This is a genomic window from Virgibacillus oceani, from assembly GCF_041521345.1.
GTDB classification, from domain to species: domain Bacteria; phylum Bacillota; class Bacilli; order Bacillales; family Amphibacillaceae; genus Virgibacillus_N; species Virgibacillus_N oceani_A.
Genome location: NZ_JBGOHB010000007.1, coordinates 1 through 57,671, shown reverse-complemented (window position 1 = coordinate 57,671; position 57,671 = coordinate 1). Strand labels below are relative to the sequence as shown.

Annotated in this window: 54 protein-coding genes, 5 pseudogenes and 1 riboswitch (1 of these 60 running past the window's edge); of the genes and pseudogenes, 39 read left to right on the top strand and 20 right to left on the bottom strand. The window is 40.5% G+C overall.

The features are described from left to right. From ACDX78_RS07165 to ACDX78_RS07155, 3 genes are all read left to right on the top strand, one after another. On the top strand, positions 1-81 hold the 3' portion of the coding sequence (locus ACDX78_RS07165; RefSeq protein WP_486026541.1) for a ComEC/Rec2 family competence protein. 876 nt of this gene lie to the left of the window's left edge; only the last 81 of its 957 coding nucleotides appear in the window; its start codon lies off the left edge, out of view; its stop codon occupies positions 79-81. Next, complete coding sequence (locus ACDX78_RS07160; RefSeq protein ID WP_486026539.1) at positions 81-350, top strand: hypothetical protein; 270 nt, start codon at positions 81-83, stop codon at positions 348-350. The genes ACDX78_RS07165 and ACDX78_RS07160 overlap by 1 nt, the downstream gene beginning before the upstream one ends. 452 nt (positions 351-802) lie before the next feature. Further along, entirely contained in the window at positions 803-1,738 is a 936-nt protein-coding gene (locus ACDX78_RS07155) for a glycine betaine ABC transporter substrate-binding protein (RefSeq protein ID WP_486026537.1), read from the top strand. 58 nt (positions 1,739-1,796) lie between these two features. Here ACDX78_RS07155 and ACDX78_RS07150 read toward each other — a convergent pair. Further along, a pseudogene (locus ACDX78_RS07150) lies at positions 1,797-2,791 on the bottom strand (spr1629 family repressor/antitoxin); the annotation flags it as partial. A gap of 6 nt (positions 2,792-2,797) precedes the next feature. Here ACDX78_RS07150 and ACDX78_RS07145 point away from each other — a divergent pair. The 14 genes and pseudogenes from ACDX78_RS07145 to ACDX78_RS07080 all read left to right on the top strand — a co-directional run. Continuing rightward, positions 2,798-3,010, top strand: a pseudogene (locus ACDX78_RS07145) (PTS sugar transporter subunit IIB); the annotation flags it as partial. 189 nt (positions 3,011-3,199) lie between these two features. After that, positions 3,200-3,937, top strand: a complete 738-nt coding sequence (locus tag ACDX78_RS07140; RefSeq protein ID WP_486026535.1) for a MerR family transcriptional regulator — start codon at positions 3,200-3,202, stop codon at positions 3,935-3,937. Beyond that, positions 3,934-4,869 (top strand): ABC transporter ATP-binding protein, encoded by a 936-nt coding sequence (locus ACDX78_RS07135; protein WP_486026533.1) that lies wholly within the window; start codon positions 3,934-3,936, stop codon positions 4,867-4,869. Before ACDX78_RS07140 ends, ACDX78_RS07135 begins: the two co-directional genes overlap by 4 nt. Then, positions 4,869-5,600 (top strand): ABC transporter permease, encoded by a 732-nt coding sequence (locus ACDX78_RS07130; protein ID WP_486026531.1) that lies wholly within the window; start codon positions 4,869-4,871, stop codon positions 5,598-5,600. The genes ACDX78_RS07135 and ACDX78_RS07130 overlap by 1 nt, the downstream gene beginning before the upstream one ends. A 376-nt stretch (positions 5,601-5,976) precedes the next feature. Further along, the gene (locus ACDX78_RS07125) at positions 5,977-6,822 is read left to right on the top strand and encodes a carbohydrate ABC transporter permease (RefSeq protein WP_486026675.1); all 846 of its coding nucleotides are present in this window, start codon (positions 5,977-5,979) and stop codon (positions 6,820-6,822) included. Further along, the gene (locus ACDX78_RS07120) at positions 6,819-7,628 is read left to right on the top strand and encodes a carbohydrate ABC transporter permease (RefSeq protein ID WP_486026529.1); all 810 of its coding nucleotides are present in this window, start codon (positions 6,819-6,821) and stop codon (positions 7,626-7,628) included. The genes ACDX78_RS07125 and ACDX78_RS07120 overlap by 4 nt, the downstream gene beginning before the upstream one ends. 23 nt (positions 7,629-7,651) lie before the next feature. Then, positions 7,652-8,974 carry an ABC transporter substrate-binding protein gene (locus tag ACDX78_RS07115; protein ID WP_486026527.1) on the top strand — a complete coding sequence of 441 codons (1,323 nt, stop codon included), beginning with the start codon at positions 7,652-7,654 and terminating at the stop codon, positions 8,972-8,974. Positions 8,975-9,070: 96 nt separating this feature from the next. Beyond that, positions 9,071-9,790, top strand: a complete 720-nt coding sequence (locus ACDX78_RS07110) for a glycerophosphodiester phosphodiesterase (RefSeq protein ID WP_486026525.1) — start codon at positions 9,071-9,073, stop codon at positions 9,788-9,790. A 437-nt stretch (positions 9,791-10,227) separates the two neighbouring features. Continuing rightward, positions 10,228-10,374 (top strand): hypothetical protein, encoded by a 147-nt coding sequence (locus tag ACDX78_RS07105; RefSeq protein WP_486026523.1) that lies wholly within the window; start codon positions 10,228-10,230, stop codon positions 10,372-10,374. A 356-nt stretch (positions 10,375-10,730) separates the two neighbouring features. Next, positions 10,731-11,228 (top strand): hypothetical protein, encoded by a 498-nt coding sequence (locus ACDX78_RS07100; protein WP_486026521.1) that lies wholly within the window; start codon positions 10,731-10,733, stop codon positions 11,226-11,228. A gap of 12 nt (positions 11,229-11,240) precedes the next feature. Then, on the top strand, positions 11,241-12,188 hold the full coding sequence (locus ACDX78_RS07095) for a glycerophosphodiester phosphodiesterase (protein ID WP_486026519.1): 948 nt from the start codon (positions 11,241-11,243) through the stop codon (positions 12,186-12,188). Positions 12,189-12,363: 175 nt separating this feature from the next. After that, complete coding sequence (locus ACDX78_RS07090) at positions 12,364-12,921, top strand: glycerol-3-phosphate responsive antiterminator (protein WP_486026517.1); 558 nt, start codon at positions 12,364-12,366, stop codon at positions 12,919-12,921. Positions 12,922-13,737: 816 nt separating this feature from the next. Continuing rightward, on the top strand, positions 13,738-14,418 hold the full coding sequence (locus ACDX78_RS07085) for a YetF domain-containing protein (RefSeq protein WP_486026515.1): 681 nt from the start codon (positions 13,738-13,740) through the stop codon (positions 14,416-14,418). A gap of 274 nt (positions 14,419-14,692) precedes the next feature. After that, complete coding sequence (locus tag ACDX78_RS07080) at positions 14,693-15,412, top strand: hypothetical protein (protein ID WP_486026513.1); 720 nt, start codon at positions 14,693-14,695, stop codon at positions 15,410-15,412. A 120-nt stretch (positions 15,413-15,532) separates the two neighbouring features. On the opposite strand, the gene ACDX78_RS07075 is transcribed toward ACDX78_RS07080, so the two are convergent. The 7 genes and pseudogenes from ACDX78_RS07075 to ACDX78_RS07045 form a co-directional block, all read right to left on the bottom strand. Continuing rightward, a complete protein-coding gene (locus ACDX78_RS07075; protein ID WP_486026511.1) occupies positions 15,533-16,111 on the bottom strand; it encodes a histidine phosphatase family protein in 579 nt (192 codons plus the stop codon). Between the two features lie 502 nt (positions 16,112-16,613). Continuing rightward, on the bottom strand, positions 16,614-17,954 hold the full coding sequence (locus ACDX78_RS07070) for an ISL3 family transposase (protein ID WP_486026510.1): 1,341 nt from the start codon (positions 17,952-17,954) through the stop codon (positions 16,614-16,616). 140 nt (positions 17,955-18,094) lie between these two features. Continuing rightward, positions 18,095-19,009: an NADP-dependent oxidoreductase gene (locus ACDX78_RS07065; RefSeq protein ID WP_486026508.1), complete on the bottom strand. Its 915-nt coding sequence runs from the start codon at positions 19,007-19,009 to the stop codon at positions 18,095-18,097. Positions 19,010-19,224: 215 nt separating this feature from the next. Beyond that, positions 19,225-19,563, bottom strand: coding sequence for a VOC family protein (locus tag ACDX78_RS07060; RefSeq protein ID WP_486026507.1), 339 nt, complete (start codon positions 19,561-19,563; stop codon positions 19,225-19,227). An 83-nt stretch (positions 19,564-19,646) separates the two neighbouring features. Then, entirely contained in the window at positions 19,647-20,210 is a 564-nt protein-coding gene (locus tag ACDX78_RS07055) for an NADPH-dependent FMN reductase (RefSeq protein ID WP_486026505.1), read from the bottom strand. A gap of 67 nt (positions 20,211-20,277) precedes the next feature. Continuing rightward, complete coding sequence (locus ACDX78_RS07050) at positions 20,278-20,487, bottom strand: hypothetical protein (RefSeq protein WP_486026684.1); 210 nt, start codon at positions 20,485-20,487, stop codon at positions 20,278-20,280. A gap of 30 nt (positions 20,488-20,517) precedes the next feature. Then, positions 20,518-21,211 (bottom strand): annotated as a pseudogene (locus tag ACDX78_RS07045) (MFS transporter); the annotation flags it as partial. A 620-nt stretch (positions 21,212-21,831) separates the two neighbouring features. On the opposite strand from ACDX78_RS07045, the gene ACDX78_RS07040 reads away from it, so the two are divergent. From ACDX78_RS07040 to ACDX78_RS07030, 3 genes and pseudogenes are all read left to right on the top strand, one after another. Continuing rightward, positions 21,832-22,746: a LysR family transcriptional regulator gene (locus ACDX78_RS07040; RefSeq protein ID WP_486026503.1), complete on the top strand. Its 915-nt coding sequence runs from the start codon at positions 21,832-21,834 to the stop codon at positions 22,744-22,746. 558 nt (positions 22,747-23,304) lie between these two features. Further along, positions 23,305-23,853, top strand: a complete 549-nt coding sequence (locus tag ACDX78_RS07035) for an NADPH-dependent FMN reductase (protein WP_486026502.1) — start codon at positions 23,305-23,307, stop codon at positions 23,851-23,853. A gap of 22 nt (positions 23,854-23,875) precedes the next feature. Then, positions 23,876-24,158, top strand: a pseudogene (locus ACDX78_RS07030) (transposase); the annotation flags it as partial. A gap of 231 nt (positions 24,159-24,389) precedes the next feature. Here ACDX78_RS07030 and ACDX78_RS07025 read toward each other — a convergent pair. The 3 genes from ACDX78_RS07025 to ACDX78_RS07015 all read right to left on the bottom strand — a co-directional run bounded on the left by ACDX78_RS07025 (position 24,390) and on the right by ACDX78_RS07015 (position 26,614). Continuing rightward, positions 24,390-24,737 (bottom strand): hypothetical protein, encoded by a 348-nt coding sequence (locus tag ACDX78_RS07025; protein WP_486026500.1) that lies wholly within the window; start codon positions 24,735-24,737, stop codon positions 24,390-24,392. Between the two features lie 874 nt (positions 24,738-25,611). Further along, a complete protein-coding gene (locus tag ACDX78_RS07020; protein ID WP_486026498.1) occupies positions 25,612-26,274 on the bottom strand; it encodes a permease prefix domain 1-containing protein in 663 nt (220 codons plus the stop codon). Next, complete coding sequence (locus tag ACDX78_RS07015) at positions 26,261-26,614, bottom strand: PadR family transcriptional regulator (protein WP_486026496.1); 354 nt, start codon at positions 26,612-26,614, stop codon at positions 26,261-26,263. The genes ACDX78_RS07020 and ACDX78_RS07015 overlap by 14 nt, the downstream gene beginning before the upstream one ends. 436 nt (positions 26,615-27,050) lie before the next feature. Next, positions 27,051-27,234: riboswitch (cobalamin riboswitch) on the top strand. Between the two features lie 619 nt (positions 27,235-27,853). Between ACDX78_RS07015 and ACDX78_RS07010 the strand changes: the two genes are divergently transcribed. The 19 genes and pseudogenes from ACDX78_RS07010 (at position 27,854) to mdh (ending at position 44,893) form a co-directional block, all read left to right on the top strand. Further along, the gene (locus ACDX78_RS07010) at positions 27,854-28,984 is read left to right on the top strand and encodes a 1-propanol dehydrogenase PduQ (RefSeq protein ID WP_486026495.1); all 1,131 of its coding nucleotides are present in this window, start codon (positions 27,854-27,856) and stop codon (positions 28,982-28,984) included. Between the two features lie 518 nt (positions 28,985-29,502). Next, positions 29,503-30,075, top strand: coding sequence for an ANTAR domain-containing response regulator (locus ACDX78_RS07005; RefSeq protein ID WP_486026494.1), 573 nt, complete (start codon positions 29,503-29,505; stop codon positions 30,073-30,075). Next, a complete protein-coding gene (locus ACDX78_RS07000; RefSeq protein ID WP_486026492.1) occupies positions 30,062-31,426 on the top strand; it encodes a histidine kinase N-terminal domain-containing protein in 1,365 nt (454 codons plus the stop codon). Before ACDX78_RS07005 ends, ACDX78_RS07000 begins: the two co-directional genes overlap by 14 nt. Positions 31,427-31,659: 233 nt before the next feature. Next, positions 31,660-33,087 carry an ethanolamine ammonia-lyase reactivating factor EutA gene (gene eutA, locus ACDX78_RS06995; protein WP_486026490.1) on the top strand — a complete coding sequence of 476 codons (1,428 nt, stop codon included), beginning with the start codon at positions 31,660-31,662 and terminating at the stop codon, positions 33,085-33,087. A gap of 149 nt (positions 33,088-33,236) precedes the next feature. Continuing rightward, positions 33,237-34,604 carry an ethanolamine ammonia-lyase subunit EutB gene (locus ACDX78_RS06990; protein WP_486026489.1) on the top strand — a complete coding sequence of 456 codons (1,368 nt, stop codon included), beginning with the start codon at positions 33,237-33,239 and terminating at the stop codon, positions 34,602-34,604. 12 nt (positions 34,605-34,616) lie between these two features. Then, positions 34,617-35,513, top strand: coding sequence for an ethanolamine ammonia-lyase subunit EutC (gene eutC, locus ACDX78_RS06985; protein WP_486026487.1), 897 nt, complete (start codon positions 34,617-34,619; stop codon positions 35,511-35,513). A 44-nt stretch (positions 35,514-35,557) separates the two neighbouring features. Then, on the top strand, positions 35,558-36,211 hold the full coding sequence (gene eutL, locus ACDX78_RS06980) for an ethanolamine utilization microcompartment protein EutL (protein ID WP_486026485.1): 654 nt from the start codon (positions 35,558-35,560) through the stop codon (positions 36,209-36,211). A 9-nt stretch (positions 36,212-36,220) separates the two neighbouring features. Next, the gene (locus ACDX78_RS06975; RefSeq protein WP_486026674.1) at positions 36,221-36,871 is read left to right on the top strand and encodes a BMC domain-containing protein; all 651 of its coding nucleotides are present in this window, start codon (positions 36,221-36,223) and stop codon (positions 36,869-36,871) included. Between the two features lie 113 nt (positions 36,872-36,984). Further along, complete coding sequence (locus ACDX78_RS06970) at positions 36,985-37,275, top strand: BMC domain-containing protein (protein WP_486026483.1); 291 nt, start codon at positions 36,985-36,987, stop codon at positions 37,273-37,275. Between the two features lie 431 nt (positions 37,276-37,706). After that, on the top strand, positions 37,707-38,492 hold the full coding sequence (locus ACDX78_RS06965; RefSeq protein WP_486026481.1) for a cobalamin adenosyltransferase: 786 nt from the start codon (positions 37,707-37,709) through the stop codon (positions 38,490-38,492). A 5-nt stretch (positions 38,493-38,497) separates the two neighbouring features. Further along, positions 38,498-39,127, top strand: a pseudogene (eutD, locus tag ACDX78_RS06960) (ethanolamine utilization phosphate acetyltransferase EutD); the annotation flags it as partial. Positions 39,128-39,369: 242 nt separating this feature from the next. Continuing rightward, on the top strand, positions 39,370-39,636 hold the full coding sequence (locus ACDX78_RS06955) for a EutN/CcmL family microcompartment protein (RefSeq protein ID WP_486026479.1): 267 nt from the start codon (positions 39,370-39,372) through the stop codon (positions 39,634-39,636). Between the two features lie 34 nt (positions 39,637-39,670). Then, entirely contained in the window at positions 39,671-40,780 is a 1,110-nt protein-coding gene (eutH, locus tag ACDX78_RS06950) for an ethanolamine utilization protein EutH (protein ID WP_486026477.1), read from the top strand. A 55-nt stretch (positions 40,781-40,835) separates the two neighbouring features. Then, positions 40,836-41,177 carry an ethanolamine utilization microcompartment protein EutS gene (gene eutS / locus ACDX78_RS06945; RefSeq protein WP_486026475.1) on the top strand — a complete coding sequence of 114 codons (342 nt, stop codon included), beginning with the start codon at positions 40,836-40,838 and terminating at the stop codon, positions 41,175-41,177. Between the two features lie 18 nt (positions 41,178-41,195). Next, positions 41,196-41,717 (top strand): EutP/PduV family microcompartment system protein, encoded by a 522-nt coding sequence (locus ACDX78_RS06940; RefSeq protein ID WP_486026473.1) that lies wholly within the window; start codon positions 41,196-41,198, stop codon positions 41,715-41,717. A 51-nt stretch (positions 41,718-41,768) separates the two neighbouring features. Continuing rightward, the gene (locus ACDX78_RS06935) at positions 41,769-41,975 is read left to right on the top strand and encodes a hypothetical protein (RefSeq protein ID WP_486026471.1); all 207 of its coding nucleotides are present in this window, start codon (positions 41,769-41,771) and stop codon (positions 41,973-41,975) included. A 32-nt stretch (positions 41,976-42,007) separates the two neighbouring features. Further along, positions 42,008-43,531: an aldehyde dehydrogenase family protein gene (locus ACDX78_RS06930; protein ID WP_486026469.1), complete on the top strand. Its 1,524-nt coding sequence runs from the start codon at positions 42,008-42,010 to the stop codon at positions 43,529-43,531. A gap of 17 nt (positions 43,532-43,548) precedes the next feature. After that, a complete protein-coding gene (locus tag ACDX78_RS06925) occupies positions 43,549-43,827 on the top strand; it encodes a BMC domain-containing protein (protein WP_164214824.1) in 279 nt (92 codons plus the stop codon). Positions 43,828-43,942: 115 nt separating this feature from the next. Continuing rightward, positions 43,943-44,893, top strand: coding sequence for a malate dehydrogenase (gene mdh / locus ACDX78_RS06920; RefSeq protein ID WP_486026466.1), 951 nt, complete (start codon positions 43,943-43,945; stop codon positions 44,891-44,893). Between the two features lie 279 nt (positions 44,894-45,172). Here mdh and ACDX78_RS06915 read toward each other — a convergent pair whose 3' ends face one another. The 9 genes from ACDX78_RS06915 to ACDX78_RS06875 form a co-directional block, all read right to left on the bottom strand. Further along, a complete protein-coding gene (locus ACDX78_RS06915) occupies positions 45,173-45,343 on the bottom strand; it encodes a hypothetical protein (protein WP_486026465.1) in 171 nt (56 codons plus the stop codon). Between the two features lie 669 nt (positions 45,344-46,012). Further along, entirely contained in the window at positions 46,013-49,546 is a 3,534-nt protein-coding gene (gene rpoB / locus ACDX78_RS06910) for a DNA-directed RNA polymerase subunit beta (RefSeq protein ID WP_486026463.1), read from the bottom strand. 151 nt (positions 49,547-49,697) lie between these two features. After that, positions 49,698-49,850, bottom strand: a complete 153-nt coding sequence (locus tag ACDX78_RS06905; protein ID WP_486026461.1) for a hypothetical protein — start codon at positions 49,848-49,850, stop codon at positions 49,698-49,700. A gap of 779 nt (positions 49,851-50,629) precedes the next feature. Next, complete coding sequence (locus ACDX78_RS06900) at positions 50,630-51,640, bottom strand: hypothetical protein (RefSeq protein WP_486026460.1); 1,011 nt, start codon at positions 51,638-51,640, stop codon at positions 50,630-50,632. 18 nt (positions 51,641-51,658) lie between these two features. Next, positions 51,659-52,495, bottom strand: coding sequence for a carbohydrate ABC transporter permease (locus ACDX78_RS06895; protein WP_486026458.1), 837 nt, complete (start codon positions 52,493-52,495; stop codon positions 51,659-51,661). 1 nt (position 52,496) lies between these two features. Further along, complete coding sequence (locus ACDX78_RS06890) at positions 52,497-53,402, bottom strand: carbohydrate ABC transporter permease (RefSeq protein ID WP_486026456.1); 906 nt, start codon at positions 53,400-53,402, stop codon at positions 52,497-52,499. A 335-nt stretch (positions 53,403-53,737) separates the two neighbouring features. Further along, on the bottom strand, positions 53,738-55,063 hold the full coding sequence (locus ACDX78_RS06885; protein ID WP_486026455.1) for an ABC transporter substrate-binding protein: 1,326 nt from the start codon (positions 55,061-55,063) through the stop codon (positions 53,738-53,740). Positions 55,064-55,097: 34 nt separating this feature from the next. Further along, positions 55,098-56,414, bottom strand: a complete 1,317-nt coding sequence (locus ACDX78_RS06880; protein WP_486026453.1) for a 6-phospho-beta-glucosidase — start codon at positions 56,412-56,414, stop codon at positions 55,098-55,100. Beyond that, positions 56,401-57,393, bottom strand: coding sequence for an N-acetylglucosamine kinase (locus ACDX78_RS06875; RefSeq protein WP_486026451.1), 993 nt, complete (start codon positions 57,391-57,393; stop codon positions 56,401-56,403). Before ACDX78_RS06875 ends, ACDX78_RS06880 begins: the two co-directional genes overlap by 14 nt. Positions 57,394-57,671: the final 278 nt, after the last annotated feature.

Genomic DNA, 57,671 nt, shown 5'->3' with positions numbered 1-57,671 from the left:
GGGAATGTATTAATCGTCTCGGATGGGGAAAAGCTTGACGTTTATTCGGAAAAAGAAAATGATGACGTGATGGAAGACTGATGAAATTTTTTATCATCTTCTTGTTTTTCCTGATTGGGGAAGAAATAGCGGGTGGGGGAGAAACAGAGGGAGCTAATGAAATTGCATTACAGAGTGGAAATTCCTTGTTTTCCCCCAATTGCTGCTTCATTAACATTGCGCATCGGGGTGCTTCTGGTTATGCACCGGAGCACCCATTAGTTTACTATCAAATAGGCAAAGATACGGCTGTCGATAAAATTGAAATTGGTTTTCAGATGATTGGATGGAACTTTAATTACCATGCATGATAGTGAAATTTCCCGAACCACCGAGAGCCGAGGTGCTATAAAAATGAAAGTTCAATCAGTGGAGCGTTTTTATCGGGAACCGAAATTGGTGAATGATAAACGTTTATTTTTTATTCTCTTTTATTCACTATGACGAAAGAAAATAAGGATAGACAAGGCGCCTTGATCATGTATAAAAGAACCTAAAGGGTATAAAAAAGAAAAGCAGTACTAAAGCAGAGTAAAGCAAAAGAAAAGAATATAATTCCGCTGAAATATTTAATAGAGGCCAAATCATAATCCAATTTGTAAGAATTTAATTATACATACTGTTTGATGGAATATTATAGAACCTTTACTATGTAACCGTTAAGCTTTTTTAGTAATAGGAGTTGCTGTACATAGCTTTTGTATAAAAAAAGCTAACATAAATATAATAGTAGAAATAATTTAAAAGGGGAGTGTGTTAATCCATGTTTAAATGGAAACGATTAGGACTAATTGCTGGTTTATCATTATCGCTCGTCGCAGCTGGCTGTGGAGACGATGATACGGACGATGCCGATGAGACTGCAGATAATGGTGAAGGTGATCAGGCAGAGACTACTGAAGGTGTCGGTGAAGAAGTAGATTACACAATCACAGGTATTGAGCCAGGTGCCGGCATTACACAAGCAACGAATACTGCTTTAGAGGACTACGAAAACCTTGCTGGCTGGCATCACGAAGAAGCTTCAACAGCAGCCATGTTAACAGAGTTGAGGACTGCAATCGAAAATGAGGAACCCATTATTGTGGCAGGTTGGACACCTCACCATAAATTTGCGCAATACGACTTAAAGTATTTGGATGATCCAATGGAATCTTTTGGTGGTGAAGAATATATTTCCACCATCGTAAGAGACGGCTTGCAGGAAGATATGCCGGAAGCTTATGAGGTGCTTGACAGATTTTACTGGGAAGTAGAAGACATGGAATCCATTATGCTTGCCGGACAGGACATGGAAATTGACGAAGCTGCCGAGGAATGGGTAGCTGAAAACGAAGACACTGTTGCTGAATGGACAGAAGGGATAGATTCGGTAGATGGTACTTCTATAGAATTAGTCATCACGCCTTGGGATTCAGAGCGGGCTTCAGGAAATGTTGTAGGAATGGCATTGGAAGAACTGGGTTATGATGTAACGATTACGCCAGTTGACCCGCAAATTGTATTCCAAGCCATCGCAACAGGTGATGGTGATGCTTCTACTGCCCCGTGGATGCCACACACGCATGGTGATTTCTATGCAGAGTATGAAGGAGAATTTGAAGACCTCGGAGAAAATTTAGTAGGCGCCAAGCTAGGAATGGTCGTACCAGCCTATATGGATATCGATTCCATTGAAGATCTTGAGCCTGCGGATTAAAGAAATGGAACACTCCCCTTTGAAGGGGAGTTTTTGATTGCTTTCTTACTTGAGTTTGTTATATTTTCTTTTCACGACCAACATCGCGAATATTAGTTACACTAGCCAATTCAAAATCCCGCTCCTCATTTACCATATAGTTATTTAAGAAATTCAAATCAATACCTATTAATCGATGAAAGAAGGAAATATCTGTCATCTAATCATGTTCGATCATTTGGCAGATGTTAATGATTCCTTTATTAGCGACCAAATCTATAATCGATTTTATTTTTTGCGGTCTTTGAATAGGTGAAATTTCATCCAAGGGCTCTCTTTTCAGCTTTACGATGGAGTGCAGCATAAAAATTACGGTGATTTTTCGCTTTCATTGCTCCTGAATGAGCAGCTCTATATCCCAAAACTTGCATTGAAGTTTTCCATTTCTTTTTTCAATCAATGTATGCCTCCGGGTTTGTCACATGGTCGATAGCCTCATTTCATCTAAAAACGGTTCTTCTGGGAGGAGAAATGCGTTTGCAAAGTGATTGGCTTCATTTTCAATTTCTTTATGTTCTTTTCGATTTAAACTATTGAATTCCACACGATAATGCAGTATAAGATGGCCGAGCTCATGGGCAATATCGAAATTTCTTCTTACTGCTGATCTTTTCAGATTTCCTAAAATAATATATGGGCGATTTTGTTTGTTTCGTCCATAAACTATAAGCGTCGATCTCTTCACCAATTGTCTTTTCAAAAACAATCACACCACTTTTTTCGATCAAGAACATAAGGTTATCATTTGATTCACTAGAAAGGCCAAAATTTTGACGTGCTAACTTCGCCACTTTCTTCATTTTGTTTCTCTCTGTTCGGTTGATGAATGTAAATAATGAATCACTTCATCTTTTAAATGAATGATTTCTTGTGTTGGATAAGATACTTTGGACGTTACATAGTTAATAAAACTGTCTATAAAAGCCATATGCTTAGCTTCTGATTGGGTTTTATAAATAACTAAATAACATTTATTACTTTTGCACGGTAGGCAATATTCATTACAGGTATATTTCCACACTTAGCGGCGACGAGAACGTAACATCTGTGGATTATTGTACGACCAGGCTTCGGTTAGAGGTTAAAGACATGGATAAAGTAGATCAGGACAAGATTAAAGGTGCTGATGTCCCGGGAATTAATATCGTAGGGAAACATAATATTCAAGTGATTGTTGGAACAACGGTTCAATTTGTTGCAGATGAAGTCAACAAGCTGCGTAATAAAAAGTAAGCCAGATTTATAAATGTGTAATATAAAGAGTACTCCAATCCGGTGTGGACTTTTTCAGGTGTGGGGTGCTTTTTTGAATGAAGGATTTTCATAACCATTTAAAGAAAGCGATAATTTTTTTAATTTACCTATTGAACAGCACGTAACGTGTTGATTTATACTAAAGAAAATAAAAGATGAGGTGAAGCCATGTACACGATTGGAAAACTCTCAAAGAATACAGGGATTACTGTAAGGACGCTGGATTATTACGATGAAATTGGTTTGATTAAACCTTCATCAAAAACCGAGGGAGGGCATCGCTTATACAGTGAGGGTGAAGTTATGCGGTTGGAGAGAGTTTTAGCATTAAAATATATGGGATTTTCACTAGAGCAGATTAAAGACATTCTGGAAAAATCAAGTTCGACCTGGCAGGAGTCGATCCAGCAGCAGCTGGAATTGATTAAGCGGGAACAGGAACGCCTGCACACACTGGAACAAGCACTGCAAGGTATCTCGTATTCCATTAAAATGGAGGGGGAAATTAACTGGCAGGTTATTTTTGGAATTATTCAGTTGTACCAGCAGGATCCTGAAGATGCCTTAAAGCAATATGAGAATTACTTGAATAAAGATGAGATGAAAAAAATTATGGATATGAATGTGCAAAATATGAGTGAGGAAGGAATTAGGGATTGGACGAAGGTGATTCAGGATATTAAAAATAATCTTGACCTTGATCCGTCTTCAAAAAAGGCACAGCAGCTGGTAGAGAACTGGGTAAACCAGGCAGATAAAATGTTTGGAAATGATGAAGAATTAATGGGGAGTATATGGGAGGCACTGCAAAATTTTAAAGAAGGCATTGCCTTTTATCCAATGAATAAAGAAGTCATAGAATTTATTAAAAAGGTATATATGGCATGGGAGGGACAGGAGAAATGATTCTCGAGGTAAAAGATGTTACGAAAGCTTTTCGCGGCAAAGGTAAATCCAAAAATCTTGCCAATGACAAACTCACATTTAATATTAATGAAGGAGAAATATTTGGGCTTCTTGGGCAAAATGGTGCAGGTAAAACAACCTTAGTTAATCAAATATTAGGACTGATAACACCTGATGATGGTGAAATTGAACTATTGGGTGAATCTGTAACAGCCTCGCCTGCACGTGCCAGGACCATTTGTTCCGTGCAGCCGCAATCTCAAGTGCCATTGGGTTTGCTTACCCCAAAACAGGCAGTAACATTGATGGGCAAAATGCGAGCAGGGAAAAAATTTGATTCAAAGCGGGTCGAGGAGCTTTTCGAAGCACTGGATATGGGCGCGTGGGCCAATACGGAAGGTGAAGAACTCTCAGGTGGTGCGCGCCGGTTGACAACTTTTTGCATGGCGGTGGTCGCCCCGGGTGAATTAGTCATCCTAGATGAGCCTACCAATGATGTTGATCCGGTTCGCAGACGTTATCTTTGGCAGGTGATACGCGATCTAACAAAGAGTGGCAGCGCCGTAATTTTGGTGACACACAATGTGCTGGAAGCGGAAAAGGCAGTGGATCGGGTAGCTATTATGGATAAAGGAAAAATCCTGACACAAGGGGATCCATCGGAAGTGAAAAGTTTAGTGGGTGACCGGATGCGAATGGAACTTAGTCTGGAAAAGGAATTTAAAAATATCGAGGTTCCTAGCTGGGCACTTTCTCCGCATCAGAACGGATCCCGTCTTATTTTCTCACTGGATCCATCAAAAGTATCTTCCACCGTTGATTGGGCAAATGAACAGGTTGATAAAAGATTTGTTATAGACTATTCTTTATCTCCAACTACCATTGAGGATGCGTATATTGAATTAACTTCTCAAAAGGGGGCAGTTTCGTAATGAATATCCTCAGTCATTATAAGTATGTTTTTCAAATGCAGTTTATTAGAAACGCCGGGTTTTTTATATTTATAGCTTTACTGCAAATCCTGATATCCATAGGGATTGTAATAGGATTCACCTATCTTATTCCAAATCCGGATACAGAAACTATTCTATTTTTAGCAACAGGTGCTCCGACGATTATATTCATTTTTACAGGGCTGGTGATTCTGCCTCAGCAAATAGGTAATGCAAAGACAGATGGATATATGGAATATATACGTACATGGCCTGTGAATCGTTCCGTCATTCTTGGAGCAGACACAACGATATGGTTGTTAATTACCTTACCGGGAATAATCGTGTCAACTATTGTTGCACACCTTATGTTCACTCCGGGATATGATATCTCCTGGACAGTAGTCCCTGCATTACTCATGATTGCATTAACCTCCATCGGTGTTGGATATGGATTTTCCTATCTGTTGTCACCAGTAGCGTCGATGGGCATTTCCCAGGCTGTTGTATTTGGAGCACTGATGTTTTCCCCGGTGAATTTTCCAATGGATCGACTGCCGGAATGGCTTCAGTCACTTCATGAAGTATTGCCAATTTATTCGATGGCAGAGGTAATGCGTGCGTCATTGGCTGCGTCTACCTTTGAAGCGACTATGGGGAATTATATTAATTTAATGGTATGGTGTATTTTAGGATTTGGCTGGGCTATTTATATTTTGAACCGGAAGTAGTTTTATATAAAAATATGTTTTCAAGAAGTGCATAAAAAAGAGAGTAATCAAAACCAATTGTAAATCCATATTAAATAGATGTAGTTATATTATTAAAATTATAATAATTTACTTGACATCGTTTTCATAATTTGGTTAAATCAAAACAAGTTAATATTTAGTATGGAGAAGCGGAGATCCACAAAAAATGACCTTCTAATATAGAGGAGAGGTATGTTTTTTTGTGGATTATATTTTTTTGTTTAGGAGTTGGTTTATATTTGAAGTATATAATACAGGATTTTACATAAAGGAGTGAGAAAACAACTTGGGGAAAAGTAAATCAGTAATCAGAAATAGAAAACGTCTAAACCAGAGTAATTTATTTGGTACAGGCATGCTTTATCTGCTGCCGGCACTCTTGCTCTTGGGCGTATTTTTATTCTATCCTATCATCATGTCTCTATATTATAGTTTCTTTGAAGTTCGTGGTGGCGGTCAAGTTGGCGATTTTGTAGGCCTGGAATATTATGCTAGCTTACTTCAGTCTCCGCAGTTTCGCCAAAGTATGATAAGTACATTATTGTTTGTACTTTATACAGTTCCGGCACAAATTATTATTTCTTTGTTTTTAGCAGTCATAGCTAGTGAAAAACTCAAAGGAAATGGCTTTTTTAGAACCATTTTTTCATCAACACTAGGAGTATCAGTAGCAGCAGGTGCAACAATTTTCATGTTTTTATTCCATCCAAGTTTGGGGGTGTTAAATAACATCCTTGGAATGATTGGGATAGATGCAATTAATTGGCTTACTGATTCGAGATGGGCACTATTTTCCGTTGCATTAACCACCGTTTGGATGCAAATAGGCATTAACTTTATTATATTGCTGGGTGGATTGCAAAATATTTCAAGAGAGCTATATGAAAGTGCCGATATTGATGGAGCAGGGTACTTCGCAAAGTTATTTAAAATTACGATTCCTTTACTTTCTCCAGTTTTATTCTTTGTTTCTATAATAGGAATAATAGGATCGTTCCAGACATTTGGTCAAATTGACATCTTAACTGGAGGTGGTCCGGCAGGGTCAACAAATATCATTGTTTACTCTATTTATCAGGAAGCCTTTTCCTACGGTAACTTTGGTTATGCGAGTGCGCAGGCGATTATCTTATTTATCATCATTTTAATTGTTACAATTATTCAATTTAGAGTGGGAGAAAGAAGGGTGCATTATCAATGATGAGAAAACTCATATTTTATTTTTTGCTGGTTTTGTCATCCCTGATTCTGTTTTTCCCTCTATTATATGCCATATCAGCAAGTTTTATGGAACCGCAGGAAATTTATGCCGGCCAATTGCTGCCGTCATCTATAAGCTTTGATGCATATGCAGATGTCTTTGACAGAGTGCCATTAGTGCATTTCTTATTAGTCAGTTTTACAGTATCTTTCATTGTGATGGTTGGCCAGCTTATTGTTTCAAGTTTGTCAGCGTATGCATTTGTTTTCATTCCGTTCAAGGGTAGAGAGCTTATCTTTTTTCTGTTTTTAGCAACTATGTTAATCCCATGGGAAGCAACGATGATACCCAATTTTCTGACTATATTGAATCTGGGCTGGGTAAATACTTTTGCCGGTCTCACCTTCCCATTCTTTGCACTGCCTTTTGGTATTTTTCTATTAAGGCAGCATTTCCTGACGATACCAAAGGAATTATGGGAATCAGCTCAAATGGATGGTTGTTCGCGATTTAAGTTCTATTTGAAATTCGTTTTGCCATTATCTAAATCATCATTAAGTGCGTTAGGAATCTATGGATTTTTAACAACCTGGAACCAATATCTATGGCCGCTTCTGGTAACAAATGATGAATCCCACAGAACTGTACAAATTGGTTTGAAAATGCTCATAGATACTGAAGGTTCCTCTTCGTGGAATATGGTAATGGCTGGTGTGGTAGTAATTTTAATACCAACTCTAGTTCTATTATTTATAGGGTTAAAGTATATTAGAGAGGGATTGACAGCAGGGGCATTAAAAGGATGAAAAATGAAAGGGGAAAGGAAAAAATGAAAAAATTTTTTGGTAGTTTAGCATTGCTTTTGATCCTCATGCTAGCGTTGGTGGCTTGCGGTAATGGCAGTGATGGAGATGCTGACACCGGCTCAGGTGGTGGAGAAGGATCAGATGATAAAACACAAATTGACTTTTGGCATGCAATGAGTGGTATTAACGGAGATTCTCTGGAAGCTATTGTAGATAGCTTTAATGAACAGTCTGATACAGTTGAAGTGAGAGCGATCTATCAAGGAAGCTATGATGACTCATTAGCCCAGCTGCGTGCAGTGGGAGGTTCTGATGAAGCACCGTCGATTGTACAGGTTTTTGAGATTGGTACAAAGTATATGAGTGAAAGTGGATTTATTACGCCAATGCAGGAGTTTATTGATGCAGATGATTTTGACACATCTGCTTTGGAAGAAAATATTTTATCTTATTATGAGTTAGAAGGAGAATTATACTCCATGCCTTTTAATACTTCCAATGCCGTTATGTTCTATAACAAGGATATGTTTGAAGAAGCAGGTTTGGATCCGGAGAATCCTCCAAGTACATTCAGCGAAGTGCAAGAAGCTGCAGAGGCGATTTCCGATGATGATACGTATGGTTTCACTATGGCAACCATAGGCTGGTTCGTCGAACAATTACTTGCAAACCAGGGTGCACTTTACCTTGATAACGATAATGGGCGCAGTGGTGACGCAACAGAAGCATTGATTAACGCTGAAGCAGGATTAAATATTTTTAACTGGTTAAATGAAATGAATGAAGCTGGTACTTTCCGAAACTACGGAAGTAACTGGGAAGATCCTCGTGGGCCATTTTTTGCCGAGCAAGTTGGTATGTATTTAGATTCTACAGCGAATACAGCACAAGTGATAGAGAATTCACCATTTGAAGTTGGCTCTGCTTTTATCCCTGTTGCAGACGGTATGGATCCTGAAGGTGTTATCGTTGGTGGTGCATCCATATGGATTACAAATCAGGTTTCTGAAGAAGAGCAACAGGCCGCATGGGAATTTGCTAAATACACGACTGATCCGGAAGTCCAAGCAGAATGGGCTGCTGCAACAGGTTATTTCCCGATTACACTGGCAGCTTATGAAGAAGATGCTTTAAATGACGTTTATGAAGAATTTCCAATTTTCCGGACTGCTGTTGATCAATTGGAAAGCACAACAGCCAGCCCTGCAACTCAGGGAGCATTAACAGAAGTATTACCGGAAGCGAGACAAATAGTTGAAACAGCATTGGGTGAAATGTATGAAGGACGTGACCCTCAAGAAGCCTTAGATGAAGCAGCGCAAAGAATTACCGATGCCCTGCAGTAAGTTTTGAATCAGAAATAATGAAGGGGCTTTAACCGGATTTCAGTGAATCTTATTTGCTTGAATGGTGGAGAGCCCCTGATAAAGCGAGTGAATGATTTGGCTTTAAACTTTGCACACAGGGGTTCTCTTACTGAGGCCCCTGAAAATTCATTGCCGGCCATAAAAAAAGCATTGTCCTATAACGTCCAGGGTATAGAACTTGATGTACAGCTGACAAGGGATCATCAATTAGTTGTTATCCATGATCAGAAGCTGGCACGTTTCAATAAAAAATTTCCTGGATACATTAAAGATTACACGTTAAGGGAAATTAAACAAATAGATGTTGGCTCTTCTTTTTCAAAAGAATTTAAAGATGTTTCTTTAGCGACGTTAGATGAGATATTAGAAATACTCCCGAAGCATATTGTATTAAATGTAGAAATAAAAAATATACCGGTGATGTATGATGGTATTGAACGTATACTGCTTGATTGTTTGAAAAATCATAAGTTTGAAGATAATGTTATTATTTCTTCCTTTGATCATGAGGCATTAAGAAATTTTCAGGCACTAACGCAGCGTATCCCGATAGGTTTATTATTTTATTACCGAATATTAAAGCCGTGGAAATATGCAAAGCATTGCGGGTTGGATATATACAGCTTACATCCGATGCAAAATTGGACAGACGAGGAATTAATTAAAGAATGCCATTCACTTGGCTATAAGGTATTCCCGTACACAGTGAATGAAAAAAAGCGGTACAAAGAACTGCTTCATATTGGAGTGGATGGGGTATTTTCCAATAGCCCGGAGATTTTCAAAGGCGTATAAACAGAGAGGAAAAATTTTAAAAGTAGTTATAGAAGTATAGAGATGCAGAAGCAAGACAGATAGTCGAATATTTTTTCACAGAAATGAATATAGTTGTATTTTGGAATATCAGGTCTCATAAATTGACTTAGCCTTGCTCACCAGCAAGGCTTTCCTGTACAACGAAAAACAGAGGTGATTACATGCTCAGCAGAGTAAATTACTACACCAGAAAACGGGAAGAAATTTAAGTCCTCACGTTAAGCATTATTGATCATTTACTAAATATGAACAATTACTATACCACCTTCTTAAACAATCCCTCTAATGAACAAAGAGACTATATATTAAAGACTGAAAATAGTGTTGATCAAATTGAAAGATAGATTGAAGCGTATATTTTAGAAATTAAATCATTGCAGCAGCTAAATATGACAGAAATTAAATAGCTGTTTGCCATGAATCGTATGATAAGAGATCTGGTGCGGATTGAAGACCAGCTTATCAATATAATTACGATTAGTGAAGGCCAAGATGCGAAGGAATTGAAACCGTTAATCCGGGAATATTTTAAATATGAACAAAAGATGAAGCTGGCTTATTGAGGGCATGAAAAATGATGATGCGGATATATTAAACTGGGTCGTCAAGCACGATCAACATGTTAATAAGTTGAATAAAGACACATACCAAAAGGCTTGTAAACCACATTGAAGTCGAGAAGAAAATGACGGAAAGTAAATTAAAAATGATTGTGACCAGCCGCTTTTTGAAAGGATCGGGGATCACTTGGTCAATTGTGCTAAAACGTACAGGAGCATTATTTAAACTGTATAAAGGGAAGATTCACAATGGTCGGTTTTTAATTGACTCACAGGATATATACGAAAGGTAAGGGAGTTAACGATTTTTTCCACCAAAAAAGGAAGAACCACTATTTCGTGTTGCACTAAATAACAAAATGCTTGGTGTACCGGAAGAAGCATTAATTCACAAAAAAAATCAAATCGTCAGGCTGGCAACACTTGTTAAGACAGGTATGATCGCACAATTAACAGACTTTATGGATAGAAAATTTGAAGCGAAAGAACTGGTTAAAATTGAACGTATTATTGATGCATCCTATATTAAGATTCAGCAATATTTATTAAAAATGGGACAGAATGATTTGACAAGCAGCCAATCCAATGAAGAGGTAATGCTGCTTCATATATTAAATGCCAACTTCCTGTCAGCCTTTAAGGATAATGATATAACGGTGGCAAGGGAAAATATTAAGTCTCAGTCATATATAAGTCAGTTCGAGAATGATATTAAATTTAAGCATTTTAATAGTTTGATTAATAAACAGGAATACAACCCAAATATAAGTGCCGAATACTTGGATATAACGATCCAATTATTGCAAATTTATCAGCATGCTATGAATGTATCCCGAACAGTGTTAGGTCTGATATAATTAAATTGGGTGATGAAAGTGAAATTAAGTTTACTCGTAATGGTTCTCGTTTTTATCGTTGGCTGTGGTAATAGTGAAGAAATAAGCACGACCCCACAGGAGAATAAGAACGAGGCAGAAGAAATAGCATTAGAGCGGGAAGGATCCCTGCTCTCAGAAAACCGCTTTCTTAATATTGCCCACCGGGGAGCTTCCGGTCATGCACCGGAACACACATTAGTATCCTATCAAATGGGTGAAGACATGAATGCGGATTATATTGAAATAGATTTGCAAATGACAAAGGACGGCATCCTGGTCGCGATGCATGACAGTGATATATCCCGGACAACAGATGTAGAAGGAGCCGTTAATGACTTTTTATTTGAAGAAATAAAAATACTTGATGCCGGCGCATGGTTTAACATTGAAAACCCTGACCTGGCACAGCCTGTATTTAGTAATGTCAAGGTTCCTCCACTAGATGAAATCCTGGAAACTTTTGGTCATCATGCCAATTATTATATTGAAACAAAATCACCAGAAACCTATCCTGGAATGGTGGAAGCGTTGCTGGAAGTACTGCATCAACATGAGCTTGTCGGCCGGGATATCCCAGAAGGCCAGGTTATTATTCAGTCATTTGATAGTTCGAGTTTACTGGAAGTAAAAGCGCATGAACCATCCATCCCATTGATTAAACTATTAAACTATGGGGAGGATGAGGCTGAATTAACAGAACAGGAAATAACGGAAATAAAAGAATATGCTGTTGGCATAGGTGTTAATTATAAATCACTAACGAAAGAGTTTGTTGAAAAGGTTCTTCGTGAAGGTCTGCTTATTCATCCTTATACAGTGAATGAGAAAGAGGACATGGAGCGGCTCATTCATTGGGGAGTCACAGGGATTTTTACCGATTATCCTGATCGCTTGGAAGAGGTGCTGGAAACCTATACAAGCCAGGTGAAGGAAGAATAGGTATCATAAAAGTAACACGCTCAAAAAAATGCTGAACACATATGGAAACACTAAAGCTGTTGATGTGTTTTATTTAATAATAATGGATTTTGGTGACCTGCTTTCGTTGGTATTTATCAAATGTTTGCTAGTCCGGGATATAATATTATCTTAATACCGCTTAGGGGGATGAAGTATGGAGCATTTAAAAGGCGTGATACCAGCTGTAAGAGAACTAAAGGATTTTGAAAAACTTTTAGAATCCGATCATGGAATTATGATCTTACTGGAAACCCGTATAGCTCAATTGCCGAATATTGTCAGGTATGCAAAGAAATTTGATAAGCGAATTATTGTTCATTTGGATTTAATAAAAGGTCTCCAGGTTGATCAGTTTGGCATGGAGTTGCTCGTCCATCATATGAAGGTTGACGGTGTTATATCCACGCGCGGCAATATTATCTCTATGGCGAAGAAAAGTGGTTTAGTAGCAATACAGCGTATGTTTGCCATAGACAGTTCAGCTATTAAAAGGAATATTGAGCTGGTCGATAAAACGAAACCAGATTATATTGAAGTTTTGCCTGGTGTTATTCCCTCTGTTATAAATGAAATTGCAGAACAGACAGAGACCCCGGTAATTGCTGGCGGACTGATCAGGTCAACGAATGATATCAAACTTGCATTAGACCATGGTGCTGTTGCAGTAACCACCTCTCGTAAAGCGTTATGGAATTATGATAGCACGATGTAAAAGTTCGTAGATAATATGGTTAAACCAGCATAAAATAGTATTAAAGTTAATTACGTTTCAAAGAATGGGGAGAACACTATATTTATCTTTCCATGGGGAAGGTATAATTGAGTTCTCTTTTTTTGTTCTGCCTAAACAGGAAAGGAATATGTAAATAGACGAAGGATTAGTCCTTTTTCATTGCTTAGCGTACTATAAAATTTTTGATCTGTGGATAATCTTCTATATAAGAATAGCCACGTCTAGCTCCAGCGCCCAGCGACAGCGGGTCTTTACGGTGGGACGAGGAACGACTGTACCGCAGTCCCAGACTTCCTTCACCTCCGTGCGATAAGTCAACATCGGCTCCTTACGGGTAAAGGAAGGCCGACTAACTACGACCTTGCCGGTCAACGTCGGCATACCCCCGATGCGGGAGCATGTTTCCTTTATCTCCTGCGGAAGGAATGATCAGTTAAAACCGCCGCTTTGCGCGGCAACACTGATCCACCTGGCATGGCCGATCTTTACGGTGGGGCGAGGAACCACTGTACCGTAGCCCCAAGGCGCAGTCCGTACGTCGCTAAACGAGCGCTTGTGCTTTTGTTCTGACTTACGAACATCAAGTTTAATAACTGGCGAAGTTTTCTCGTGGTGAATTTTTGATGGAAGCGCCGGCTGGCGGCAGTGTAAAGCAGATTTTTCGGGGAAATGGCAGAAAGAAACCATTAACGGAGCATTTTGAAATTGTAAATTCGTGAGAAACTAGCTTTCCATGGTTTATAATAACGAAAAATACCCATAATGCTAAGGAATACGATAAAGGCGGAATTTATTATGGGTATACCCGAGTTATTGCTAAGAATCACTATAGGCTTCCTTGTATTATTTTTCCTTACACGAATACTGGGAAGGAAAGAAATCAGCCAGCTGAGCTTTGTGAATTTTGTTTCGGCTATTGCGATTGGCTCGATTGCTGCAGACTTTGTACTTAATCAGGATCTCACTATTTTAAATGGCGTCATCGCATTGACGGGTTGGACTGCGTTCACGTTTATTATGGCCTTCATCGACATTTGGTCAATAAAAGGAAGAAAGATTGTCAGCGGTGATCCGGTGATTGTCATCAAAGAGGGAAAGATTGTGGACAAAGCCCTGCGCAGACAACAACTGGATTTGGATGCATTAATGGCTATGTTAAGAGAAAAAAATGTATTTTCCATTGCTGAAGTGGATTACGCGATATTCGAGGCGAATGGAAAACTGTCAGTTATGCTTAAGCAAGGCAAACAACCTGTAACGAAAATAGATATGAACATTCCAGGCAAATGCAGGGTTTATCCTATCCCGATTGAGATCATCGTGGATGGAAAGGTTATCCCAGAAAACCTGGAAAAGTTAAATTTAGATATAAATTGGGTGAACGAGCAGCTTAAGAAGCAAGATATTGATTCGATTCCCGATGTGTTTTTTGCGCAAGTTCAGACTGATGGCTCTTTATTCATCAACAGTAAATAAGGCAGCCAAGGGACTGCTCCTTAGCGTGACTTTCCTGCACTTTTAACGAGAAAGAACAGGAAATGAACGCTAGTATTCCATGGTAGTTGATTAATTGATTTTCTTGTTATTGTCTCTATTTAAACAAATTAAATATCCCTGCCATAGATGCCAGGAGAAATAGAGTTTCATACATATTAGATCGCTATCAAAAATAGAATGAAAACAATACAAAATATGGGAGCTTAATAAATCTCCCACGGCACTTGACTTAAACGCGATAGGAGAGGTAATTTTGTATAAACTTGGGGGTATTCTTGGGATTGTTTATGTGTTTATTATTCTGATATGGATTGCGATAAGTGCTGTCTATCAGGGTGTACTGTATCCTAATGAAGCTTTAACTGTTAACGAAGGACTGATATACTACTCGGATCATCAATGGTATTTTGGTATGGATCATGGTAGTAAAGCCATAGCTTTTCTACTCGTTTCTATTTTGCCTTTAATTCTTTTTTGTATGTTTAATAGAAGTTATCATGGAAAGAAATTGTTTTTAAACTTATTAGGGATGATATTTGGTTTTTCCTATTTTATGATTAATGCTGTTTCCCTTATTGTACAAGCTGTTACAGCAACATTTGCAATAAATCAGTATTCTATGTATCTAGGTGATCGGGAATTTGCGAGATTATTATTTGAATGGGCTATTAATGATGGAGGATTTTCCATTAGTTTATATATCATAGCTAACTTATGTATGGTTATTTGGTTGTTTGCCCATGGCTATTTATTCTATTTGGAAATGAATAATAAATACTTTTTTGCCTTTTCATCTATTCTTGCTGCAGCTCTTCTAATAGGCGCAGTTATCAACTTTATTGGCATTATTCTTTTTCAAGTAAGTGTAAATACGCTGAGTGAAATGGTTAATATTCTTTTTATATTCTGGATCTCATATGTAAGCTATCTATTATTTAATTTGCATAAAGAGGCAACTGTTGTTAAATGGTAAGTTGGATTGCCATTATTATGTTGGCGGATCAATATGGTTTGCCTGGAACGTGCCTTCTATGTCTGGCGTTAGCTTTTATTTTCCATTCAATAGAAGGCCGGTATTAAACATCTTTTTATGTTAAGACAGACTCGGCAGATGCTCCGTCCTGTTAAAGTTTTTAACATTCCATTCTTTATTTTCAAAATGGATATTACTGATGCATCCGTTCATCAGTCTGTCATTCTCCAGGATGTTTTCATCATTCGAGAATGCCTTTAAGATAGCTTTAATAACAGCACCATGAGCAACCAGTAAAACCTTTTGATTTGGGTTCAACTTGGTCACTTTATGGAGACCTGTCATAATCCGGTGATGAAAATCTTCTTCTTTCTCCTGGTTCGGATAATCTTTATCCGGATAGACAGCTCGCCGCTCCTCAAAAGTCATTCCTTCTCCCTCTCCAAAAGCGCGTTCTTTAAATTCGTCCATCATATGAAAGGGAAGATCAAGCTGTTGATTGATAATTTCCGCTGTTTGTTTTGCTCTTTTCAATGGGCTTGTAATGAGTACGTCGTAGCTGGAGGATGCAAGGTAAGCACTGCATGCCCCTGCCTGTTTTACTCCTCGGGTGTTCAATGGTATATCCGTTGTACCCTGCAGTATCCCTGCAGCATTCCATTTTGTTTCCCCGTGCCGAATTAAACAAATGGTCGTCATGGTTGTTCCCTCCGGTAAACTGTTTTCTTTACGTTAAATTATATTGTATCTATTTTTGCGCATGTAGTATAGTGAAGAAACATTTTAGATAGCGTTGGCAGGCTAACGACCTAATATGGTTGACTGGCATCATGCAAGCTTTTAAAGAGGAGTTTAGTGTAAGATCAATTATGAATTTATTAGCAAGTTAGCGGGACTGAATTTTTATAAAACGTGAAATCCAGAAGGGGGTATTTTGTAATGACAAAACAATTGGGATCCTAAACACTTGGTTGTTGCAACTGCATTATGTTGTTAATATTACTGCAATGAATTAATTGAATAGTTAATTTGATGTAGCTTTGAAATAAAGTTTGATCAAAATTACCTCGCAAATCCACAAATTGCTGCAAATAGAAAGAATCCATTTTAAAAAAGGTTGATCAAAGTGGACTCTTCTTCAGTAAATTTAAGTTGGTTATTATAAAAAAGTGGGTATTCGGAAAATAGTGTGGAAAGAGGGTTAAAAAGAACCCTCCTCCATTGCCTTAGTCAGTGTGGAAAAGTCAGCACCATAGATTTCTTTATAAACCCATTCATAGCCAATTTGTGCCCAATTTGGGAATTGACCAGGTAACAGATTTCTAAAAGTAACTTCAACTTCTTTAAATTTCTTTTTCTTTTTTACTTTAGGATAGCCTTGTGTAAACAATATTTTTGCTCTAAGGGCTTCAAAAGAATAACCACGACCAACATGGTTCATTGTCTTAATTAAACGATTCAAGGACTCTGTATAGGCGTTTGTAATGGGAGAATTGAAATAGTTAAAGATCTCTTCTTCCCAATTATTCATAGACTTAATCAGGTCTTCAAAATAGGTCATTAATTCTTTAGGAACATTTGAAGGCCAGTTTTGGTACAGTTTATAGGCTTCCTTAATTGATACAGCTTCATAAATGTCAAAGAATTGCTCTTTAAGTTCGTTTGCTTGACCAAGTAATGGAAACTTATCAGTCCAAACTTGCAACTTTATTTGATCATCGAAATCATTTAGTTCCTTTCGTCTTTTAAGAAGAACATAACGATCTCTCATGAGTTGTCTACGTTCTTTGGCTGTCACATTTTGACGGTTAGTTTTTCGTATTTTTTCTAACCCTTCATTGGCTAATTTAACAACATGGAACTTGTCAATTACGATTTTAGCATGTGCTATCATTGTATTAACGGCACTTTTATAAGGATTCCACATATCCATTGCTACAAGTTCTATTTTATCAATATCTTGGAGTTTAGAAAGGTAACTGACAACCGTATCCTTATTGCGTTTTCGTAAAATGTCGATTACCGACTTGTTTTCAACATCTGTTATGACGCAACGATAGTTTTTCAGCAAATGAACTTCATCAATACCAAGCCATTCAGGAGTTCTATAATCTGTTCGAACTTCAAGTTCAGCAACATAATCATTAAAGATGTTTCGTACCGTCTTTTCATCAACACCAATATCGTCTGCAACATTGGTGAATGTCTTTTCAAGACTGGCTTCTTGAATCCAATCTATAAGTCTATTAGTAATAAAACGACTAACATCCATATCTATCAAATCCTCAAAGAATGTTCCATTACATTCACGGCATTTATAACGTCGTCGTTTCACATAGATACCTACACGTTTTTCGTGCATTTGTAAGTCAACAAATAGTTGTACTTTCTTACCATGCTTATACAAATTAGGAATGGTACCACATTTTGGACAGTGTGAGGGAGGTGTAAGAGTAGTCTCTACTAAGAATCGGTAATCATCCTCACTCTCCATCATATCAAGAATAGTAAAGTTTGGAAGATTGAGCATATTGGTTAACATATATTTTTTCCTTTCTTGATAGCTTAATCCGCTTTACTTTGTTTGTTGGTAAAAAGAAATGAAAAAGAGGTTGTCGCCAGAAGTAAAATTTTTGGGACAGCCTCCAGTTATCAGTCTCAAAACATGGTTTAATAGCATGTTTAGTTGATTGTAAGGACAACTTTTCCGCAACCATGCCCTATTTCGACTTCTTGGTGTGCCTTCGCAACCTCGTCAAGAGGGAATATATTTCTAACATGTATGTTTATCTTCCCTTGAATGTAAAGATTAACAAGTTCGGAGAGCCGATCAGTTGAACGTTGGCTACGTATAGGGAGAACTCCAAGCTCCTCTATTCGGTCGAAAGCAACAATTGTACCAATTCGATTCTTGTTTTCAACGAGCTTCACTGAGGCTTCCAATGCTTCGCCACCCGCAGCATCAAAGGCAACGTTCACACCCTCTGGCATGAGAGAACTTACTCTGTCTACAAGTCCATCTCCATAGGTGACAGGGATTGCTCCAATCGATCGAAGATAGTCGTGATTGCATTCGCTGGCGGTACCGATGACAGTTGCTCCCCATGCTTTGGCTAGCTGAACAGCGAAGGTACCAACTCCACCAGCTGCAGCATGAATTAATACGGCGTCTCCCTTTCCGACAGCAAGTTCCTGTAACGCAGTGTGAGCAGTTTGACCAGAGGCTGTTATGACTCCAGCTTCTTCCCAGGGCATCTCCAATGGTTTTCGTACAATCTGATCAACATTGACCACTACATAATCGGCATAACAGGCCATTAACTCCCAGCCTAAAACTTCATCGCCAACTGAAAAATCTGTGACACCATTCCCGACCTGATCAATAGTTCCGGCGAACTCGTTGCCTAGTATCTGCGGTAAACTCACCGTTAATCCCGGTGGAGTCCAGCCGCTACTACGAACCGCGCAGTCAAATGGTTGGATTCCAGCGGATTTGATTCGGACTCGAACCTGGCCGTTACCTGCTTGTGGGTCTTCAAATTCCATTACACGCAACACATTCGGAGGGCCATAACTAGAAAATGCTGCCGCTCTCATGTAACATCTCTCCTTCTATTTAAAATCTCTTTTTCTTGTTTGGTCGGGCTCAATAATTGAATCATGTGACCTTTACCCATAGAAAATCTCCCTTCTTGCTAAATTTCATTTAGTCAACGATTGAAGATCCCATTCTCCTGTTAATAATCCGGTTCTTGAACTCGTAGTTACAAGGTAACAAGTTCCGCTATAGAATGCTTATTGTTTCGCCTTATTTAACTGAAAACCTCGATAGTAAATCCGCCTGGAGCTTTAACATAGAATGTCCAGCGATGAGCCCTTTTTGGCGGTTTTACATCAACTCCATCATCCCTCAAGTGTCTGTTGATCTCATTTACCTGATCTTCGCTCTCCTGCTCAAAACCTATATGAAACGAATTAGGATAACTGACCTGTTTACCTTTCATCAAAGCGAGCAATAAACCCTTGTCATCTAACAGTACAGCGAATGAATCGCTATAAGTACTTTTGGTTTGCAAGCCAAAATATTTTTCTAGAAACTCCCGAGCAGCGTTAACGTCAGTGACTGTAAGGTTAATATGATTTAGTTTCATAGTTTACACTTCCTTCTTAAATTATAAGTTTGATCGACTCATGGCTGAAGCTTTGCAAAAGAGTGACCATCGATAAGGTTTGCTCATTTACTTCGCAGAACACTCAACGCACAACTCCAGGCGATAACCTGATCAAGCATTTGATTAGAATTATCCTCATGGTAACTAGCGGGTTTAAATTTGGTCATGTTTTCAAAATCGGTCATGAGCGAAAAAGTAACTGCTGTACGTACGTCTGGAATTTGTAATTCTCCTAAAATAAGACGTAGGTTTTCTATTGCACGCGCACCTCCCAAGCTACCATAAGCTACAAATCCGGCTGCCTTGTTGTTCACTTCTGAATTCAAATAATCAAGTGCATTTTTTAATACTCCTGATGTCGCATGATTATATTCGGATGTTACGAAAATACAGCCATCAAAAGAAGCCATCTTTTCAGACCATGCCTTAACATTTGACTCTGTGTCTTTTTGCATTGCTTCAGGTATTGCAGAACCCAGAAATGGTAGATTGAATTCTAATAGATCTACTAATTCATATGTTGCTTCATCGTTACGATTTTTCGCAAAATTGCTAATCCAATTAGCAACAGCTTCTCCATTACGACCTTTACGTGTACTTCCAAGGATAATTCCTATTCTTAACATTATTATTCCCCCTCGTATTTGTATTGTTAATCGTTATAGATACTTTAAGGAGAGCTTTTCCTAATTTTCAATTGACCACTTTTCCTCTGTACTCTGGCAAATTGAAAATATAAAGCAATAAAATGATCACATGCAAACAAGCCAAGACAAGATAAATATTGCTGTACACGACAGCTTCAGGATATAAATTTCCCGGATTCCAATGGGATCGAGATCCCATATCTACTACCTTGCTGAAGATACTTGCAGAAATGGCTCCAGCTATAAAATTCAGCATCGATAACATCCCCATGCCCACCCCAGTTTGATCCTTCGGTAGCGTTTGGGAAATTGTATTCGACATGGCGATGAGCATGAATGTTTGCCCTACATTACCGAAAATCAAAAAGACAGCTATGATAATCGAAGAGACTCCCGCAAAAGAAGATAATAATATAAAGCTCGTTACCAGCAGTTGATGCAACATAGAAAAGATTTGAATTACCTTTGGAATCAGCCGTTTTGCCGCCTTTTCTTCCCAGAATCGCTGCTGTTATGGAAGCCGGTACCATCGTGAAGCCAATTACTTCGGGATCAAGATTATTCACATCTGACAACAGCAGAGGACTCAGAAAAGGGATCGAGAATCCAGTCCCACTGACCAGAAACGCAATCATTAGTCCAAGCGAATATTGCTTATTTCGGAATAGTTTTCCATAAACAAACGGTTCCACTGTATAACGAATGCGTATGATAAACAAAATGAGTAGGATCAAACAGATAACGGCATATATCCAAGCACCGTTTGTAACAGCTAGAAGTAATAGTGCTACCGTTCCAGCTAAAAGTCCTCCCCCAATCCAATCTATTTTCCCCACCTTTCCTTGTTTATCATCCAAATATTTACGATGAAAAGGTAATGTGAGGAAAACGAAGAGTGGCAGGCAAAACAACCACCGCCAATGAACAACGCTGACGATGAGGGAAGCAACGATTGGACCTAAAGCACTACCAAGAGCCAAACCAGCTGCTGATATTCCTAAAGCACGTCCCCGGCTTTCTGGAGGGAAAATAGCGAACTGGAATGATCATTGCCGTTGCTGGAATTACCGCAGCCCCCATTGCCTGTGGTATCCTTCCAAGTAAAACCATCCAATATGCTTGGGATGCCAGACCGATCATTGAACCGAGAGCAAAGATAATCAGTCCGACCGTCAATAAATTTTTGAGTTTATAGTATCTGCTAACCTCCCGTAAGTGACTGATCCGATTGCATAAATCAACATATAGGCTGTTGAAACCCGCTTACCTGTGCGAAGGAAAGATGAAAGTCATTACTGATTTCAGGTAGGACGATGTTAAACATCGTTGCACTCATCACTGATATAACAAGAGTGATAACGAGAATACGCATCAATTTTTCTCCTGTGTGTTGCTGATGTCCGATTTTTTATCCCTTCTTTTAAATGATTAAACTCAATTGAGCGTTTCTTCATTTTTTACTTATAATTTTGCATGCTCTTTTAGGAGGCATGTTTGTTGTCAACTCTCAATATTTATTCTAATATGGATAATAAATAAATTAAAATATATATTTAATTATTAATTTATAACCTTAAGTATATGGAAAGAGGTGACGAACATGGAACTGTTGCAACTGCATTATTTTCAAACAGTTGCCAGATTGGAACATATGAGCAAAGCGGCACAAGAGATTCGCATCGCGCAACCCGCTCTCAGTAAAACCATTTCTCGGTTGGAGGAGGACTTGGGGGTACCCTTATTTGATCGAAAGGGAAGGAACATCCAACTCAACTCGTATGGAAAGATATTTCTGAAGAAAGTGGAAACTGCGCTTTCAGTACTTGAAGAGGGTCGAAAAGAAGTCGTGGATCTCGCAGGGTTGGAGCGAGGGCGTGTTTTTTTATCAACAACAACCCATAAATGTTTTTCTGACCTTATAGGTTCTTTCATATCCATTCATCCTGATGTCAAACTTCAAATCAGCCAAGCAACAACACAAGAAAAGGTGAAACAATTAAGAGATGGTGACATTGATTTTTGTATTACTTTTCCACCACTAGAACTGGAGGGAATAGGAGGGAAATCTTTTCTCACTGAAGAAATATTATTAGCAGTTCCTCTCACACATCGATTCGCTAATCGTAAACGTATCGACTTGAGTGAGTTGGCTGATGATTCTTTTATAAGTATAAAAGAGGGTAATCCTTTTAGAGGAATGACGGATGATTTTTGTATAAAGGCAGGTTTTACTCCTAATGTTGTTTGTGAGGTTGATGAACTTTCTGCAATAAGTCATTTCCTTCGTACCGGCATTGGTGTTGCACTTTTGCCAGAAACCTTAATAGAAGATAAAAAGACACCATTCCACCTGGTTCATATTGATAAACCTATTTGTCAGCGTACCTACCAAATCGCATGGCTTGAAAAACGCTATCTGTCCATAGCCGCACGTAAATTTCTAGAATTTATGGACCATTATTTTAACGAATTTCGAAAACAAAACAATCAACTTTCACTCGGGCGAGTCTTATGAGCCAAAAGTCATAAACGAAAGGAACCTGGTGATGACGTCGTGCCAGGTTCCTATATTATCTCAAAGAGAAAATATTGTAAGATTTTCTACACAATTATCCGATTTATGTTTTTACTAACATGAATTGGCTATAACAACATTTCCACACGATAATCCGAATACCCAAAAAAGTTTGATCATTTTATGACTGCAATCTACCACAACCGCGCTCCGTTTGCGGCACAGTAGCAATCGTTCACGGTAATTACTCCAAATTTTCTGCAAATGGACAAAAAAGAACCGGAACACAGGTTGATCCGATTCTTTCCTGAAGACGATGCTTTTAAAAAGGGTCTTCGGAATATTTAGTGGTATTATCTTTTCAAAAATTAAAAAACATTCAACATATAAATCGGGCTATTTGGTGGAATGTTAGTTCAAATATATAGTAAAATTAAGTTTGATATTCGGATTATCGACTGGAATAAATCTTACCCTAACTAAAAACAGTTTAATGGAATAAGAGTTTCTAAAGTTTGATAATTTTTTATAACAATATACAGTGAAGGAGAGGTTCATATGGAAACAAAGAGTAATATTGTAGCCCTATCAGGGAGTATTCGGAAAAACTCATCAACCCAAAAAGCACTTAATAATCTAAAAAACTTCATGCCCAACAGTGTTGAATATGAAATATATAATGGTATTGAAAAACTTCCGCACTTTAATCCCGAATTAGATAATGATCAACCACCATTAGAGGTACAAGTATACAGAGAAATGGTTTCAAGAGCAGATGGAGTCATTATCTGTACACCCGAATATATAAAGGGGGTACCTGGTGTCTTGAAAAATGCTTTAGAATGGTTGGTGTCGTCTGCTGAGCTTTACACGAAACCTGTAGCGGTTATTACAGCTTCAGGTAACGGGGAAAATACTCATCAATCATTACAACTCAATTTAGGTATGTTAAATGCGAATGTATTCGATGGTGGAGCATTATTAATCTCAGGAGCAAACAGTAAATTGAACGAATACGGGGAATTTGTAAAAAATGAGGTCAATTCCTCACTAAAGTTGTTAATATCTAAATTGATTGAAGAAGTTAATAAGAAAGGTTCTTTTTGAGAATTAATTGGCAGAATAAATCTTCAACAAAAAACTTACTAACGCTTACTCAGAGTCTATAAACAGCATTATTAGGCAAGTTGAACGAATGGGTAGAGGTTATTCATTTGAAGCCTTGCGAGCCAATACTGTTTAATGAGAACCTTCATAAGAAGCGTAAGCCACGATTTAATTCAAGTGCTTCCAGCAAAGCTATGTTATACGATACTTTCAATTGGCATGAAGTGACAGATCACGTTATAACAGGCAACTATGGTGTCGATTTTTCCACACTTATAAAGAATTTGGAAAAGGGTGACTTATAGACCCCTTTTCACCATAAAGTCCGAATACCCATTTTAAATAATTTATAGTGAAGGGGTAATAACAACAAGGTTAAACCATTGATAAGCACTAGAACCGGTGATGTCATAAAAGCAATGGCCACGGCCTAACCAGAAATGATCACAGATGCCAGTGCAATAAATGGTGCTAAAACAATCACAAGGTTAAAGAATCCTAATCTAATGACCGCCCAAACGGCCGACTGCGCTTGGTCACGTAGAGTGCGATTTCGTCATTACCCTCTTAGTTTGCAATTCTACCCATACAGTTCCAGCTAAAAGGCATAGCATCGCGACAGGTGCCGTAGGAGCATCATGCACCACGAAGACAGCACTTAACCCTATCAGGATTGTCCCTCCCAATGGGGCTCTTGCACCTTTCAGAGCTACTGCGGCTGCTACCACCGCAACTATCCAGCCAAGTCCACCGAGCACCGTAACAATAAAGGCCGGTCCTCCACCGTCAGCAAATGGGGCAGCAAAATTTGCAGAGAACGCAACAACCTGCTGTGCAATGAGCTCTTGCTGCTCAGTAGGAAGGTTTTGTGATCTACTAATCAAAATTCCGCTCGCAATTCCAGCTATGGAGTCGAGAGCCGTGTAAAAGATGACAAAGAACCCTAATGCTACCCGACTTATCGTGACTGCAATTCCCCGCAGTCCATCAAGTAGAAAGTAGACGGCCAGAGCCACAAGCCCAAAAAGTGGTAGTTGTAAGAGGTGCACAAAAAGCCAAAGCTCAACATTATGCGCCACGGTCTCATGCAGTACCGTTCCCCTAGGGTGGAAAATCAGCAGTATGCCCAATGACAGAGGTGCACCAATCAATATGAAGCTTCTTAGCGTTTTTCTCATATACGTAATCAACCCCTTTTATAAATATGATGGACTTCTATCAAAGCGGTCTTCCAAAAAATCTATAAAAATAATACCTAATACCCAACGGTGTACCCATTAAAGGTTTCAAAGTCAATAGGACGATCTAAGTGAACAGTTATAAGTGAGATTCTCCCATTGCTTGCAATTTATTTATGTTCATTTGATCACGTTGCTGTGGCTTTCCCTATCATATTTATGTTTCATAATTTTTAGAAACCACCACTGTTGAGTCATAGTTAAAGTCCAACCAGGAAGATGTTCTTTTAAAAACCCCCACATCCTTCCATAGTTATTTATCCAGAACGGATGTTGTGTTAAGTAGCCTGCTCATGTCGGTATTTACCCCTTCCATTATTCCTTATACAGCAATGGAGAGTGCGATGCTCGACCTATACCTAAGACATTTGGCCTAGGAGTACCTAAGCTAAGGATCAACTAAGGAGAAAAGATTATCATACACGTCTCAGACAGAGGCTTTTTCTGAATTTTAATTTCCGCTATATTTTTTTGTCTAAATTAGAGGAAGAGTTTGGAGAAATTAGCTTCTCCCCCTTTCTTATCCTTCTTTTCTTCGTGTACTACCTGTCAACATCAGCCCTATAAATAAACCAATACCTGCGATAAAGAAGACCATGAGTGAAGAAATAGCAGTATACATTTCTCCAGTAGCTAGACCAGAAGCCCCCGCTACATGAAACCCAAACAGAACAAGCCCGATAGCAAGAGCATAAAGAGCGGCACGGCTTTTTTTCATGGCGTATTTTTTGGAGGTTTCTCTCGTTAATGCGCTATACGTTAATAAAGCGCCACCCCCCACAATAAATGTGAACGGACCAACCACAGAGACAACAGGTACATCCATGAACAATAGCATGAGAGAATTGAAGAGGCCAAATAATACAAGTACGGTACCTGCAATCAACCCAGCCGTTGAAAGCCGCGCCGCCCTCATCGAATAAACCGATTGCTTTGCCTGATCCTGGCCGCGCTTACGCATATCATCTACAAGTCCGCTCAAGTCCCCCATTGAGATCACTGCTTCCTTAAAAGCTTCTTCTTCTTCCATACCTCGGTATTTATAATCAGAGATTTTTTCTTTTAAGTTTGTGGCCAGTTCTTCCTTCATATCAAATAATTCTTGACTTCTGCCGACTACAGCAAAAAGATCATCAATATAATTTTCAATTTTACGATCCAAATGGTTTTTATTCTTTGGCATCATCAAGCCCTCCTTGTATCAATTTGTCTAAAACACCTTTGGCAAAATCCCAGTCTTTTTTGCTTTGCTCGTAACGTTCTTCACCCTCTGTAGTAATGCGATAATATTTACGTCTGCCCCCTTGCGTTTCGTCTCCCCAATAAGAAAGGATATAACCCTCTTTTACCAATCGGCGAAAGGCTGTATATAAGGTTGCTTCCTTCAGCTCGTATTGATTTCCGCTTAACTCAATGATTTTTTTATAAATGTCATAACCGTAGCTATCACCTTGCCGAAGGATATTTAGAATAATCGTCACCGTATGACCCCGGATGAGGTCTGTTGAAATTGTGGCAGCCAAGTATCATCACCTCCTGAAGTATATTATATGGAATATTACTATTTGTGTCAATGTAATATTTATAAAATATTATTGCAAGACTGTTTAATGTCCAGTCGAATAGGAAAGGGTTTCTAACCTCCGAACTCTCACACCACTTCTCCCGACTTTTAGATTATACGACTCCCTAGCTTAAACAAATAAAACATGTGGAAAATGTCCCTTTGTAGATTTAAAATAAAGAAAGAGAAGCTGCAGAGGGGCAGAGCAGGCATTTTCTCAGTGATAACATATAAGCTAGCAGCAAAAGTAAACAGCGGGATTGCTCTCTGGATCTGTCCCATCTGCTTTTTATTATGATAGAGAGGAAACGTGTAAATATCACATGTATAATTAACACTCCCGCTACAAATATTGGTATTTTACAAATAATGCTGTATAATAAAAAACACGCAGAACTTAATAGATTTATTTTGGTTCATTTACTGTACGTAAATGATTAAAAAGGAATCAGGTGAAAATCCTGAGCGGTCCGGCCACTGTAAATGGAAGATTTACTCAATATGTCACTGGGTGTTCCCCGGGAAGGCGGAGTAATAATTGCCATGAGTCAGGAGACTTGCCAGAATAAAATGCACATCAACCTTCCGGGAAAAGGGGATGCATGATGATTTCATCTATACTAAATTGGAATTATCTGTTAACTCTCAACCTGTTGTAGGCGAGAGTTTTTTTAATGTAAAAAATAACTTTGCAGTTACAATGAAGTAACTCAAACTGTATATCATTTAGTTACAATGGCGTAGCTAAATTCCTATGAGTCAGCTACAAAGAAGTAACTGGTTCATGCTCTGTAAAAAAGGCGGGAAAACATGCTTCCTGCCTTTTTGGTTGCTTAGGAATGATCAGCTAAATGCGCCGCTTTGCGCGGCAACGCTGATCCACCTGGCATGGCCAATCTTTACGGTGGGGCGAGGAACTACTGTACCGTAGTCCCAAGGCGCAGTCCGTACGTCGCTAATCGGGCGCTTACGCCTTTGGTCTAATAACAGCGTTGAATATTTTTACAATAACCGGGAAAACCAAGATGGAGCAATTTTTATATTAATTGACACTCTATTTCCCTGAATAGTATAATAAGCTTAGACACAACGGCGTGTAACATGAAAGAAAGCAAAGGAGCTTTTACAGAAGGGGACTCTTCTGTAAAAGCTCCTTTTTTTATTTTATCTGCATTCCACCAAAAAGGAGGAAGATGAATTGGAAAAGGTATCACTCAGTACGATGATTTACTCCGGAGAAAAAGCTCTTGATCATTTGAAAAGTTATGAAAAAAAGCGAATATTTATTGTGACTGATCCCTTTATGATCGAGTCCAGAATGATAGAAGAGATTGAAGGACGGCTGGTGAGGGGGCAAAACGAGTGGGAACTCTTCAGTGATATAGTTCCAGATCCCCCAATTGAAAATGTGGTAGCCGGTGTAAAGGAAATAGAAGCATTTAAGCCCGATCTCATCATTGCTGTTGGAGGAGGCTCTGCAATTGACGCTGCCAAGGCGATGAAGGACTTTGCCATGAAAATCTATCATTTCGAGGCGCTTCCGCTAACTGCCATCCCAACAACAAGTGGTACAGGCTCGGAAGTAACTTCTTTTTCCATTATTACCGACACGAGCAAAGGAATTAAGTACCCCCTCGTTGATGATGCCTTAATACCCGAAGAAGCCATTCTCGATACAGATCTGGTTAAATCTGTGCCACCTTCCATTACAGCCGACACAGGAATGGATGCGCTCACACATGCGATTGAAGCGTATGTGGCTGCAAATGCAAATGATTTCTCCGATGCGATGGCAGAAAAGGCCATCCGGCTGATCCTGGTTTATTTAAAGGATGCTTATCGTGATGGGGAAAACATCACTGCTAGAGAAAAAATGCATCATGCTTCCACGATGGCGGGTATTGCATTTAACATAGCCGGCCTTGGTATCAATCATAGTATTGCTCATGCATGCGGGGCGAAGTTCCATACTCCCCATGGACGGTTAAATGCGATTTTATTGCCGAAAGTAATTGCATATAATGCCGGGGTAATGGGCTATAGAAACGCAGATCTCAAGCCTGCAGCTGATAAATATGCAGCGCTGGCCAGGATGCTGGGACTTCCAGCAACAAACAGTGCCAGCGGAACCAGAAGTCTCATCAAGGAATTGGAAAAGCTGCGTACAACATTGGAAATACCGGCAGATTTCCACACGTATGATATAGAATACACAGATGACGTAAAGGAACAAATCGCAGAAGCAGCCCTGGAAGACAGCTGTACGGACACAAACCCACTAAAACCTGCCAAAGAAGATATCATAGCCATTTTAAAAGAATTGAAGTAATCTTCCTCTCCTCATGCACCGTGATAGATGGGGAGCCAACCGCTCTATGTTTATAGTCTATTTCACATTCTGAAGACTCTTTCACGGGTCAGCCGCAGGCTGTGAGAAACAGCTATGGAAAATAAAATACTTTTGAATATTGTATCACTTGCAAGAAACCGTTTACGGTAATATAATATATGTATAGGCACAAAGGCGTGCTTTCGTAATGATATTATTTAAAAATTACACATAAAAAGCAAAGGGGCTTTGGAAAAGTACTATTCTTTTTCATGGCCTTTTTTTGCCTTTTTTACACTAATAATATATGAAGTGAGACGAAGGGGATGAATGCCGCAAGAAGGTGCCAGAGAACTTGGATATTTGCTTCTCGTCTTAAAGGTTTATCTGGTAAAAAAGGGTATAAAATAGGGAACAGGGTTGATAATAGGTGAAGAAATGCATTTGTAACAGAATAACATAATTATGTCACTTCAGGGGAATTAACAGGAAGCATATAATTTCTAAGGAGCGTAATAATGGAAAATAGAATTGTGATAGTCGATGACGAACCTATTACAAAAATGGATTTACAAGAACTGTTGGAGGAAGCCGGCTACAAAGTAGTAGGGCAGGCTTCGGATGGATTTGAAGCAATAGATGTATGCAAGGAACAAAAGCCGGATCTGGTCATCATGGACATTAAAATGCCGATACTTGATGGCTTAAAAGCTAGCAAGAAGATTATGCATGACCGTATCGCTGGCGGGATTCTATTATTAACGGCCTTTTATGATGAAACGTTTATTAAAAAGGCAAAAGAAATAGGAGCATTAGGGTACTTAGTAAAACCATTAGATGAAAAGTCTTTTATACCTACTGTTGAAATGTGCATTTCAAGGGCAGAGAAAATACAGAGTTTGGAGAAGCAGGTGGAAAGCGTCTCCAAGAAATTGGAAGACAGAAAATTAATCGATATTGCCAAAGGTCTGTTAATGAAAGAAAGGGACCTGGATGAACAAGAGGCATACCAGTTATTGCGCAAAATGAGCATGGACGGCCGTACATCGATTAGCGAGACTGCGAGGACGATTACGATTGTCTACGAGTGAAAAAACAAAAATAGTAGAATTATGCAGGAAATACACAAATATGACGGAGCAGGAAATCAATTTTATCCTCAAAAAAACGGATGCCGTGGATGAGCTGGCTGAAGTTTTTGACTGCGATGTATTTATTGATGTTCCGCTGAAGAACACCACTGCTTCCATAGTTGTATACCATGTACTCCCTGTTACAAAGCAATCCTTATATAAAAAATCACCTGTCGGCCAGCCTGCTTTAAAAATGAATGAACCGGGAGTCTGGAAAGTTTCCCGTTCTGGCGGCATATTAAAGGGTTATAAGGCGTTCACCCAGGAAAATGTATTTATCAGGCAAAACATCCATTCCATTAATTATGGTGAGAAGGTGCTCGGCACTTATATTATGGAAAGGGCTTTTCATGAAAAGCAGGAATCAGCTGAAGAGAAAAATGATTATATGACGATGACAGCGAAGTTAAACAATTATATAGATGATGCCGTTTATTTTTTCGATGCTTCAGGCAAGCTTATCTTTCAAAATGATAAGGCGGACAGTTTTTCGGATAACCTGTCAGAAGAAGGTGTGCATTACAATCATTTGTTTGGCGACCAGGTTCCTTACAGTGATCTCATTTTGAACGAACAAAAACAATACAGATCAGAAATCTACCTGAACGAAAAATATTATGTAATGAAACGTATTCTGCTGGAAGATGACCAGTTGAAGTTTGCTATTATTCTAAGGGATATAACCCAGCTGAAGGACAAAGAAGCAGAAATCATTTCCAAAACAGAAGCGATCAGGGAAACCCATCACCGGATAAAAAATAACCTGCAGACGATGGGCTCTCTTTTACGAATGGAAAGAAGAAGAAGCGGTAACGAGGAAGTAAAACATATACTTACAGACAATATGAACCGGGTCATTTCCATTGCAGCAACGCATGATATTCTGGCAAGACAGCTTGGAGATAAGGTGGAATTAGGAGAGGTGCTGGAATTTATCGTGAATAACCTGAAAAGAAGTTATTCCGTGATGGATCATATTGAGTTAGCTATTGAATTAGGGTCATCCATTATCGTGACGAGTGATGTGGCAACCTCCGTTTCCATGATTGTCAATGAACTGGTGCAAAATTCTTATAACCACGCTTTCCCTAATGGGACTGAAGGTCGGATAAACGTATCCCTGAAAAAAGAAGAGGAAGAAGTGATGATATCGGTTACCGATAATGGCGTAGGTTTTTCCATTGATAAAATCAAGGGAAACAGTTTGGGCATCTTCATCGTACAAAACTATGTCAAAGATAAATTAAAAGGGACCATACAATTTAATAAAAGAAAAAAAGGGATGGAAATTTCATTCCGATTCAGATAAGGCTTTTACAATGGGGTAATAGCTGGTCCGAAAGCAATGAAGCTTAAGGTATAAAATGTGCTGCAGTTATTTGTGTGCATTTTTGTACTTTAAGCTTTTTTGCTTTCTATAGCAATGATTTTTGAAAAGGCAAGAAAATGAAAGCGGCTATTTCGCCGGTTTCTGCCAACCCGACTTCTGACCACTGGAAAAACGAGGTAGCAGTAGAGTTATTTCACTGGAGGTGATAGAATTTGGCGGAAAAAATGTTAAGTGTAGGAATAGATATCGGGACTTCCACGACCCAATTAGTGTTCTCGGATTTGACAATTGAAAATGTAGCCTCAGCCTTCAATGTGCCCCGTATTATTATTGCGGATAAAGAAGTCATTTATAAAAGTGAGATTATCAATACACCGCTTATGGAAGGGACGAAGGTGGATCAGCATAAAATCCAGAAATTTGTGGAAGCGGAATACAAAAAAGCAGATATTAAAAAAGAAAAAATCAAAACAGGTGCTGTTATTATAACTGGTGAAACAGCCAGGAAAGAAAATGCGGAGGAAGTACTCCAGGGACTCAGCGGATTTGCAGGAGACTTTGTTGTTGCTACCGCAGGCCCGGACCTGGAAAGCATTATTGCAGCTAAAGGTGCAGGGATGCATACGTACTCGAAAGATCATTCATTGAAAATGGTGAATATGGATATTGGCGGCGGGACAAGTAATCTGGCAGTAATGAAACGTGGCCAAGTGGTTGATACAGGGTGCCTGGATATTGGCGGCCGTCTTATTAAAGTAAATAAAGAGACGTTGGAAATTGAGTATATTTCCGAGAAAATCCAGAAACTGATAAAGGAAAATGCCTGGTCCATACAAACTGGACAGACAGCAACGAAAGAACTCCTGCAGCCTGTGGTAAGCAGAATGGCGGAATTATTGGAGGAAAGCGTCCGGGCGAGTTCTCCATCAAGTCAGCTGGAAAAGATAGCAACCCATAAAACAATCAAAGATACAGATCATATTACACATATTTCTTTTACCGGGGGTGTCGCCGAAGCAATATACAATCCAACAAATGAAGATGTTTTTAAATATGGCGATATTGGATTAATGCTCGGCGAAGCAATAGCAAAATCATCCATATCTGAACAATTCAGTCTGGTGGAGCCGGCCGAGCTGATCCGGGCCACTGTTGTCGGGGCAGGATCCCATACGACAGAAATAAGCGGCAGTACGATTACCTATTCCGAGTATCAATTCCCTGTAAAAAATGTACCGGTGATCAAGGTTCAGGATGAGGAAATAAAAAAAGCCGGCGACTTTGCTGAAATGATCAAAGAGAAATTGAAATGGTTTGAAGTGAAGAAAAACAAGCAAAAAGTGGCCATTTCTTTTACCGGAGATCAGCATGCGAGTTTTTCCGAAATAGTAAAGGTGGCCGAAGAGATTAAAACAGGTGTAGAAGATTACACGAAGTTCGGTTTACCGTTAATTATCATAACCGAAAACGATATTGCCAAGGTGCTTGGACAGACACTGCTGGCAAAAATGGGCATGGATCAGGATCTCATTTGTATCGACAGTGTATTTGTCAAAGATGGTGACTATATCGATATCGGCCAGCCTGTTGCCAGTGGAAATGTGCTTCCGGTGGTAATCAAGACATTGGTATTTAATTAATTACATTGTTTTATTTTTTTGGCAGTTTAAGAAAGCTTTTACATTATCTTAACTTAATGAGAGCAAGGGCCTTTAGTGGCATAATCTTGCAGTGCTAAGGCTGTCATCAAAGGCGTGGTGACAACCAGTTTTCTAAAAGGAGGATTTTCATGATATTAAGCACAACGTTATTTGGACGAACATACCAATTCAATTCAGTCAATGAAGTCATGGCAAAAGCAAATGAGGAGAAATCCGGTGATATTATGGCCGGGATTGCTGCAGAATCTGCGGAAGAGCGTGTAGCGGCAAAAGTGGTTTTGGCAGACCTCACCTTGGAGGATCTGTGGAATAATCCGGCAATCCCTTATGAATCAGATGAAGTTACCCGTATTATCCAGGATAACGTAAATGAAAAAATTTATAGCGAGGTAAAGCATTGGACTGTTGAAAAACTGAGGGAGAAAATCCTTGATTCGGATACATCAGGAAATGATGTCAGAAGAATTTCCCGTGGATTAACCTCGGAAATGGTGGCAGCTGTTGCCAAGCTGATGTCCAATCTTGACTTAATTTATGGCGCAAAGAAAATTACCGTGTTAGCACACTGCAATACAACGATTGGTTTGGAAGGCACACTCTCTACACGTTTACAGCCAAACCATCCCAGCGACAATGAAGAAGGAATTGTAGCCTCTATTTTAGAAGGTTTATCCTACGGCGCGGGCGATGCAGTTATTGGGTTGAACCCGGTGGATGACACGGTGGAAAGTGTGATCCGAATGTTTAAGAAACTGGATGAGGTTAAAAATAAATTCAATATACCAACCCAAACCAGTGTGCTGGCACATGTGACCACACAAATGGAAGCGATCAGACAGGGAGCGCCAGCGGATCTGATATTCCAATCCATTGCGGGATCAGAAAAAGGAAACACCGCTTTTGGTATCAGCGGCGATCTGATTGCCGAAGCGAACGACCTTGCATTACGCCAAGGAACTGCCGCAGGCCCGAATGTCATGTATTTTGAAACCGGCCAGGGTGCGGAACTTTCCTCCAATGCACATCTCGGCGTAGATCAACTGACACTGGAGGCCCGCTGCTACGGGTTTGCTAAAAAATATGAGCCATTCCTTGTAAATACTGTTGTTGGCTTTATCGGACCAGAGTACTTATATGACGCGAAACAAGTGACCCGTGCTGGTTTAGAGGACCATTTCATGGGTAAACTGTCCGGAGTTTCCATGGGAGTGGACGTTTGTTATACAAACCACATGAAAGCAGACCAGGATGATATGGAAAACCTGGGAGTTTTATTGACACAGGCAGGTGTTAACTTCCTGATCACAGCACCTCATGCGGATGATGTCATGCTAAACTATCAAAGCCTTGGATATCACGAAGCGCAGTCATTGCGTGAACTGACCGGGTTAAGACCGATTAAGGAATATGATGAATGGCTGCAGAAAATGGAGGTATTGGATAACAAAAGCCGGCTTACGAAAAAAGCAGGTGACGCTTCATTATTCTTAGTGTAAGGAGGAGACAATATGGTAAATGAAAGAGAATTGAAATCACTGATAGAAAACATCTTATATGAAATGGTTGAAGGAAATTCATCCGAAACACAAAAAAGTGAAGCAGTCGGAAACAGTCAGGCACAAGCTTCTAACAGCGATTCGGAAATAACCGTTCCGGATATTTCTGAAGTGGAAATCAGAAAGGATCTGCTTGTCCCGGACCCTTATGATAAAGAAGGCTATATGGAGATGAAGGAAAAGACACCGGCAAGGATCGGCGTCTGGCATGCAGGACCGCGGTATATGACTTCAACCTCACTAAGATTCAAAGCGGACCATGCAGCGGCACAGGATGCAGTATTCTCTTATGTGGATGAAGATTTTGTGGGAAAAAATAACCTGATTTCGACCGCAACGGTGTGTAAGGATAAAGATGAATATATCACCCGCCCTGACTTAGGAAGACAATTCTCCGATGAAGAGAAGGAAAAAATCAAAAAGCATTGCGGGAATCCTAAAGTGCAGATCGTTGTAGGAGACGGACTGAGTTCAGCTGCTATTGAAGCGAACTTGGAAGATACCCTTCCGGCAATTAAACAGGGTTTGAAAGTAAATGGTATTGATGTGGAAAATGACTTATTTATAAAACACTGCCGTGTCCCGGCCATGGATGTCATCGGCGAGCTAATCAATGCGGACGTAGTTTGCCTGCTTATCGGAGAAAGACCAGGTCTTGTGACGGCTGAATCCATGAGTGCTTACATCGCATACAAGCCAACAGTGGATATGCCGGAAGCAAGGCGTACAGTAATTTCCAATATTCATCAGGGAGGTACTCCTGCAGTGGAAGCAGGGGCGCATATTGCAGAGCTGATTAAAAGGATGATAGACAAGAAAGCTTCAGGTCTTGATTTAAATAAGGCTTAAGATAAGGCTTTAAATATGGAATGTAAAAGAATGGAGGAAAGACGATGAAGCATGATCGAATCTACGCTGAAGTACTGGGCGTGAAACTAATTTCTAATGCCAGTCCAGATTTGGCAAAGGAATTCAAGCTTAATCCTAACCAAAGAAGCTTAGGCATTATCACCGGCGATGTGGATGATGTGGTCTTTGCAGCCCTGGATGAAGCTACAAAGAAAGCAGACGTTGAAGTGGTATATGCCGAATCAATGTATGCAGGTGCGGATAACGCAACGACAAAGCTTACCGGTGAAGTAATCGGTGTGCTGGCAGGCTATAACCCGGAAGAGGTTAGAAGCGGGCTTGATGCAGCGATCAGCTATATAGAAAATGATGCGTTTTTTGTAAGTGCAAATGAGGATGATTCCATTAATTATTTTGCCCATCTCATTTCACGGACAGGTACTTTTCTTTCCAAAGAGGCAAATATTCGAGAAGGGGAAGCACTGGCTTATCTGATTGCACCGCCGATCGAAGCTATGTATGCCCTGGACGCAGCATTAAAAGCTGCAGATGTAAAGCTTGTTACATTTTATGGGCCGCCTTCTGAAACAAACTACGGTGGGGCCTTGCTGACAGGCAGCCAATCAGCCGCTAAAGCAGCCTGTGATGCTTTTGCTGATGCCGTAAACTATGTTGCAGATAATCCGAAGGGCTACTAGGTGAAGCATATGGAAGCACTTGGATTAATCGAAAATAAAAGTTATCTCAGTTCCATTGTAGTGGCAGACACAGCTTTAAAGGCGGCAGATGTCAAATTAATTGACGTCGAGATAATCAAAGGTGGCTACGTCACCGTTCAATTAGTCGGCGATGTAGCAGCAGTGAAAGCTGCTGTAGAGGCAGGTGCTGAGTCAGTGAGGTCATTTGGTACATTGATTTCCAGCCATGTCATACCAAGAATGCATATGGAAACACATCAGTTAATTGAAAAGTCACCGAGGCATCAATCAGATCAGGACGCATCTGAGCAGGATCATGCACCAGCTGAACCAAAAAAGCTGCCGGAGGAACAAGCGGAAGATGAGAAGGAACACTCGGTAAGCGAGACTGACCGTGAAATTGTGGACCTAGCTGAATCACAGGATGCAGATCACAAGGAAGAAGCAACACCGTCACATGCATCTGATCAAGTTCAGGAAGCTCCGGTGCCTTCCCGCGAAGATCTGGAAAAGATGACGGTTGGCAAATTGCGACAGCTCGTCCGGGAAAGAAAAGCGATGGATGATAATACAAGGAATATTAAGTATGCAAGGAAAGCAGAACTGGTCAGCAGTCTGATTGAAGACGAAGCATTATATGACAATGATGTGAAAGGGTAAGACTTAAATCTTGCTCTTCATACAAAAATGGCCGGATTCTTGGATATTTTTGAAGAAAGCTTTGAACTTGGTATTAATATAAAATTTATAACTATTTTAAGGAGGAATTTATCATGGCAACAAACGCATTGGGAATGGTAGAAACAAAAGGGTTAGTAGGTTCAATAGAAGCAGCAGACGCAATGGTGAAAGCAGCAAACGTTACTTTGATGGGTAAAGAACAGATTGGCGCAGGGCTTGTAACGGTGCTTGTGAGCGGAGATGTAGGTGCAGTCAAAGCAGCTACAGATGCAGGAGCAGCGGCAGCAGACCGTGTAGGTGAACTGATTTCCGTACACGTCATCCCACGTCCGCATACTGAAGTTGGAGCCATTTTGCCAAAACAGCAAAGTGACGCAGAGTAACATCATAGGTGATAAGTAAGGCTGAGTTATAACTATATTCGACTGAAGAACAATCCACAATACTAGCTCCGTAAATATACGGAGACTCCTGGGGCTGCGCTAAATGCTCGCCCCACCGCAAAGATTTGCGGGAGAAAAGGCATCGGTGAGCCCCCAGATTGCTTTAATAATGAAGGCCGACTAAACCCGCACTTTGCGGGCAACGTCGGCATACCCCTTGTTGGGGCAAGGAGGCTCACCAGCAGCCCGCGGCAAAGAAGACACGCTGAAAACGACCAAAGGGAGTTTGAGAGATGTTGCACTTGTGCCCGTGATGAAAGCGAAGTATATTTCCGGAGCGAGTTATTAGCTCAAGTATAGGGATTAGGAATTATTTTGACTAAAGTTTTTATCTCAGTTTTTTTGGAGCGCAAGGAAAAGGAAGTGAAGCAATGGCAGTGCTGACAGAAAGCATATTGCGGAGCCGGTTTTTGAATGAACAATTAAATGGACCTGTCTTACAGCTTCCTAAAGGTACGATATTAACCCCTTCTGCGAAAAGCTATCTTCAGGAAAAAAGAATTGATGTTGAGTTTATAGAAAATAATAAAAAAGCGGAAAATCAAACAGTTGAAGTTATCAATTATGACCAGCTACAAGCCAGTACTACTGCAATGAAATACCGTGTAGTACAAGGTGGATACCTGGATGAGAAACCGGAGCACATGACAGCCCTTCATTCCAATCAGCTCGTTTACAAGGATCATCAGCGCATCATCTTTCGCGGAAAACTTGATTCACTGGAGGCGAAGATTATTGAAGCACAGTGGACAATATCAAAGAGCAGCCACGACAGTCTGGTTGATGATTTGTCGGAGGTGCTGACATTTGTCCGTCACATCCTGCGTGCTGAAGTACTGGAAAAAGAGCTTGGCGAATTTCGGCTGTTAAATATGGATGAAAAGGAAGTCCGCGACATGTCTCATCATCCCGAGAAATATTTTAACGATGGACATTTTACACCGGATTTTCAAATGGGGGCGGGAATCGTTGTTTTAAACGCGATACGTACCGCTGTCAGGGAAACAGAACTGACAGCTTATCAAACATTTAAAAAGGAAGACGGATCAACAGAGCGGGACGATATCATTTTGGCATTAAACAGACTGTCCTCCCTTTGCTATTGTTTGATGTTGAAATACAGGGCAGGTCAGTACACAACAGAGAAAAGGGGGTGAGGGGCTTGAATCAGCTTCTTACAGAAACGATAACGAACACAGTGAAAAAAGTCATGCTGGAAGAATCTTTTGTAGAAGTAGAGGCATCCGGCAGGCATGTTCATCTAAGCAGAGAAGCCATTGACTATTTGTTTGGAGAAGGATACCAGCTGACAAAAGGAAAAGAGCTCTCCCAGCCAGGTCAATTTGCCTGTAAAGAACGAATTACGGTTGCCGGCCCTAAAGGGAAATTTGAAAATGTGATTATACTGGGGCCTGAACGAAAGGCATCCCAAGTGGAAGTATCATTAACAGATGCGGTCACTTTAGGAAAACAAATTCCTGTCAGGGAAAGTGGAGACATAGAAGGAACACCAGGTGTCACCCTGATCCATAACGGCCGTCAATTGGAATTGGATACAGGATTAATTGTAGCGAAACGGCATATTCATGTTTCACCTGAAGACGCAGAAAAACTTCATGTAGACAATAAAGAAATTGTTCAGGTGAAGATATTCGGGGACCGATCACTGACTTTCGATGAGGTGGTTATTCGCATCCATCCAAACTACAAGACATACATGCATATTGATTTTGATGAAGCAAACGCATGCGGTTTTAAAAAAGGTGTGCTTGGAAAAATAATAAAGAAATCACCCGGAAACCAATCCGACTACAGCCGCGGAGAAGAAACAATCCGACGTACTATAACGGAACCCAAGCGGGGAGAGATGACCGAACTTAACCAAAAAATCATTACGGAAAGTGATTTGCAAAAACTGCTCTTACAAAAAATAACGAGAATAACAATCCCAACTGGCAGCATCGTTACCCCTCTTGCTAAAGACTATGTTCGTAAGCATAAATTTGAAATACTGCGATGCGAGGAGAATAAATAATGATAATCGGCGATGTGATTGGCTCAGTTTGGGCTACACGCAAGGATGAAAAACTAAATGGCCTGAAGCTCCTGGTTGTGAGGCCAAAATACACGAAGGATTTAAAGGATTCATTCGTAGCTGGTGATTTGGCAAGTGCCGGTGTCGGGGATACCGTGCTTGTAACTAAAGGAAGCAGCGCCAGAACGGCTTTTGGCAAGGAGAGAATTCCAATTGATTCCGTCATTGTCGGAGTCGTTGATTCAGTAGATATCAAGGAGGAATGAGTATTTTCATCTTTCAGGACTAGGAGGAAAAGGTATGGGAATAAATGAGATAGTAATTTACATTATGGTCATATTTATGATTGTAGGCGCAATAGATAAAATGTTTAAAAATAAGTTCGGACTTGGCCAGCACTTTGATGAGGGTTTAATGGCAATGGGTTCTCTGGCACTAGCCATGATCGGTATTATCGTTATGGCACCAGTAATTGCTGACGTACTCAGTCCGGTCATCGTTCCAATTTATACTTTCCTTGGAGCAGATCCGGCCATGTTTGCCGGCAGCTTGTTAGCAATTGATATGGGAGGATTGCAGCTGGCTCAGGAAATGGCACTTAATAATGACGCCGCCATGTTTTCAGGCGTAATACTGGGAGCGATGATGGGGGCTACGATTGTATTCTCCATTCCTGTATCACTCGGGATTATTAGAAAAGAAGATCAGCGTTTTCTTGCTACAGGAATGCTGGCAGGGTTTATCGCGATACCTGTTGGCGCTATCATCGGTGGATTAGTTGCAGGCTATTCCTTTGGTATGGTTATTATGAATTTAATCCCAATATTTATTTTGGCTGCACTTGTTATTTTGGGATTATGGAAAATTCCTGAAAGAATGATTAGAGGCTTTACGATCTTTGGTCATGGTGTCGTTATCGTAGCGACTGCGGGTCTGGCCATAGGTATTATTGATGTGCTGACAGGGCTTACTGTTATACCGGGAATCGCCCCACTCTCGGAAGGTATAGAAGTTGTAGGAAGTATTGCGATCGTTTTAGCTGGTGCCTTTGTTATGGTTGAAGTGATCACAAGAGTATTTAAAAAACCTTTAATGCAAGTTGGTAAACTTCTCGGAATGAACGAAATTGCGGCAGCTGGAATGGTAGCAACACTTGCAAATAATATTGCCATGTTTAACCTGATGAAGGATATGGATAACCGTGGAAAAATTATTAACGTGGCCTTTTCCGTACCGGCAGCTTTTGTGCTTGGTGACCATTTGGGATTTGCAGCAGGTGTAGCCAGAGAAATGATTTTCCCGATGATTGTCGGTAAGCTCGCCGGTGGTATATTTGCCATATTTATAGCGATCATTATCGCAAATATGATATTAGGAAAACAAGATAAAAAAGCTGCAGCTAGTTCTTAATTGGGAATGGGAACACGAAAAGAAAAGCCCAACTAGGGAAAGTAGGGATGAACGTATGAAGGAAGACAAGCAGCGGTTTATACAGGAATTTGTCCCCGGAAAACAGATTACACTGAGCCATTTGATCGCAAACCCGGATGAAGATATGTTTGAAAAGCTTGGTGTACAGCAGGCAGGTGCACTCGGTATTCTCACCTTAACACCGAGTGAATCGGTGATTATTGCCGGGGATCGTGCGACAAAGGCGGCAAACGTCGATATCGGATTTTTGGATCGTTTTACCGGAAGCCTGGTTCTTGTTGGCAGTGTATCTGAAGTGGAAACAGCCCTTAGTGAAGTAAACCGCTTTTTAGAAGATGTGCTTGCATTTACCCCAGCAAATATAACTAAATCCTAATAGATTGGGGGACTTGTTTTGCAAACAAAAAACCGGGCCATGATGCTTGGAGGAATCGATGCAGGGAAAACAACGCTAACAGATGCCTTGCTCGGAAAAGATCAAAAATCCAAGAAAATAAAAACCCAATCCTTAATATATGATGACTGGATTGTTGACACGCCAGGGGAATATACGGAAAATCCATTACATTACAGGAGCATTATGGCAACGTCCATGGAAATCACCCATGTTATATTTGTCCAGGATGCCACCAATGAAAAATCGATATTTGCACCTGGCTTCAGCTCAGGTCTTAACAAATTGGCTATTGGTGCAGTCACCAAAGCAGAGCATGAAAATGCGAACATTGACCGTGCCGTCAAGTTATTGAAAAAAGCAATGGTAACAGGGCCGATTGTCATCACCTCAGCCTACACGGGGCAAGGAGTTGGCATGATTCATGATCTGGCCCAACTAAACTCTATGAAAGAAATGAAGGCATACGCTGAGAATAACAAATCCGAGCACATCATTTTCCATGAAACAATCAGAAATTGATTTTTACGATAGGGGCTCCCCTAGCGTAACAGAGAAGTTGGAGGTGTAGTCATGGACAGGGAATTTGTGGAAAAGGTAACAAGGATGGTCATATCCACACTTGAAGATATGAAGGAAAACGGATTATATCCTGAACAGAAAGCTGTGAAAATGTGGCCACATGAAAGTCCACTGCCAGATCCTGTTGTAATGGCACATGTAAAGGAAGAAGCACCGGGAAATATGGAAAGATCCGTAACCATTTCTCCCTATATTTAAGTAACTTTTGATGAAAGAAAGGAGTATGTCCCTTGAAATTAGACAAAGATTTACTTTCCGTACAGGAAATGAGAGATTCAGTACAGAAAGCAAAAGAAGCACAGGAAGAGTTCATGACATTTTCCCAATGGAAGATAGACTCCATTATAGAAGCTGTAGCAAAAGCTGCATACAGCAAATCACAGGAATTAGCCAAGCTGGCAGTTGAGGAAACGGGCATGGGTGTAGTGGAACATAAAGTGATGAAAAATCATGTTGGTTCCATGGATGTGTACAACTCCATTAAAAATGAAAAGACAATCGGCGTCATCCATGAAGATACCACCAATAAAGTAAAGGAAATCGCTTATCCATTCGGTGTTGTTGCAGCTATTATTCCAACGACCAACCCGACATCGACCGCTATGTTTAAAACACTGATTTCCCTAAAGGCGGGAAATGCCATAGTGGTAAGTCCGCATCCGCGTGCGAAAAGATGTACCGTGGAAACATTAAAAGTTTGTAGACAGGCAGCTATTGATGCAGGTGCACCGGACGGACTGATCGGCTGGATCACAGAACCGAGCATGGAAGCAACCAACCAGCTGATGACCCATAGAGATGTGAATCTGATTCTATCTACAGGGGGAGGCGGATTGGTAAAAGCCGCATACAGCTCCGGAAAACCGGCTTATGGTGTTGGTCCGGGAAATGTTCCTGTATATATTGAAAAAACAGCTGATGTGAAAAAATCAGTAAAAATGATAGTAGATAGTAAAACATTTGATAATGGTACGATTTGTGCAACAGAACAAGCAATAGTAGTAGATAGAAGTGTTAAAGACACAGCAGTACGGGAATTAAAAAATAACGGCTCTTATATACTAAACCAAGAAGAAAAAGAAAAGATGGAGAAGTTAATTTCTCCGGCACCTGGGAAAATTAATCCTGACATTGTAGGCAAAGCAGCAGTAACCATTGCAGAAATGGCCGGTATCAGCGTTCCTGCAGACACTAGACTGCTTATCGCTGAAGAAGACCAAGTTGGTAAAGAAGTTCCATTCTCCTTGGAAAAACTTGCTCCCGTGTTTGCAATGTATACAGCAGGCAGCCAGGATGAGGCTAAAGCAAGGAGTCTCGAATTGTTAAATCTTGGCGGAAGAGGCCACAGCTTTGCACTGCATACCAATGATGACAAAGTGGTAGAGGAGTTTGGCGCAGCAATGCCTGTTTCCCGTGTGCTTGTAAACACACTCTCCTCGATTGGCGCAGTAGGAGCAACAACTGCACTAGCACCTTCCATGACCCTAGGCTGTGGTGCTTATGGCGGAAATATCAGCTCTGACAATATCACTGCCCGTCATATGTTTAATGTGAAAAGAGTAGCCCATGCGATTAAGGATGTTGAAGTACCGAAACCGGGAAGCGGCGGAGTTAGCTCAGGCCAAGTTAACAACCTGAATAGTATGGTAAAAGATGCGTTCCTTAACTCAGACGCAGGAAATAGTGAATCGATTGATACAGATAAAATAGAATCGCTTGTAAAACAAGTATTAAGGGAATATCAAAACAAATAATGAAGGAGGAATTTTAAATGGCAAACGTAAATGGTGCATTAGGAATGGTGGAAACAAAAGGATTGGTAGGTTCAATTGAGGCTGCAGACGCAATGGTAAAGGCAGCAAATGTTAATCTAATCGGAAAAGAGCAAATTGGAGCAGGACTGGTAACTGTCCTTGTTAGCGGTGATGTAGGTGCAGTGAAAGCAGCTACTGAAGCAGGCAGTGAAGCAGCGCGCCGTGTCGGAGAACTGGTTTCCGTTCATGTGATCCCTCGTCCTCATAATGAATTGGGCAGCATCCTTCCCGAGTAATAAAGTGATTTTTTAAAAAAGGCGGGGTCCTCTCCGCTGGTAAAAGAAATCTTGGATGAAAGGCCGGGGCGGCATTACTTTGCCCCCGGTCAAGAATCAAGGAGGAGATTAAAGGATGTCCATATTTAAAAGAAGGAAATTTGCAGTAATCGGAGCAGGGTTTACAGGAACAACAACAGCTTTCCTGCTCGCACAAAAGGAAATGGGTGACGTTGTACTGGTTGATATACCAGATCAAGAAAACCCGACAAAAGGAAAAGCACTTGATATGCTGGAGGCAGGCCCCGTGGAAAAATTCAACGGGCATGTAAAGGGAACTTCTGATTACGCAGAAATTAAAAACGCAGACATGGTGATTATCACAGCAGGTGTAGCCAGAAAACCCGGCATGAGCCGTGATGACCTTGTGGCTATCAATTCCGGTATCATGGCAGATGTATCGAAAAATATTGTAAAATATGCGCCGGACAGCTATATTCTTGTTTTAAGCAACCCGGTGGACGCCATGACTTATACATGCTTTAAAACAACCGGTTTCCCTAAAAATCGGGTGATCGGGCAATCCGGTGTACTTGATACAGCTCGCTTCAATACTTTTGTAGCAGAAGAATTGAATGTGGCACCACAAGATGTGACCGGATTTGTACTTGGCGGACACGGAGACAGCATGGTACCATTGATTCGCTATTCCAACGCAGGCGGCATTCCGATCAGCAATTTGCTGCCTAAGGAAAAAGTGGATGCTATTGTAGAGCGCACCAGAAAAGGCGGGGGAGAAATCGTTAACCTGCTAGGTAACGGCAGCGCCTATTACGCCCCAGCTGCTTCTCTGGTAGAAATGGCAGAAGCAATTGTCTATGATAAGAAACGTATCCTGCCGTCCATTGCGTATTTGGAAGGCGAATACGGATATCAAAATATTTATTTAGGCGTTCCTACTATACTTGGCGCAAATGGTATAGAAAGTGTAATCGAACTTCCACTGACTGATGACGAGCAGCAGCAGCTGAATCGTTCGGCTGAAGATGTGAAGAATGTGATCAGTAAGCTAGGTTTGAATGAATAAAAATTAGTAAACAAAAAGCAAGCAAGGATATTTTAATATCTTTGCTTGCTTTTAAACTTCGGGAATCCTTTCCCTGCTAGACGTTCTCGAGTATATGAAAGGTGAAAAATCATCAATAATATATCAAATAGCATAACCCTGTTTCAGAGATGCTCTAAAAAAACGCTCTTAATCATTCAAAATAGATCCACCGATTTCCCCCCATCCTGTTAAAATTACTGGCCAGGATGCTATGGATTGTAACTGTTCAGGTAAACCATTCCAATTCGACCGCTTCAGCTACGACCGTCTCCTCCTCGGATATTCCCATCTTGCCCGGCTCATCAGTTTGCGCAATTCGTCTCTCGCTTCGGCAATTTCAGGATAATTGAAGCCAAGTGCCTCACGAATGACGAAAACTACACGCTCTGTCTGTGTCAACCTCTGAATAATCGGAATCATCCAATCCATTAGGCGTCTATGTTTCCCTTCATGTTTTTTAAATCTAAGCACCCGCAGCCCATATACTGCTGCGGACAAATTTACTGTAGACCCATTCGTTGGCAAGATATTAAATGCGGAGTTATCAGTAAAAATATTGGGTCAATCACAATTCATGGGAAATTAGTTTTATAAATACCTGTAAAATCCCAGTTTGGGGCTGGTTGTGATGATCACTTTCCCGTACTTTGTTCATGAACCAAAATATTTATAAAATTAAATTCCTTGTCATTTACTTCCAGCTCAAATCCTATAAAAACCCCACAAGCAGCCCTGGAATTACCCTTGATATTGGAAACAAAATTGGACCTAAGAACGCACCGAATAGCGTTAGTTTAGCGAATTAATTGTCCCTGCAGTCACAAAATGGGCTGAAAATACAAATGACAAAAAGTAAAGTAAGCATCAAATAAATCCCCACTATTATTATAGTATATTTAACCATGAAGAAGCCTTATGCTGAGCGCAATTGCTGACTAAGCAGTCGCGCCCAGTTCTTCACTAAAAAAACGTGAAGTTATATTGAAAAGGGGTCCCTCAGGGATTAATCGTACATTATAGCTTTCCCTTGTTCTCGTAACTTTTTAAATGACTGCGGCATGAATGTTCACCGAATCTATTGCCGCTGCTAAACAATCTTTAGTTTTCTTCCACTTCTAAATGAAGCCTGTTTGCCTGCTGGATCTCTTCCTTTTCCAACTCACGCATGTCGATTTCCTCTTCATCGCTGGAGAGCATCTTCACATCCATGCCAAGACTTTGAAGCTCTTTAATGAGTACTTTAAATGATTCAGGAACACCTGGTTCTGGTAAATTATCACCTTTCACGATTGCTTCATATGTCTCCACACGTCCAACTGTATCATCTGATTTAACAGTTAAGATTTCTTGGAGTGTATAGGCAGCACCATATGCTTCTAACGCCCAAACTTCCATCTCACCAAAACGCTGTCCGCCAAATTGTGCTTTGCCACCGAGCGGCTGCTGTGTTACGAGAGAGTATGGTCCCGTTGAACGAGCGTGCAGTTTATCGTCAACCATATGTGCAAGCTTAATCATATACATGACACCTACAGATATACGGTTGTCAAAAGCTTCTCCTGAGCGGCCATCATAAAGAACACTTTTCGCATCTCTTGGCATGCCGGCTTCATCAAGAGTTTCCCAAACATCTTCCTCTGTTGCTCCATCAAATACCGGACTTGCTACATACAGCCCGAGCTGTCTGGCAGCCATTCCTAAATGCAGCTCAAACACCTGTCCGATGTTCATACGTGATGGTACCCCTAATGGGTTCAACATAATATCGATAGGTGTACCGTCTGGCAAGAATGGCATATCCTCTTCCGGTAAAATCTTGGAGATAACCCCTTTGTTACCGTGACGGCCTGCCATTTTATCTCCTTCGTTAATCTTACGTTTTTGAACGATATATACACGAACAAGCTGATTCACACCTGGTGATAACTCATCGCCATCTTCACGATTAAAGATTTTCACATCTGAGACAATGCCATCACCGCCATGAGGAACACGTAAGGATGTATCTCTTACTTCACGTGCTTTCTCACCGAAAATCGAATGTAATAAGCGCTCTTCTGCTGATAGCTCCGTCATTCCTTTCGGTGTTACTTTTCCTACAAGAATATCACTGTCCGTTACTTCTGCACCGACTCGGATAATCCCTTGTTCATCAAGGTTTTTAAGTGCATCTTCCCCAATATTAGGAATATCTCTGGTAATTTCTTCTGGTCCAAGTTTTGTATCACGAGATTCCGATTCAAATTCTTCAATATGAATGGAAGTATATACATCATCTTTTACAAGACGCTCACTCATAATAATGGCATCTTCGTAGTTATAACCTTCCCAAGTCATAAAGGCTACAAGAACGTTTTGACCTAATGCTAATTCGCCGTCATCCATAGAAGGACCATCAGCAAGAACCTCTCCTTTTGTTACACGGTCTCCTCTTGAAACAATCGGACGCTGATTATAACAAGTACCTTGGTTGGAGCGTTTGTATTTTTGTAAACCGTAACGATCCACATCGCCTTCTAGTTCTTTGCCATTCACCTCAGAAATACGACGTACAATAACGGTTTTCGCATCCACACGTTCTACAATTCCATCATGACGGCAAATAACAGCCGCACCAGAATCTTTCCCATTTACATACTCCATACCTGTTCCGACGATCGGTGCCTTTGGATTCATCAAAGGAACTGCCTGGCGTTGCATGTTTGCTCCCATTAGCGCACGGTTGGAGTCATCATTTTCCAAGAATGGAATACATGCAGTCGCAGCGGATACTACCTGCTTTGGTGATACGTCCATATAATCGATTCTATCGCGAGATACAATGATGTTATCTTCACGGAAACGGGCTATTACTTCCTCATTTACAAAGAAGTTATCATCATCTAACTGTGAATTTGCCTGTGCAACGATATAATTATCTTGTTCATCCGCTGTGAGATAATCGAATGTATTCGTTACTTTTCCGGTCTCAGGGTCAACACGCCGATATGGTGATTCAATAAAACCAAATTTATTCACTCGTGCATAACTGGATAGGGAGTTGATCAAACCGATGTTCGGACCCTCCGGCGTTTCGATCGGGCACATACGGCCGTAGTGTGAGTAGTGAACGTCACGCACTTCAAACCCAGCACGCTCACGGGTCAAACCGCCAGGCCCGAGTGCAGACAGACGGCGTTTATTTGTCAGCTCTGCCAGCGGGTTCGTCTGATCCATAAATGTAGACAGCTGTGAGCTTCCAAAGAACTCCTTGATTGAAGCAGTCACAGGACGAATATTGATCAATTGCTGTGGTGTAACACTGGAAGTATCCTGTATGGACATTCTTTCACGCACAACACGTTCCATACGCGACAGACCGATACGGAATTGATTTTGCAATAATTCCCCGACAGAACGGATTCTGCGGTTTCCAAGGTGGTCGATATCATCCGTATTCCCAACTCGATGCAATAGGTTAAAAAAGTAGCTGATTGCTGATAAAACATCAGCAGGTGTTATGTTCTTGATGCTTTTTTCAACATTTCCATTGCCGATGATATTAAGCTCCCGCTTGCCGCTTGAATCAGTTGGATCTGTAATTTTAATAGATTGAAGAGAAATTTCATCGTCAAGAACCCCGCCGTGAGGTTCAAGCAGCTTTTCGCCAAGCTTTTCTTCTTTATCTAAATAAGGGATCAGTTTGTTCAGCAATTTACGTTCAAGCTTATCGCCCTTTTCTGCTAGAACTTCACCAGTGTCAGGATCGGCAATTGTTTCAGCCAGAACCTGATTGAACAGACGGTTTTTGATATGCAGCTTTTTATTTATTTTATAACGACCGACATGTGCCAGGTCGTAACGTTTTGGGTCGAAAAAGCGGGATACCAATAAGCTTTTAGCATTTCCAACTGTTGGAGGTTCTCCCGGGCGCAGCCGTCCATAGATTTCCAGCAGCGCTTTTTCAGTGGTTTCCGTATTATCTTTTTCAAGCGTGTTCTTAAGGTATTCATTATCTCCGATCAAATCGATAATTTCCTGATCTGTCCCGAATCCAAGCGCACGCAAAAGCACAGTGATCGGAAGCTTGCGTGTTCGGTCGATCCGGACATGAACGACATCTTTCGCATCTGTTTCAAATTCCAGCCATGCACCACGGTTTGGAATTACAGTTGCGGTAACCCCTCTTTTTCCATTTTTATCGATTTTTTCGTTATAGTAGACACTTGGTGAACGCACTAGCTGTGATACAATAACACGCTCTGCTCCATTGATAATAAATGTTCCTGTGTCTGTCATTAATGGGAAGTCACCCATAAACACTTCTTGTTCCTTTACTTCTCCGGTTTCATTATTAATTAAACGAATCTTCACTCGAAGGGGAGCATTGTATGTCACGTCTCTTTCTTTTGCTTCGTCTACAGGATATTTCGGATCACCCAAGCTATAATCCACAAATTCAAGTGATAGATTTCCTGTAAAGTCTTCAATTGGGGAGATGTCCTGAAACATCTCTCTTAAACCCTCTTCTAAAAACCATCCATAAGAAGCGGTTTGAATCTCGATTAGGTTAGGTAATTCTAACACTTCATTAATACGTGCATAGCTCCGGCGTTGGCGGTGTCGCCCATACTGAACTAGTTGACCTGTCAACTGCTTCACCCCTTAAATCAAATATTTTCACAGATGTTAATATCTGTTTAATGTGGAAGTAATATTAAAAATCTGGATAATCGCTAACTGCTAATGTCGACAGCATAAGTTGTACATAATACTAAAATATTTTTAGCATATTGCTGAAAAGCTAATTTCGGTTGCAGTTTTCGATTCCTGTGGCACTTCTTTCTCTAATCTTCAGCACACACGCTTCGATGTCATACCCACTTCCCCAGAATTCAGGATCGAATACAGGAATACGAACAACAGCATTTTGATGGCCGATATGCAACATAGCCATTTCCCCAATAGGCTGGTTATTTTCTTGCAAACATATGATGAAATCGATCCTGCTAATGTATGTTGATATGTTCTCAAATCAATTTTGAACTCCTAAATGACTAAATACGGTCTGGCTTCCTGTTAGTTTTCTGCCTCCCTTAGCCCAAAGAGTAGTATGGAAAAATCCAAATCTTCATTCTTTTTTGACCTTAAATAGAACCTCCTCCCTTCCAGGAATTTAATTGGCTCATATCGTTCCGTGTTTTTCAGGTTTATCACCTTCCTATTAATTCAGCACTAAACCAATTCATTCACCTGTTTAGCTGATTATTACTACTTCTGCAATATTCTTTCCTTTGTACTAACGTACTAAACCCTCCCAAAAATATTAAAAATAAGTGTTGACAAAAAGGACCGAATGTTATATAATTTAAAATAGGATACCTGTATATAAAATTAATAAATTTTGGGTGTATCTATATTAATTTATCATAGTTTTTAATAACAATCAATGCATTTATACAATGTATTTTTTACGATCGGCACAGAAACATTTCTTCATTTCAATAACCTTCATGGAATTATATCGTATGGAAACCATCAAGGGAGACAAGCATAATGAGATCTCTTGACGGGAAATGTTTTATGTTATCCTCTTGATTTTAGGGACTTATTTAATAAATAATATATTTGCTTGTATCTGAAAGTGAAAATGAAGCGACGGATATTTGCTTGCTTATGATGCTAAAGTATCTTGTTGCCCCGTATTTACTTTCCTTCCCCTGGCTAACGTTATATTTAAATCTCATTCCGACCAGCCTTGTCCAAAACTGTCTCATAATAAGCCGCAAAAGTAGCTTCCGGATTGTCACTCCGCAAAAAAGACATATGTGCACAACTATTAAATCCCCATGCATAAAAATCTTTTATCCCATTATTCCATCCTGTTTCTACAGCTTTTTTAACATCTCCTTCATTTCCATCTTCAATACGGAAATTCTGAATATATAATTGTGGTTTTGTTCCGGTTCTCTCCGCAATGTCCACGGCTGCTTTTACATAAAAATTCACGAAATCCTCTGCTGCATAATTCGATCCTACCCAATAAGGATCAGTTGCAAATATTTCCACGGCCTCAAGACCCGCAGCCTTTTCCCACTCCGGCGGAACGATCAGCCTTTTCCTGTTTGGAAAAAAGCATACAATATTTCTCACCTTCAGCCCAAGCGCATACCCGGATAACTCATCCAGAAAATTAATCATTACATCCTTGCGAAAATTTTCGATATCCTTATTCCACTCTATAGGCATATCATAATCGTACCATTTCCCGAACGAAGCCCGGCAAGCCTCACACCAGCAAGTCCATTCATAATCTTCAATAAAATACCAGCCGCCCTGACCTGCCCAATGCGGCTCATCCCAAAGAATGTAATCAGCACCCATTTCATTGACCGCATCTACCCATTCCTTCATAAATCTGCGGAAATCCGGATGATTAAAACAAGCTTGTGGCAGCCTTTTCCCTTCCTGTGTTACCTGACATGCTTCTGGATGATGAATATGAAACTCCGAAAAAGCTTCACCGCCAAATACCAAACCAATGGACCAGGGACTTACGGTTACAGTAAATCCCATACTTTTGGAAAGCTGAATAATGTCTTTCATTGTGTCCCGGTAAAATTTCAGATCATTCTCAGAGACAGTATGCAAAATATCAGTGAATCCTTTTTCCTTCAGCTCTTCCAAATCCTTTTCCACATGCTGAATCATACGGTTGCCAAAATAACTTGCACCCATCGTTACCATTTCTTTTGCCTCCTAAAGTCAGCCTTTCAAAGCCCCGGCTGTTAATCCCTTGATAAAGTGTTTTGAAGCAATTAAATAAAAAATCAGCGGCGGTAAAATGGCAATCGTCAGTGCCGCAAAAGCTGTTGGCCAGTCAGACTGATACTGTCCAAAAAATGTAGCCAACCCAAGTGGCAATGGTTTTAAATTCTCACTGCTAATAAAAATCAGCGGGAAGAAGAATTCATTCCAAATAGGTATAAAATTAAATATCGCTACTGTTGCAAGTGCCGGCCGAAGTAATGGTACCCATATCGAAAATAAAATCCGACTGTCAGAGGCGCCGTCAATATGGGCGGATTCCTCCAATTCCCTAGGCAATTCCGCCATAAATCCTGCGATGATAAATACGGATATAGGAATCGTCATCGCAATGTAAATCAATATTAAAGCCCAAAGCGTGTCGAACAATCCTAATCCATTTACAACCTGATAAAGATTCACTGTAGCTAATCTGGTTGGAAGCATGGCTCCAATGATAAAGTAGAAATATATTATCCGGTTTCCAAAAAAGGAGAACCTTGATAAAGGATAGCTAGCCATCACCGTTACGACCAGAAGAATAAACAATGAAACAAGGGTAATAAAAATGCTGTTCCGAAAAAATATCGGAAAGTTTCCAGTCTGAAACACATATTTATAACCCTCAAAATTAAGTTCAGTTGGTAATCCAAACGGGTTAACGAGTACTTCCATATTTGTTTTCAAGGAAGTGATGATCATAACAAACAAGGGGTAGACCACTACAATGGCTGCAATGATTAGAAAGAGATAGGCAAACAAATCCAATAGTCTGTCCTTTTTTCCTTTCACCATATCAGTTTTCCCCCTTCTTTCTTACATAGGACAGATACAAAAACGCGCCAATCGCAAAGGCGATAAACAGGAAAGTCATGGTGGCAATGGTGGCGCCGAGTCCCATTTGCGGCATTTGACCACCCGCTCCGCCAAATGCGGTCCGGTAGAAAAATGTACCCAATACATCCACAGCATAGTTCGGTCCCCCGGTGGAACCAACCATCGAATAAACAAGGTCAAATTGATTGAATACACCCATATACGTCATGATGGTAACGATGCCAATAACCGGCACCAAAGGCGGTAAAATAACACCTTTAAAAACTTGCCAAGCGTTGGCCCCGTCAATTTTGGCAGATTCAAACTGTTCTTCCGGAATGCCCTGGATACCTGCGACAAATAACATCACCATCAAACCTGTATACTGCCATGCATTTACGAGCGCAACTGTTGGCAGCGCTAAACTTTCAGAACCTAACCAGGCACGTGTCCAGTTTTCCAAGCCAACCGCACTTAAAATTTCATTAACAACACCAATATTCGGGTTAAGCATGATGGACCATACAAAACCGATCATCAATAATGATAATGTGACAGGAATAAAGATCACCGTTCGAAAAAAGCCGGTCAGTTTCAAACCTCGCGTCAGAGCAAGCGCCAATAGAAGCGCTGTTACATTTTGAAAAACCATCGTATACGCAAAAAATTCAAATGTATTTCCTACTGCATTAAAAAAACGCTCATTATACGGGGATTCAAAAAGCAACCGATAGAAGTTATCAAAACCTATAAAAGTCATGTCTCCGATCCCGGAAAATTCATAAAAAGATACTCTCATCGACAAAATAAGGGGAATGAGCATAAACCCTGAGTAAATTAAGAATGCTGGCAAAATAAACCATAATAACTTCTTCTTGAATTTCACGGTGCTTCCCCCTTTCATCTGGTTATCCTTTGAGACTGGGACAGAACGCTGAGTAAGCATTGAAAATATAAATAATCCACCAAGTTAGCTCCGGGAATATACGTAGACGTCCTGCGGGAGGAAAGGCATCGGTGAGACCCCACAGTGCGACAATAATGAAGGCCGACTAAAACCGCCCTTTGCGGGCAACGTCGGCATACCCCTTGTCGGGGCAAGGAGGCTAACCAGCCGCCAGCGGAAAGCGAAGTATATTTCCGGAGCGGATTTTAAGCGCAATTTTAAGGATATTCGGATTTTTGATAACTAAAATTGTTTTGTCCCAGCCACGTACAAATTTACTGAAAAGGTTCATACCAGGAAGATAACCCTTCCTGCATATTTTCTGCAGCTTCTTCCGGGCTTAATGCCCCTTGTAAAAGTTGAGAAATATTTTCCATCTGCAGTGTACCCATCGTTGGATCCCCGGCGTTTAAGCCTTCAAAAGCGAGTCCGACAGCGTAATTCTCATCATTCTCTCCGCCAGCTTCCAGCCATTTTCTGTTTGTAGGATCTTCAATTTGATCCAATGGAATATCACCTGGCGGAAATTGACCCGGAAGCAGATTGAGAGTTAATGCTTGGGCATCCTCACTCATCAGCCAGTTCAGAAAAATTCTTGCTTCCTCCTGATGTTCCGACCCAGCATTAATGCCAAGCCCGGCACCGCCGTTAAAGCCGATCCATTTTTGATCACCGCTGTTTTCTACAGGAGATGCGAACATATCAATGTCAAACGTGATTTCATCCTGATCAAGGTCAGTCAGTGCCCAGGAACCGGTTACCCAAATGGCAGCATTTTCCGCCATGAATATTTGCAAAGCGTCTACATAACCAAGTCCTTCCATGTTTTCCGGCATATAGTCCGCCCATTGAACAAGATTATCAAGAAAATCAACATACGCTGTATCTGTTAAACTATTTTCTCCAGCAAGTAATCCTTCTCTCCATTCTTCCCCGCCGACAAAGCTCGGATAAAATCCGCTCCCGACAATCTCATCTATCACCCAATCATCTGCCGTGCCAAGTGCTAATGGTGTTATACCTTCCTGATTAATATCTTCCAAGAGGGCATAGAATTCATCCCATGTTTCTGGTTCATCCCAGCCATTTTCCTCAAACATCGTTTTGTTATAAAGGAAACCATAGGATACAAAATTAAATGGCATGGCATATAACTCATCTGTCTCACCAGAAGTGTAAATATCTTTCTGGATGTCATCCACTGCCGCGAGATTTTCAATATCCGCTTCCGTTAGCACTTCCAGGTGCCCGGCATCGTATATATTCTCGCCAAGGGAAAAAGGCCTTACAAAGAAAATATCCGCCGCTGTGTCTGTACTCAGCTGCGTATTTAATGCTGAATCATACTCCGGTGCTGTAGTAGGGTCAAAATTGATATGGATATCCGGGTATGCTTCGTTAAAAGCTGCTATTATTTCATCAAATTCCTCTGTATCACCGCTTCTCCAACTGAAAATATCCAATGTGACTTCCTCATTTCCGCCAGCCCCCGTGGTTTCGTCAGTATCATTTTCTGTTTCAGACCCAGCATCTTCATCGTTGCCACAAGCAGTAAAAACGAATAAGCTTGCCATAAACAGAAAGGCTAATGATTTCTTCATACATGTATGCCTCCTTTATTTATAATCATCTAGATTAATACCGCTCTACTTGAAATTTCTTCAAATAAAGCTGGTTTGCTGCAAGTAAGTCGTCCAGTAACCTGTCCGCGACCTCGAATGCCCCAACGAGCGGGTGAATTGTTAAGGCTTGAATGGCTTTGCCCCTGTCTCCATGGACAGCAGCTTCCACCGTCAGTTCTTCATAGGCATTTACGACCTGCAAAAGCCCTCTTATTTGCGGGGAAATGTTTTGATCATCTACCTGCAAAGGAATAACCCGATTTTTTTCCACCACGCAATTCACTTCCACACATGCCGCATCAGGCAAGCAAGTAATTGCCCCGTTATTGCTTACATTTAAAGTGTGAATGCTTCCTGAGTTCAAATGGATGGATGTAATTAAATTTACGGCAGCCTCGGAATAAAAAGCACCTCCTCTTTTTTCCAGCAATTTCGGTTTTTCTGCTAATCTAGGGTCGGCATATATCTGAAACAGCTCTTTTTCAAGCTTCATTACCTCGTCCGCCCTTGTGGTTCCTTTTTCAAAATGTTCCTTTTGCTGTTTCAATATCCTGTCTGTCTGGTAATAATATCGATGGTATCCGGATGGGATAGCTCCAAGACTTTGCAGAAACCCTGGGTCCCAATTAAATGCAGGAATATTTTCTGCCTGATAGGTCATTTTCCTGCCTGATAAAACGTCTTGTAATTTCGATTCGCCATTGATAAAAAAATCAACAATCCAATTCAAATGATTAATTCCCGCAAAGTCTATACTTACGGCGTCCATGGACACGTCATAGTATTCAGCAAATTTTTTGTGAAAGTTAATAGGATTATTGCAAAGTCCTACCGTTTTCACATTGCTGTACCTTAAAATTGCTTCAGTTACGATGCCTGCCGGATTGGTGAAATTAAGCAGCCATGCTTCCGGTGCCAGATCTTCCATATCCCGGCATATATCCAGCATCACGGGAATCGTCCGGAGTGCTTTCATAAAACCTCCGGCTCCAGTTGTTTCCTGGCCGATCAGACCATGCTTACTTGGAATATACTCGTCCTGTTTTCTCATCTCCAGTTGGCCAACACGAATTTGTGTAATGACATAATCAGCATTTTCGATGGCTTTTCTTCTATCTAAAGTAGAGTAAACTTTAAAGGGACGACCAGTCTTATTAACCATTCTATTCGTCAAGTGATGAATTATATCCATTTTTTCTTTTCCTTCTTCAATATCACATAGCCATACTTCTTCCAATGAGAGAAGGGAGGCATTGGATATGAACCCTTCTATTAATTCGGGGGTGTAGGAAGAGCCGCTTCCAATTACGGTGATTTTAGTTTTGTTCATCTGCATCACTGCCTTTCGTTACAGATGGAAGAGATTGAATCAGGTTCTGCCTCACTTTTTCTTCATCGACAACGTCCCCAATAGCCAATAAACTTGAACCGATGACCGGTTCCACTTTTAATAGTTTCACCTTTGCATTCAAATTTGTTTTGCCTAGCTTAGATAAAAATGCACGATACATCAGATCATTTTTGGACTTTGTCAGGACACTGCCCGCGAGCACAAGGCTGAATGACGCTGAAGACAGCTTCATTTTTTCAGCTAATGCTGCAGTGGATAAAACCAACTCCTCCGCCTGTCTTTCTATTAATTGAGAGGCGGGCTCATCCCCTTTTTCTGCAGCTGAAAAGAGCAGTGGCGTTAAATGGACCGGTATACTCTTTTTATTTATAAGATAGTATGCATACATGGCGTTCATATGTTTAAAGCCAAGTTTATTTAATACAAGGTGCGTCAGCAGTGTTTCAGGTTCCCTGCCTTCTGTACTGCGAATGACCAGCCTGAAGATTTCTTTGGATAATTGATGCCCTCCGCCAAAATCTCCAAATGCATAGCCATAGCCGCCCACTTGATAAATATTGCCCTCCCTGTCCCTGCCGATGGCATTTGTCGCAGTGCCGCAAATAATTGTTATTCCTGCAAAAGCAGGGTCAGCTGCCCTCAGTGCAATTAACCCGTCATTATAAATAGCGTATTTGTCAAAGCCTAAATTCTGAAGCATCGTATGGATGATTTTAAAGTCATTCGCAGTGTCTGCTCCAGCCAGACCAAAACAGGAACGGAAAAGCATGCTTTGTTTTATGCCGGCGGATTTAAGCGCTTCTTCTGTTGCTGTTTTTAACTCAAATTCCGCAGCTTCCCGGCTGATTTGATGATTACAGTTTCCTGTAAGCCCAAACCCTAATATGACTCCTTCTTTGTCAGTAATAATAGCAACTGTTTTTGTTCCTCCTCCATCGACTGCCAGATAGTAAGCCACTCCTCCCACCCTCTTTCTATCATTTTATCGCGGTTAACTGGCTGGCCGACAAAAACGCCACGTCCTGTGGCCTTGTCGGCACTAGCACGTCCTGTGCGTCGTAAGACTCCCACTTTAAGAATGAAGGAAACATGAAAATGCTAAGCGGGAGATCTAACAGCCAGTAACGGCCCGATTCGTTCAACTAACATTTGTATGAAAACACTTATGAAAATTGCTCTAAAAAGACAACAGGAAAGCAGCTCTCTCAAATTTGATTTTTTGAGAAAATAAAATTG

Coding starts and splice junctions, on each gene's coding strand:
- ACDX78_RS07160 (WP_486026539.1), top strand. CDS start 81: ATGAAATTTTTTATCATCTTCTTGTTTTTCCTGATTGGGGAAGAAATA.
- ACDX78_RS07155 (WP_486026537.1), top strand. CDS start 803: ATGTTTAAATGGAAACGATTAGGACTAATTGCTGGTTTATCATTATCG.
- ACDX78_RS07140 (WP_486026535.1), top strand. CDS start 3,200: ATGTACACGATTGGAAAACTCTCAAAGAATACAGGGATTACTGTAAGG.
- ACDX78_RS07135 (WP_486026533.1), top strand. CDS start 3,934: ATGATTCTCGAGGTAAAAGATGTTACGAAAGCTTTTCGCGGCAAAGGT.
- ACDX78_RS07130 (WP_486026531.1), top strand. CDS start 4,869: ATGAATATCCTCAGTCATTATAAGTATGTTTTTCAAATGCAGTTTATT.
- ACDX78_RS07125 (WP_486026675.1), top strand. CDS start 5,977: ATGCTTTATCTGCTGCCGGCACTCTTGCTCTTGGGCGTATTTTTATTC.
- ACDX78_RS07120 (WP_486026529.1), top strand. CDS start 6,819: ATGATGAGAAAACTCATATTTTATTTTTTGCTGGTTTTGTCATCCCTG.
- ACDX78_RS07115 (WP_486026527.1), top strand. CDS start 7,652: ATGAAAAAATTTTTTGGTAGTTTAGCATTGCTTTTGATCCTCATGCTA.
- ACDX78_RS07105 (WP_486026523.1), top strand. CDS start 10,228: ATGAATCGTATGATAAGAGATCTGGTGCGGATTGAAGACCAGCTTATC.
- ACDX78_RS07100 (WP_486026521.1), top strand. CDS start 10,731: ATGCTTGGTGTACCGGAAGAAGCATTAATTCACAAAAAAAATCAAATC.
- ACDX78_RS07095 (WP_486026519.1), top strand. CDS start 11,241: ATGAAAGTGAAATTAAGTTTACTCGTAATGGTTCTCGTTTTTATCGTT.
- ACDX78_RS07090 (WP_486026517.1), top strand. CDS start 12,364: ATGGAGCATTTAAAAGGCGTGATACCAGCTGTAAGAGAACTAAAGGAT.
- ACDX78_RS07085 (WP_486026515.1), top strand. CDS start 13,738: ATGGGTATACCCGAGTTATTGCTAAGAATCACTATAGGCTTCCTTGTA.
- ACDX78_RS07075 (WP_486026511.1), bottom strand. CDS start 16,111: ATGACGACCATTTGTTTAATTCGGCACGGGGAAACAAAATGGAATGCT.
- ACDX78_RS07070 (WP_486026510.1), bottom strand. CDS start 17,954: ATGTTAACCAATATGCTCAATCTTCCAAACTTTACTATTCTTGATATG.
- ACDX78_RS07065 (WP_486026508.1), bottom strand. CDS start 19,009: ATGAGAGCGGCAGCATTTTCTAGTTATGGCCCTCCGAATGTGTTGCGT.
- ACDX78_RS07060 (WP_486026507.1), bottom strand. CDS start 19,563: ATGAAACTAAATCATATTAACCTTACAGTCACTGACGTTAACGCTGCT.
- ACDX78_RS07055 (WP_486026505.1), bottom strand. CDS start 20,210: ATGTTAAGAATAGGAATTATCCTTGGAAGTACACGTAAAGGTCGTAAT.
- ACDX78_RS07050 (WP_486026684.1), bottom strand. CDS start 20,487: ATGCTGAATTTTATAGCTGGAGCCATTTCTGCAAGTATCTTCAGCAAG.
- ACDX78_RS07040 (WP_486026503.1), top strand. CDS start 21,832: ATGGAACTGTTGCAACTGCATTATTTTCAAACAGTTGCCAGATTGGAA.
- ACDX78_RS07035 (WP_486026502.1), top strand. CDS start 23,305: ATGGAAACAAAGAGTAATATTGTAGCCCTATCAGGGAGTATTCGGAAA.
- ACDX78_RS07020 (WP_486026498.1), bottom strand. CDS start 26,274: ATGCCAAAGAATAAAAACCATTTGGATCGTAAAATTGAAAATTATATT.
- ACDX78_RS07005 (WP_486026494.1), top strand. CDS start 29,503: ATGGAAAATAGAATTGTGATAGTCGATGACGAACCTATTACAAAAATG.
- ACDX78_RS06990 (WP_486026489.1), top strand. CDS start 33,237: ATGATATTAAGCACAACGTTATTTGGACGAACATACCAATTCAATTCA.
- eutC (WP_486026487.1), top strand. CDS start 34,617: ATGGTAAATGAAAGAGAATTGAAATCACTGATAGAAAACATCTTATAT.
- eutL (WP_486026485.1), top strand. CDS start 35,558: ATGAAGCATGATCGAATCTACGCTGAAGTACTGGGCGTGAAACTAATT.
- ACDX78_RS06975 (WP_486026674.1), top strand. CDS start 36,221: ATGGAAGCACTTGGATTAATCGAAAATAAAAGTTATCTCAGTTCCATT.
- ACDX78_RS06970 (WP_486026483.1), top strand. CDS start 36,985: ATGGCAACAAACGCATTGGGAATGGTAGAAACAAAAGGGTTAGTAGGT.
- ACDX78_RS06965 (WP_486026481.1), top strand. CDS start 37,707: ATGGCAGTGCTGACAGAAAGCATATTGCGGAGCCGGTTTTTGAATGAA.
- ACDX78_RS06955 (WP_486026479.1), top strand. CDS start 39,370: ATGATAATCGGCGATGTGATTGGCTCAGTTTGGGCTACACGCAAGGAT.
- eutH (WP_486026477.1), top strand. CDS start 39,671: ATGGGAATAAATGAGATAGTAATTTACATTATGGTCATATTTATGATT.
- eutS (WP_486026475.1), top strand. CDS start 40,836: ATGAAGGAAGACAAGCAGCGGTTTATACAGGAATTTGTCCCCGGAAAA.
- ACDX78_RS06935 (WP_486026471.1), top strand. CDS start 41,769: ATGGACAGGGAATTTGTGGAAAAGGTAACAAGGATGGTCATATCCACA.
- ACDX78_RS06925 (WP_164214824.1), top strand. CDS start 43,549: ATGGCAAACGTAAATGGTGCATTAGGAATGGTGGAAACAAAAGGATTG.
- mdh (WP_486026466.1), top strand. CDS start 43,943: ATGTCCATATTTAAAAGAAGGAAATTTGCAGTAATCGGAGCAGGGTTT.
- ACDX78_RS06915 (WP_486026465.1), bottom strand. CDS start 45,343: ATGGATTGGATGATTCCGATTATTCAGAGGTTGACACAGACAGAGCGT.
- ACDX78_RS06905 (WP_486026461.1), bottom strand. CDS start 49,850: ATGGCTATGTTGCATATCGGCCATCAAAATGCTGTTGTTCGTATTCCT.
- ACDX78_RS06900 (WP_486026460.1), bottom strand. CDS start 51,640: ATGGTAACGATGGGTGCAAGTTATTTTGGCAACCGTATGATTCAGCAT.
- ACDX78_RS06895 (WP_486026458.1), bottom strand. CDS start 52,495: ATGGTGAAAGGAAAAAAGGACAGACTATTGGATTTGTTTGCCTATCTC.
- ACDX78_RS06885 (WP_486026455.1), bottom strand. CDS start 55,063: ATGAAGAAATCATTAGCCTTTCTGTTTATGGCAAGCTTATTCGTTTTT.
- ACDX78_RS06880 (WP_486026453.1), bottom strand. CDS start 56,414: ATGAACAAAACTAAAATCACCGTAATTGGAAGCGGCTCTTCCTACACC.